This is a genomic window from Kribbella lupini, assembly GCF_039529595.1.
In the GTDB taxonomy this organism is placed as follows: Bacteria; Actinomycetota; Actinomycetes; order Propionibacteriales; family Kribbellaceae; genus Kribbella; species Kribbella lupini.
The window spans coordinates 982,083-1,038,970 of the sequence record NZ_BAAANC010000001.1; the positions used below are offsets into that span (position 1 = coordinate 982,083).

The following is a 56,888-nucleotide window of genomic DNA, read 5'->3' on the forward strand; positions in this document are numbered from 1 at the left end:
GAGCGGGAGCTGTTCGCCGAGCTGTCCGTCTTCGTCGGAGGCTGGACCCTCAACGCGGCCGCCGCCGTCCTGACCGGTAGGACGACGCCCGGCCCCCGCGAGCGCGCCGAGACGCTCGACCTGATCGGTCGCCTGGTCGACAAGTCGCTGATCCGGGTCAGCCGCGAGGGCGGGATCGGGCGGTACGACATGCTCGCGGTGATCCGCGAGTACGCCGCCGACCGGCTCGCGGAGAGCGGCCGGGCCGCGGAGGTCGCGCGCAACCACGCGGCGTTCTACCTGAGCCTCGCCGAGGAAGCCGAGACCTACCTGCGCGGCGCCAACCAGGGTGCCTGGCTCGACCGCCTCGAAGGTGAGCTCGACAACCTGCGCGCCGCGATGAGCTGGTCGCTGCGGACGAAGTCGAGCGCGGAGGCGATCCGGCTGGCCGGCGGCCTCTGGCTGTTCTGCTACCTGCGCGGCCACTACGGCGAGGGCAGCGACTGGCTGGAACGCGCGCTGGCTCTCGTCGACGGGCAGCCCGACCTCCAGGCCGCGAAGGCGAAGGCCGAGCTCGGCGCGGGCATGCTCGCCTTCCTCCAGTGCGAGTACGACGTCGCGACCGCGCGCCTGCAGTCGTCGCTCGCGCAGTACAAGGAACTCGGCGACACCGCCGGTACGGCGCTGGTGATGCAGCGCCTCGGCAGCGTGGCGCGCGAGCGCGGCGACTACGTGACCGCCGAGAACCTGCACTGCCAGAGCTACGACCTGTTCGAGAGCCTCGGCGATCGCGCCGGGATGGCCTGGGCGCACAACCAGCTCGGGTTCGTCGCCTGGCTGCGCGGTGATCTCGAGATCGCCGCCCGGCGCTGCAAGCGGGCGCGCGACGCCTTCCGGACGGTCGGCGACGGCGAAGGGCTGGCCTGGTCGCTGATCAGCCTCGGCACCATCGCGCAGTACGGCGGTGAACTGATCGAGGCCGAGGAGCTGCTGCAGGAGAGCCTGGCGCTGTCGCAACGGCTCGGATATCGCGAGGGCGTCGCCTGGTCGCTCAACCAGCTCGGCATCGTCGAGCGGCGGCGCGGCCTGACCGAGCGGGCGGTGCACCTGCTCGACGAGAGCCTGGCCGAGCATCGGGATCTGGGGGACCGGTGGCGGTCGGCGAGCGTGCTGGAGGAGCTGGCGACGGTCGCGCAGCAGCGCAACCGGACGGAGTACGCCGCGTTCCTGCTCGGCGCGGCCGACGGGATCCGCGAGGTGATCGGCGCCCCGGTCCCGGACGTCGAGAAGGCCGACCGGGCCGCCACGCGGCGCGCGATCGAGGAGACGCTGGACCGGCGGGCGTTCCGTGCGGCCTGGGCCGCCGGCCGGGCAACCCCGCTGTCGGCCGTGGCGGACGGCTACCCAGGACCGTCGGCAGCTCCCGACCGGTCGACCAGGCTCTGATCCGGCGCACCTCGCGGCTCGTCGTACAGAACGGGCACTGCCGAGACAGCCGGATCCCGGCTGGCGCGTCCACCAGGGCGCGCCATCCGGGCCGGTGGATCGGAGACGGCCGCCCCGCCGTCTCCGACACCTGGCCTCGCGAGGCACCACGACCTGGGGGATCGAAGGTACCCCGCGAGGGATCAAAGCCGGGAGTGACGTGCGTCGACGGGTCCCGGCCGGCTGTGGTTCTGTCTGACCCCCCAGGCAGTCCCCCCACCCACACAGCCGGCCGAAGCCTCGTCGGCGATGTCCCCCGCCCGCCGAGCCCTCCCGGTCGGCGTTCGGTTCTCCCGCGCTGACTCAAGGTTGTCCTGGTCACGCTCCGTCGCACAGGGACGCAACCCTGACATCGCCCTGACAACCGGAATCTGACAACGAAAGACTTGTCCGGATTTCGCGCATTGTGACGGAAACCTGGCGGTCTGTGCCGGAAATTCCGGCAAAATCGGGCGAATCGATCTGGTCGAGTGCTGCTATTGACGCAGATATCCGGACAGTTCCCGGGTCATTCCCGCGATCCGGTGCAGCGGCGTTCCTTCTTCGCCTTCCGGCGCGGGCATCGTCGGCCCGGGCAGCCCCTCGCCCTGGCAGGTGGTGTCCTTGGCCGGCGCGCGGCCGGAGCTCAGGAACGCGTCGACCAGTGCGTCGGCGCACTTGTTCACGCCGCCGTAGATGCCGTGGTCGCCTTCGCGGGCGATCGTGATCAGCCGCGACCCGGCGTACCGGCGGTGAGCGGACTGGGCCAGCGTCAGGTTGGTCGCGGGGTCGTGCACCGACTGGACCATCAGGGTCGTCGGGAGCCCGGCGCCGGTCGGGGTCGGGAGTGTGCGGTGCGGGCGATCCCAGGACAGGCAGGGGTTCTCGTTCATGCCCCAGCCGAGCAGCGGGTAGTGCGGACCGAGCCGCGCGGACAGGATGTCGCCGTACTCGCGACCCTGCGGCCACTCGGTGTCGTTGCAGGTGACGGCGGTGAAGGTCGCCTGCTGCGCGTCGTCCGCGAACGGCCGGCCGAACGGGCTGAGGCCGATGGCCGGCTTCGTCGCGCGCTGGACGAGCTGGTGCTGGCGCTGGACCGACAGAGCGTCGACCTTGCGTTGCGCCGCCCGCGGACCGCCGGTGCTCTGCGCCTTCGACAGATCGCGGAGAAATGCGAGATCGGTGGCGAGGCTGAAGAAATCCGCTTTCGTATACATGTCGCCGACGACGATGTTGTCGAGGGTGTTCTGGTCGTAGCTGATCTTGACCGAACCGTCGAGGTATTCCTCGACCGCCGGCAATTTCTTCAGGTCCGCGCGGAGTTTCTCGTAGGTGCGGATCACCAGTCGCGGGGTGTCACCGAGTTTCAGCTTGCTGTCGTACTTGGCCGCCCAGGGCGCGAAGTCCTCGCGAAAACGGCGCTCGAAGGCCTGCGGCTGGGCCTCGAAGGTGTTGATCCACGGGCGGGTGAAGTCGGTGTTCGAGTCGAGCACGAAACGGCCGACGTGCTCGGGGAAGAAGGTCTGGTAGTACGCGCCGAGCCAGGTACCGGCCGAGTAGCCGACGTAGTCGATCTTCGCGTAGCCGAGCAGGTGCCGGATCAGGTCCATGTCCTGCACGGTCTGCGCGGTGTCGACGTACGGGAGCAGGCCACGGGACTGCTGGTCGCAGTACGGGCGGGTGAGCTCGGTGGCCTCGGCGATCAGGTCGAGGTTCGCGGGGTCGCGGTCGCGGGCGTCCATCGTGTAGCCGGGCGCGCCCTGGCAGCTGACGTTGGCGCTGTCGCCGGTGCCGCGCGGGTCGAAGCCGACGGCCAGATGATCCTTGGCAATGGCGGCGCGGCTGGCCAGGAACGGTGCCATGCCGAGGCCGGCACCACCCGGACCGCCGGGGTTGCCGAAGACGACGCGGCTCGGCCTGCCCTTGGCCGGCGCGACCTTGCTGACGGCGATCTGGATGTCATCGGCCTTGTCGCCCTGGTGCCACCAGTCGCGGGGTGCGGTGATCTTCGCGCAGCTGACGCGGAGCGCCGGGTCGCCGCAGGTCTTCCAGTGCGGCTTCTGGTCCAGGTAGCGGTTGGCGACGTACGCCGGTCTGGTCAGAACCGGCGCCGGCTCGACGGACGCGGTCGCGCCGGAGCCGGGAACGACGAGCAGGGCGGGAAGGCTGATACCGAGGCCGAGGACGGCCAGGGTACGGAACTTCATACATCCTCCAGGGATGTCCAAACGTGACGGGACCGTCGCAATCTGTCACGTCAGCCGTTCGCCGTCGAACACCACCCCCGGCCCGGCGGCGGATCGGCGTCTGCTACGCGCAGAGCTGCGGCTTCAGTACGTCGTACGCCCAGTCGGCGAACTGCCGCGTGGTCCAGCCGCGGTTGGTGACGAGCAGGAGGTAGAGCTCGGTGCTGAGTACGGCGTACAGGATGTCGGTGGCGTGCTCGGTGGTGACGTCCTTGTGTGCTCCGGGCTTGCTGAGCAGGCTTTGTGCTGCCTCGGTCTGGACGGTGAGGCGGGGATCGGTGCTCGGCCAGAGCTTGGCGACGGCGGCGTCCGCTGCGGCCGCGGCCTCGAGCATCTTCATGATCGGGGCGACTCGCTCGAGGACCTTCGTGGTGCCCTCGACGTGCGCGCGCAGGTGCTCGTCGGCGGTCGTCGTCGCCTGTGCGTCCCGGAACCACGGCCGGTCCATCGTCGCGACCGGTTCGTCGTCGCCGGCGATCGAGCGGTCGACCACCTGTTTCAGGACGGTCTGCTTGGTGCCGAAGCCGTAGTAGATCGTCTGCACGGCGACGCCGGCCGCCTCGGCGATGTCCTGCAGCGCGGTCGCGCCGTACCCGTCGCGGACGAACAGCTCGGTGGCCGCGTCCAGCACCTTCGCGCGGGTGATCCGCGACTTCTCGGCTCTGCCGTCGACCTTCTTGACCTGGCTCATGTTTGTAGTCTATCTCTAGAGTCAATCACTAGAGTTTAACTACAAGGAGTTTGCGATGAGTGTTCTGCGACTGACCCGGCTGACGGTGGACGCCGACCGGGCCGACGAGATGCTGGCCCGCCGGGCCGCGCTGATCGAGGCGGTCCGGGGGATGACCGACGGCCTGACCGACACCCGGCTGGCCCGCGTCGACGAGGAGACCTGGCTGGACGTGTGGCGCTGGGAGTCGGGCGAAGCCCTGGACGAGGTCGCCGCCACGGCGCCCGGGCTTCCCGTGGCGCAGGCGGCGTTCGCCGTCGTCCGGGACGCTCAGGTCGAGCGGTACGACTTGGTGGACGAGCGGTAGGGCGCTGTCGGTGGCCGGTTCTAGGGTCGGGGGATGGGAACTGGTGAGCTTCTGATCGGACAGCTGGAGTTCTACTGGGACGTGCACCTGCGGCCTCGGCTCGAGGGACTGAGTGACGAGGAGTACCTGTGGGAGCCGGCGCAGCCGAGCTGGTCGGTACGGCGGTCCGTTGACGGGCGGGTGGTCTTCGACATGGAGGACCCGGCGCCGGAGCCGCCGCCGGTGACGACGATCGCCTGGCGGCTGGTGCACATCGCGGTGGGCTGTTTCGCGATCCGGGCGAACACGTTCTTCAACGACGGGACGACACCGGCGGACGCGGACATGTTCGACCCCCGGCAGTGGCCTGCCTCGTTGCCGTTGAGTGCTGTCGACGGGCTGGCGTTCCTGGATCACTGGTACGCGCGGTGGCACGACGGGATCCGGTCGCTGGACGAGTCAGGGCTTGCTCGTCCGCTGGGTCCGAAGGGCGGGCCGTACGCCGAGGACTCGATGCTCGGGCTGATCACCCACATCAACCGCGAGACGATCCATCACGGCGCGGAGATCTCGCTGCTGCGGGACCTCTATCGCGCCCGCGGTTGAGGTCTGAACTCCTCGAAGATCGCCCGCTGGGTGGCGTCGGAGGGGTCGTGGCCGCCGGGGTACTCGTGCGCTGTCGCGCCGGGGATGTGGGCCAGTAGCCATTCCGTGTGGTCGATCGAGCTGTTGTCGTCGTGCGATCCGTACCAGACCGACACCGGGGCTTTGATCGCCGTGAGGTCGAAGCCCCACGGGCGGAGGAACGCGAGGTAGTCGTCGATCCAGCCGTCCAGACCGTCGACGAGGCTTGCGTGCAGGCGTTGGTGCCGGCCGTTGTCGTCGGCGCCCAGTGATGCGAGGAGTTCGGCGCCGCGGCGCGCGAGGTTGCGGCGCAGGTGGTCCTCGCCTTGGCGGGCGTCTTCGGCCCAGTCCAGGTCGAGTTCGTCGAGCGGGCCGATGCTGGCGACCGTGCTGCAGTGCGTCACTCGGTCCGGCAGCAGCGCCGCGCACGCCAGCGCGTGCGGGGCGCCGCCCGAGAAGCCGGTGACGGCGAACTGTGTCCAGCCCTCGGCGTCGGCCAGCGCGCGTACGTCGTACGCGATGTCGGCGACGGACCGCCCCGGCCGGCGCGTCGAGCCGTAGCCGGGGCGGCCCGCCAGTAGCACACGCAGTCCCACATCGTTGATCGCGGCAACGACATCCGGGCGCTCCCAGCGGGTGCCGGGGGTGCCGTGCAGCGAGACGACCGGTACGCCGCCGGGGTCGCCGTACAGGCAGTACTGGACGATTCGGTCGTCGACGGCGAGTTCGTGGGTTTCCGGCGGGGTCCAGGTCACCGTTCCATTGTCGGGGAATCCGGGGCGACGGTGAGGACGATCTTGCCGGTGGCCTGGTTGGTCTCGCCTCGGCGGTGGGCTTCCGCGGCGTCGGCGAGCGGGAAGACCGCGTCGAGCTCGACCCGGAGTTTGCCTCGGGCAACTAGATCGGTGATCGCGGTCAGCGCGAGGCGATCGGGCTCGACCAGGGTGAACTCGGCGCGGATGCCGCGTCGCCTGCCCTCCTGAGCGGTCGCCTCGTCGACAGGAAGGATGGAGACGTACGAGCCGCCGTCGAGCAGGACGTCGAGCGAGCGCCGCCCGGTGTCGCCCGCGATCGGGTCGAAGACAAGGTCGACGGGCCGCGTACGGAGTACGTCGGCGAAGTCCTCGGTGCGGTAGTCGATCACCTCGTCCGCCCCGAGCGATCGCACGAACTCGTGCTTGGCCGCGCTCGCCGTACCGACGACGTACGCGCCGAAGCTCTTCGCGAGCTGCACGGCCAGGTGCCCGACGCCGCCCGCGGCCGCGTGGACCAGTACGCGCTGCCCGGAGCGCAGACCCCCGGTTTCGACCAGGCCCTGCCACGCGGTCAGCGCGGCGAGCGGCAGGCCGGCGGCCTGCTCGAAGCTCAGCGCCTCGGGCTTGCGGACGAACTGCCGCGACGGGGCAACGACGTACTCGGCGTACGCGCCCGGCAGCACCGGGAACTTCGGCATCCCCAGCACCTCGTCGCCCACCCGCAACCAGGTCACGCCGAAGCCGACCTCCTCGACCACGCCGGCGACGTCGTACCCGAGGATCACCGGACCTCCGCCGTGCGTGCCCTCCGCGCGGCCCTTCCAGTCCGTCGGATTGACCCCGGCCGCGTGCACGCGGACAAGGATCTCGGTCAGCCCGGGACTCGGCCGCGGCACGTGCTCCAGGCGCAGGACCTCGGGTCCACCGGCGCTTCGCGCGACCACGGCCCGCATCGTCTTCTCGTTCGTCATGGCCCGAGTCTTTCCCGGGGCCGCTCGCGTGCCCACTGGCCTGATGGACATCATGTGCAACTATCGGGCCATGTCTGCCCGGCACCGCGTCGCTGTCCTCGCACTTCCCGGCGTCGTCCCGTTCGAGCTCGCGATCCCGGCGCGGATCTTCGGCGGCGCCTTCGTGGGCGAGGACCCGCTGTACGAGGTGCTCACCTGTTCGGTCGACGGTTCGCCCGTGGAGACGTCGGACGGCTACGCGATCACCGTCCAGTACGACGCCGCGGTGCTCGGCACCGCCGACTCCGTCGTGATCCCGCCGTCCCACCAGCTTCAAGAGATCCTCGACTCCGCCGGCGAGCTGGATGACGCCGTACGGCGTGCGCTGGAGCAGATCCGCCCCGGAACGAGGCTGGTGGCGATCTGCACGGGCGCGTTCGTCCTCGCCGCGGCGGGCCTGCTCGACGGTCGGCCCGCCGCGACGCACTGGGCCGAGGCAAAGCATCTCCAGCAGCTCTTCCCGGCCGTCGCGGTCGATCCGCTCGTGCTCTACATCGACGACGGCGACGTCCTGACCTCCGCCGGCGCGGCCGCCGGGATCGACCTGTGCCTGCACGTCGTCCGGCGCGACCACGGCAGTGCGGTCGCGAGTGCGGTCGCGCGCGCCTGCGTCGTACCGCCGCGTCGGGATGGTGGTCAGGCACAGTACGTGCGGCGACCGGTTCCTCCCGCACGAGACGGCGGTACGGCGAACACCCGCGCGTGGGCGGCCGAGCAGCTCGGCCGGCCGCTGAGCCTGGTCGAGCTGGCCGCACATGCGCGGATGAGCGTGCGGACCTTCACCCGGAGGTTTCGCGCTGAGACCGGAGTGAGTCCCGGTAGTTGGCTCGCGATGCAGCGGCTCGACTATGCGCGCCAGTTGCTGGAGGACACCGAGCTGACGGTTGACCAGATCGCGAGCCGGAGTGGGTTGGGGAGTGGCACGAATCTGCGGCAGCAGCTCCGCGAGAGCGCCGGGGTGTCGCCGACGGCGTACCGGCGGATGTTCCGCAGTGAGGGCGTTACGGCTCCTGGGTGAGGGGGATGCCCGTGTGGGTCTGGATGTGGTCGGGGATCGGCTCGTGGCGGTCGCCGGTGGTCGGGATGCCGGCGGGCTCGATGACCACGATCGACGCGCCGCCGTCGGAGAACGGGCGGTGCTCGATGCCGCGCGGGACGGCGAAGACCGAGCCGGGCGAGAGCGTCACGGACCGCTCCTCGGGGTCGCGGAGCGCGATGTCGAGCTCGCCGTCGAGGACCAGGAAGAGTTCGTCGGTTGTCTCGTGCAGGTGCCAGATGTAGGAGCCGGCCACCTTCGTCACACGGACGTCGTAGTCGTTCAGCCGCGCCGCGATCCGCGGACTCCAGAGGTCGTCGAAGGTCTTCAGGACGGCGTGCAGGTCGACAGGTTCGTTCATGGCTTCAGCCTGGCCGGTACTGCGGATGCGGGGTGAGTGCTAGAAATGGCGTGTGTCGAAAGAATCCTCGCAACGCTCTCGAGACCCGGTCCTACCGCCTCCCGCGTCCGCGCCCGCGCAGACCATGTACGGGGCGCCCTCCGCGCGCCCCGTGCACCGGGTCGTGGTGATCGTCGACGCGGGGTCCAACCCGTTCGAGCTGGGGGTGGCGACGGAGCTGTTCGGGCTGCGGCGTCCTGAGCTCGACGTGCCCTGGTACGAGCTCGCGCTCTGCACGCCGGCGCCTGAGGTGCCGATGCATCTGGGGTTTTTCACGCTGAGCGGTGTCGGAGACCTGAGCGAGGTCGACACGGCCGACACGGTGATCGTTCCGAACCGTCCGGACCCCGAGGAACCGGTCTCGCCCGCGGTGCTCGACGCCGTACGACGTGCCGCCGCGCGCGGCGCGCGGCTGGTCAGCTTCTGCACCGGCGCCTTCACGCTGGCGGCGGCCGGAGTACTGGACGGTCGCCGGGCGACCACGCACTGGCGGTGGGCGGCGTCCTTCGAGCGGATGTTCCCCGCGGTCGATCTCCAGCCCGACGTCCTCTTCGTTGCTGACGGCAACGTCTACACGGCGGCCGGGAGCGCGGCCGCGCTCGATCTCGGGCTGCACCTGATCCGCACCGACCACGGCGCCGAGATCGCGAACGCCGTCAGCCGGCGCCTCGTCTTCACCGCCCACCGCGACGGCGGCCAGCGCCAGTTCATCGACCAGCCGGTGCCCGCCGTCGCCGACACGTCCTTGGCGCCACTGCTTGCCTGGGCCCGCGCGCACCTCGCCGACCCGCTGACCGTCACCGACCTCGCCGACCGAGCCGCAGTCAGCCCCGCCACCCTCCACCGGCGCTTCCAGTCAGAGCTGGGCACCACTCCACTGGCCTGGCTCACGACCGAACGAGTAGCTCTGGCCTGCCGCCTCCTGGAACGCGGCGAACCAGGCCTGGACCGCATCGCCCGCCACTCGGGCCTCGGCACCGCCACCAACCTCCGGCTTCAGCTCAAACGCACCACAGGCCTGACCCCAACGACGTACCGGCGCCGCTTCACGCTCGCTTGATGTCCGGTTGGCGTCGCGCCTCGCCCGCGGCAGATGCGGCTCGCCCAGAGCGAGAGCACGTCGACTGACGCGCTGTTCGATGACTGGCGCGGTACATCGCCGCAGTCGTGAGACTCCGAAGCAGCCGGGGCGGGCGATCAGGACGTCGCGGCCACCTCATGGTCGCGGTCGGCGTCGACCTTCACTCGAAGGGCGGGGGCTGGCTTCGCGGCAGGAGGGCAGGGGCTGGCTTCGAGGGTAGGTGGAGCCGGGTCAGTCGTCGGAGCCGGGGGCGGCGTGGAGGCGGACTTGCTTGATGCGGACCGACGCGTCGCCGTACAGGTCGAGTTCGCGGTGGGCGCCGTCGGGGGCCCAGCCGGAGTCGGTGTAGAAGGCGCGGAGGACGTCGTCGGTGGAGTTGATCCAGACGGTGACGCGGGTGAAGCCGTCGGCGCGGGCGGTGTCGACGACCGCGTTGAGCAGGCGGGAGCCGTGGCCGGCGCGGGTGGCGTCGGGGTTGACCGCGAGCTCGGCAATCAGGGCGTCGTGGCGGGGGTCGCCGTCGGGGTCGTCGGACGGGGTGATCGCGGCGAAGCCGACCAGGTCGCGGCCGTCGAGGGCGACCATCACGCGGTTTCTCGCCTCGCCGGGGGAAAGCAGGGCGGCGCGCCACTGGGCGGCGAACTGGGCGGGGTTGAGGTCGAGCAGTACGTCGGCCGGCAGCAGGCCGTCGTACGCCCTTCTCCAGGCTGCTACTTGTACCTCGCCGATCGCGTTCGCCTCGGCGGGGAGGGCGAGTCGCACGCTGGTCTCCGCGATCGGCGAATCTCCGTGCATTGCTGCCAGGCTCTCAGGTTCCGGTACGCCGAACTCGCTGCTCATTTTCCTATCCTCCCAAAGGACACCGGGGGAGCTTTCGGCGGACTCCACTTCTCGTCTGTCTGCTCTTGTTCCCGTTCAAGCTCTTCTACTCCTCTCCAACTCTTTCCGTGCTGTTGTGTCGAGGGGTGCCAGGTGAGGTCGGCGGGGATGCGGCCGGGGAGGTTGGCGGGGGCTGAGGTCGCTGCGGCCGGAAAGAGAAAGAGGAGTGGCCTGGGGCTTTGGTGGGTGGAGCTGGGGCGGCGTGTCGTTGGGTGGGGCGGGGCGCGTGCCGCTTGAGGTGGGCGGTGATGCGGCCGGGAAGGTCGGCGGGGCTGAGGTCGCTGCGGCCGGAAAGAGATGTAGGTGGGGCCGAGCGGGGAGAGGCGGGTGGCCGGGGCGGGCGTGGCGAAGGCCCGGCGGCGGATGGGCCGGCGGGTGGTCGTCGGTTGTGGTGGGGCGCTTGGGGTCGGGCGTGAGGAACGGCCCGCCGGTGGAGGGGCCGGCGGGCCGTTGGTCGGTGGGGGTCAGCGGCCGTAGACCAGGCGGCGGAGGAGGGTTTCGGCGGGGCCTCGGTAGGTGTGGCGCTTCATGGTGTAGGCGGCAAGGACCGAGATCGTCCAGACGGCTAGGGCGCAGGCGGCGGCGGTGAAGGCTGGGTGGCCGGAGCGGGCGCCCAGGTGGAGGCCGTAGGGGGCGAGCAGGAGGGTCCAGCAGATGGACTGGAAGAGGTAGCCGCTCATGGAGCGTTGGCCCAGGGCGGAGATGGCGGTGAGGGGGGTGCCGAGCTGGTCGGGGCGGCGGGTCTTCAGGAGCTTGGCGACGACGAGGCCGAAGAGGGCTACGTAGCCGGGGCCGCCGAACTGGCCGCTGATCTGGGCGAGGAACTCGAAGGAACCGACGGCGGCTTCGTCGACGTGGAGCCAGCCGGCGCCGACCAGGCCCAGCGGGAGGCCGCCCAGGATCGTCACGCTGAGGCAGACGACCGCGACGCGGGTCAGCAGCGTTTTGTGGGCCTCCGGGTGCTCCAGGATCTGCCGGCGGGCGGCCCACATGCCCAGCCAGACCACGACGATCAGGCCGGTGACGAAAGCGGTGTGTGCGGGGTACTCGTGCAGCCGGTCGACCAGGGCCGAGCCCCAGCTGTCGGCGGCGAGCGACGGGTTCGGGCTGTTGGTGATCGTCGCGGCCGGGCCGGAGGAGTTGAGCGCGCTCATCAGAGCCAGTACGCCGACAACCACGACGTACACGAGCTGCAGTGCCCAGATGCCCACGATGATGCGGTGGAACTTGTCGCCCCGGTTGAGCAGCAACAGCGTGCACGCGGTGCCGACGATGCCGTACGCGCCGAGGAAGTCACCGAAGTACAGCAGCGTCGCGTGGACCAGGCCGAAGCCGATCATCCACAGGTGCCGCTTGAGCAGGATCGAACGCACGGCGCCCACCGAAGCGCCGGAGTTGCGCTGCCGCCGGGCGAGCTGGACCAGCCCGTACCCGAACATCACCGCGAAGACCGGGTACGCCCGGGCATCGACCAGTGTCAGCTTCAAGAGGTTGAACACCCGCTCGAGACCAGCGGGACTGCCGTTCACGCCGGGCGCACCGGCGAAGGCGAAGTTGGCGGCGTTGGCCAGGGCGATCAGCAGCAGCATCGCGCCACGGATCAGGTCGGGGGCGAGTGCGCGTTCCCGCCCGGTGACGGGGCCGCGGTGATCGAGGGCCGGGGGAGTCGCTGTGTGGGCCACGGCGGGACGTCCTTCCAGGAAACTGTGGAGGCTTTGAACTGTTACCTGAATCCTGCCGCCGTCCACCGCCTGCTCCCAGCGGCCTGACACCCCGAAGACGGTGGTGCTACCACCACCCCGTCCGCTCTTGTGACACTTCACGTCCGAAGTAGCCATGAAGTGTCACAACTGGGCTATGCTGACGAGCATGGACAGCTTCCAGGCCACCATCGACGCCGACGGCCGGATCGAGCCGCGGGACGCGATGCCGGAGGGGTACCGCAAGACCCTGATCCGGCAGATCGCGCAGCACGCGCACTCCGAGATCATCGGCATGCAGCCCGAGGGCAACTGGATCAGCCGCGCGCCCTCGCTGCGCCGCAAGGCGATCCTGATGGCCAAGGTCCAGGACGAGGCCGGACACGGGCTTTACCTGTACGCCGCCGCCGAGACGCTCGGCGTCGACCGGGCCGACCTGCTCGACCTGCTGCACAGCGGCAAGCAGAAGTACTCCAGCATCTTCAACTACCCGACGCTGACCTGGGCGGACATCGGTGCGATCGGCTGGCTGGTCGACGGCGCCGCGATCGTCAACCAGGTCCCGCTGTGCCGCTGCTCGTACGGGCCGTACGCGCGGGCGATGGTGCGGGTCTGCAAGGAGGAGTCGTTCCACCAGCGGCAGGGTTTCGAGATCCTGCACACGCTGTGCAACGGCACGGAGGGCCAGAAGGCGATGGCGCAGGACGCGCTGGACCGCTGGTGGTGGCCGAGCCTGATGATGTTCGGCCCGCCGGACGCCAGTTCGACACACTCCGAGCAGTCGATGGCCTGGGGCATCAAGCGGCACAGCAACGACGAGCTGCGGCAGCGGTTCGTCGACATGACCGTGCCGCAGGCCGACGTACTGGGTCTGCGGGTGCCGGACGACGGCCTGCGCCTGGACGACGAGACCGGTCACTACAGCTTCACCCAGCCGGACTTCACCGAGCTGTACGAAGTGGTCAAGGGCAACGGCCCGTGCAACAAGGAACGCCTGGCCCACCGGGTCAAGGCCCACGAGGACGGCGCCTGGGTGCGCGAGGCCGCGTCGGCGTACGCGGAGAAGCAGGCTTCGAAGAAGGAGAACGCCGCATGATCGAGCCGCTCTGGGAGGTCTTCGTCCGGTCGCGCCGCGGCCTGTCGCACACGCACGTCGGCAGCCTGCACGCGCCCGACGCGACGATGGCCCTGCGCAACGCCCGCGACGTCTACACCCGCCGTCAGGAGGGCGTCTCGATCTGGGTCGTGCCGGCCGCCGACATCACCGCGTCGAGCCCGGACGAGAAGGACGAGTTCTTCGACCCGGCGGGGGACAAGGTCTACCGGCACCCGACGTTCTACACCGTCCCGGAAGGCGTCGACCACCTGTGAACGACCTCTTCACCTACGCGCTGCGGCTCGGCGACGACGCGCTGATCGCGGCGCAGCGCACCGCCGAGTGGATCGCGGCCGCCCCGCAGCTCGAGGAAGACGTTGCCCTCGGCAACATCGGCCTGGACCAGCTCGGCCAGGCCCGCTCGCTGCTCCAGTACGCCGGGCAGGTGGAGGGCGCGGGCCGGAGCGAGGACGACCTGGCCTACTTCCGCGACGAGCGCGACTTCCTCAACCTGCAGCTGTGCGAGCTCCCGAACGGCGACTTCGGGCACGCGATGGCGCGGCTGCTGTACTTCGCGACGTACCAGCACCTGCTGTACGAACAGCTGCTCACCTCGACCGACGAGACGCTCGCGGGCGTGGCCGGCAAGGCCGTCAAGGAGCTCGCGTACCACGTCGACCACGCGACCCAGTGGGTCCTGCGGCTCGGCGACGGGACCGAGGAAAGCCACCGCCGCATGCAGGCCGGGCTCGACGCGCTCTGGCCGTACACGGCCGAGCTCTTCGAGGCCGACGACGTCGTACGCCGGCTGCCGGGCGTGGCCGTCGACGTGTCGGCCCTGGAAGAGGAGTGGGTACGCCGGGTCCACGCCGTCATCGACGAGTCGACCTGCGAGCGGCCGACCTCGCCGTACCAGCACTCCGGCGGACGCGACGGCAAGCACACCGAGCACCTGGGCTACCTGCTCGCCGAGCTGCAGCACGTCGCGCGCTCGCACCCGGGGGCGACATGGTGACCGACACCGCGATCTGGGAGGCCGTCGGCGAGGTCGCGGACCCCGAGGTGCCGGTGCTGACGATCGCGGACCTCGGAGTCCTGCGCGACGTCCGGCACGACGGCGACGAGGTGGTCGTGACGATCACCCCGACGTACTCGGGCTGCCCGGCGATGGACCTGATCCGGCACGAGGTCGAGCTGACGCTGGACTCGCTGCACCTGAAGGGCCGGGTCGAGACCGTGCTGTCGCCGGCCTGGACGACGGACTGGATGAGCGAGTCGGGCAAAGCGAAGCTGACCGAGTACGGGATCGCGCCGCCGACCGGCCGGCGCGCCGTCGGTGGACCGGTGAGCGTGTCGCTGACGATTCGCTGCCCGCTCTGCGGCTCGCCGGACACGTCCGAGCTGAGTCGCTTCGGGTCCACGTCCTGCAAGTCGCTGTGGCGGTGCAACACCTGCCGCGAGCCCTTCGACCACTTCAAGGCGATCTGAATGACATCCGTACTGCCGAAGCGTCGCGCGACCTTTCACCCGTTGACCGTCAAGGCGATCGACGCGATCACCGACGACTCGGTGGCGATCACCTTCGACGTTCCCCCCGACCTGGCGAGCGAGTACGAGTTCTCCGCCGGCCAGCACCTGACCGTACGGCGGACCGGCGAGGACGTCCGGCGCAGCTACTCGATCTGCTCGCCGGCCGGCTCCGGCGTGCTCAGGATCGGCGTCAAGAAGATCCCGGGCGGCGACTTCTCGTCGTACGCCGCGAACGACCTCAAGCCCGGCGACACCATCGAGGTGATGACGCCGCTCGGCCGGTTCGGCACGACGCTCGACCCGGTGCACGACAAGCACTACGCGTTCGTCGCCGCGGGCAGCGGAATCACGCCGGTGCTGTCGCTGGTGGCGACGATCCTGCAGGTCGAGCCGCTCAGCCGCGTGACGCTGCTGTACGGCAACCGCACCGCGGGCTCGGTGATGTTCGCCGACGAGCTGGCCGACCTCAAGGACCGGTACGCCGAACGCCTGCATCTCGTGCACGTCCTGTCGCGCGAGTCGACCGAGGTCGAGCTGTTCAACGGCCGGATCGACAGCGACCGGTTGCGCCGGATGCTCGACACGATCCTGCCGGCCAAGACCGTCGACGAGTGGTTCCTCTGCGGGCCGTACGCGATGGTCGTCGGCGCGCAGGAGCTGCTGCTGGAGCAGGGCGTCGCGCGCGAGCAGGTGCACGCCGAGCTGTTCCACGTCGGCGACGAGGGGCCGGTCGCGCGGGTCGAGGAGACCGTGGTCGACGAGGACGCGGCCGAGGTGACGGTGATCCTCGACGGGCGGCGGTCGACCTTCCCGCTCGGCGAGCACGCGAAGGCGGTGCTCGACGCGACCCTCGCGGTCCGGTCGGACGCGCCGTTCGCGTGCAAGGGCGGCGTCTGCGGGACCTGCCGCGCGAAGGTTGTCGACGGCACCGTCCGGATGGACACCAACTGGGCGCTCGAGCCGGACGAGATCCGGGCCGGGTACGTGCTCACCTGCCAGTCGCACCCGACGTCGGCGAAGGTCACACTCGACTTCGACGCGTGAGGCCTACGGCGTACTGACGCGGTACGGCGTACTGGCGCGGTCGGCGTACTTCTGACGCGGCCTCTTCGCGTTGCGCTGCCGGGTTCTGTCGGTGGCCGCTGAAAGAATCGGCGGCTCACGACAGATGGGGGTGGGGCGCCGTGATGGGGCGTTCGCATGCGTTGTCCGGCTGGTGCGCGGGACTGGCCGTCGCGCCGTTGGTGGGACTGACGTCGGTGGCCGAGGTGGTGCCGTTCGCCGCCGCGACCGCGGGGTACGCGCTGCTGCCCGACCTCGACCACCCGGGCGCAAGCGCGTCGCGGTTGCTCGGTCCGTTGACTGGCTTCGTGTCGAACGTGATCCGCGCGTTCTCCGCACTGCTCTACTCGCTGACCAAGGGACCGCGCGACGAGGACAGCACGGGTCAGCACCGGCACTTCAGCCACACGGTCGTCGCGGCCGTCCTGCTCGGCTTCGCGACGTCGAGCGCGGGCGCGGCCGGTGGCTGGCGGACGGTGCTCGCGATCGCCTTGCTCGGGCTGATCCTCGCGGCCGACGTCCTGGGGGACTGGGTCCTGCTGGTCGTGATCGCGGCCGGCGGCTGGACGATCATCGGCGGCTGGCTGCCCGGTACGTCGGCGGTCGAGGCGCTGCGCGGCGGTCTGGACGGCATCGGCAGCTGGATCGGCGTGGCCGTTGCCCTCGGCATGTTCGTGCACTGCCTCGGCGACAGCCTGACCCGCTCCGGCTGCCCGTGGCTGTGGCCGCTGCCGATCCGCGGCGAGACCTGGTACGAGATCCGCCTGCCGAAGCTGCTCCGCTTCCGCACCAACGGCCCGGTCGAGAACCTGCTGATCGCTCCGGCGCTGGTCGTCGGTGGTGTGCTGCTCCTGCCCGGTGCGCTGGCGATCGCCGCGGATCTCGCCGCGAGGATCTGGTCGACGACCTCGGTCTGGATCGCCGGCGGATGAGCCGCACGGTCAACCTCGGCGGCACCGGCCTCACCGAAGTACCGCCGCTTCACGCCGGGATCCGTGAGTTGTACCTGCACGACAACAAGCTGACCGCGCTGCCGGACTGGATCGGCGACCTTCCCGAACTGCGGATCCTCGACCTCAGTCACCAGCCACTCACCGCGTTGCCGGATGCACTCGGCCGCCTGAGCAGCCTCGAGTTCCTGTACGTCAGTGATCTCGCCATCCAGGTGCTGCCCGATGCGATGGGTGAGTTGAGCTCGCTCCGCTACCTCGGGGCGACCGACAACAACCTGCCCGTGCTGCCGGAGTCGCTCGGCCGGCTGCGGGAGCTGGTCGAGCTGCGGTTGTACGGCAACCAGCTAACCTCGCTGCCGGAGTCACTTGGTGGGCTGACCGCCTTGCGGGAGTTGCACCTCGATCGGAATCCGCTGGCCGGAGTGCCGGGGACGTTCGACCAGTTGTCGGAGCTGCGCGTGGTGAGCTTGCGCGGTACTGCGCTGACGGAGTTCCCGGTGGCGTTGAGCCGGCTGCCGCGGCTGCGACAGCTGGACCTGCGCGCCAACCGCATCACCTGGCTGCCCGACCTCGGACCCGACACCTTTCCGGCGTTGGAGAAGCTCGACCTACGCTGGCTCGACCTGCCGGTGGTGCCCGAGTGGGTGCACCAGCTGGAGCGCCGCGGCTGCCTGGTCTACCGGACGGCTGCAGGTCAGTAGTCCTGCGGCCGACCGCTCAGGTACGACGGGACGCCGCGTCCCTCGAGCGCGGCGGCGAAGCGCTGCTGGTTGCGGGCGCTGGGGAGAACTTCCAGCACCACCAGCGGAATCGCGAGCACCGCACCGATCAGCACGACCCAGTAGCTGTCGACGACGAAGGCCAGCGGGATCGAGATCAGGAACACCGCCTCGCACACCGCGAACCGCAGGAACGTGGAGGACGTGAACCGCCGCCAGGACTCCGCCTCGACATCGGCCGGCCGGTCCCCGTGCTCGAGCGGGACCGCGCGGAAGCCGATCAGCTCGCAGACCGAGTACGCGCCGACGGCCGCGGCCACGACGGCCAACGGTGCCCAGACCGCTGGGAACGGACCGATCCCGTCGGGGGCGAGCACGAACCAGAGCACGACGGTGATCATCGGGATCGCCAGCAGCATCGCGCGGACGACCAGCGTCAGCGAGGTGGCGGCGGCCGGGCGGGGTGCGTTCAGCGGGTTCGACACGGGGCAGACGTTAGCGGCTCGTGGAGTCCACCTGGAGTGGACACCACGAGCCGCTCGACTACTGGAACTCACGCGTCGGGCGCGACCAGCTCCGGCAGCTTCTGGTCGAACAGCGAGGCGAAGGTCAGCGACGGCAGAACGTGTCCCTGGTTCGCCGCGTTGGCGGCGACGCTGTAGCCCCAGGCGGCCGAGCGCAGCCGCTGGTTCGGCGTACCGTGGTGGTTCGCCGAGGTGAAGCCGCAGTCGCCGAGCTGGAAGAAGACCTGGTTGAACTCCTGGATCCGCTTGGCCTGCAGCGCGTCACCGCGGGCGTGGGTGAGGAAGTAAGCCCCGAACGCGTCGGCCATCAGCTCGGTCCGCCGGGTCGCCTCGGGACCGGTCAAGGTCGTCCGGAACAGGTCGCGCTGGAACTGCACGTGGTGCCCGTACTCGTGAGCCAGCACGGCCTGTGCGGTGACGTCGGCGAAGCCGAGCGCCTGGAACCCGGCCAGTACGCCGTCGCCCATCACGATCTGCGGAGGCACCACCCCGAAGCCCGGGATGGTCAGGCCCTGGAAGGCGAAGGCGTTGAAGGTGAAGTACGGGTGGTTGCCGAAGCGGAACTTCGGTTGGTTCATCGCGGTCGCCACCTCGTCGGCCCAGGCGGTTGCGATCGATGCCGGCAGGCCGTAGCCGACGTTGAAGACGCGGAACAGCTTGGCCCGGTCGGTCAGCATCGCGCCGTGCAACGGCGTCAGCCGGATCGCCGTCGAGTCGATGTCCCAGAACCGGCCGAGGTCGCGGAAGGTGTGGGTGACCGGCCTGGTGAACTCGCCGGAGACGCCGTACGAGGATCCGGCGTCCTGCGGCCACAGCACCGCGTCGTTCAGGACCGGGTCGAGGCTACGGATGACGGCGGCGAGGTCGCGGTCCTCAGGTGTCCAATCCGCGCTCTGGGCATTGAGCCAGGTCCGGACCGGGGTGGCGGCGTTGCAGCTGTAGGCGCTCGGGTCGATGACCTCGTCGACGGCGCCACCGAGGCCGTCGAGGTCGAGCGACGTCTTGAGCTGGGCCGCGACGGTCGACGTCCCGGCGGTCAGGGTCTTCAGCTCGGCAGCGAGTGCCTTGGTCTCGGCGGGGGTGAGGCCGGACGTGGCCCGGGCCTGCGAGGTGCCCGCGGCAGTGGCCAGGGCGGGCGACGAGGTGGCCGCGAGACCGCCCGTCAGCGCCAGCGTGAGCAGAGTCGCGGAGGCCGCGAGGGACTTCTTCATGCCGTGCTCCTTGGTGAACAGAGGTGAGATGCGCGCAGGGGGAGGCTCGTGGGTGACCGACTCAGGGAGGTGGCGCTCGGTCACCCACGAGCGGGGGAGGGGCTCCGTGCCGGGCCGGAGCCGGAAGGTCAGTTGGCGTCGGGGGCGACGAGCTCCGGCAGCTTCGCGTCGAAGCGGGCGGCGACCGTCAGGCTGGGCAGGATGTGGCCCTGGTTCGGAGCGCTGGTGACGAGGCCGTAGGCCCAGGTCGCCGTCCGGGCGCGCTGGTTCGGGGTGCCGTGGTGGCCGTCGCTGGCGAAGTCGCAGTCACCGATGCCGTAGAACACCTTGTTGAACAGCTGCACGCGCTTCCACTGCATGCTCGCGCCACGGGAGTGAGCCAAGTAGTAGGACCCGAACGCGTCGGCCATCAGCTCGATCCGCCGGGTCGCCTCCGGGCCGGTCAGCGGTGAGTCGAACAGGTTGTCCTCGTACTGGACGTGGTGGCCGAACTCGTGGGCCATGATCGCCTGCGGCGCCACGTCACCCAGCCCGAGCGCCTGGTGCGCCTGAAGGATCCCGTCGCCCATCACGATCATGTCCGGCAGCGCGGCGAGCGCCGGGTCCGGGTCGCCGGCACCGGTGAAGGCGTAGGCGTTGAGGCTGAGCAGTGGGTTGTTGCGGATCTTCGGCTGCGACGCCCAGGTGGAGAACAGGTCGGCGAAGTACGCGGAGTCCACTTCGTTGCGGTGCAGCACGGTCCGGAACGTCAGGTACAGCGCGTCGCGGTCGGCCATGATCGCGCTGTGCATCGGCCGCAGCTGGATGTCGGCGGACCGGATGTCCCAGAACGGCCGCAGGTCACGGAAGGTGTGCGTGACCGCGGTGGTGAACTCGCCGTTGAGCCCGTAGCCGGCGTCCGGCGTGGTGTCGACCATGCTGGCGTAGCCGGGGATGTTCAGCAGCAGGGCGACGAACGCGTTGAGCTTGTCGTCGAAGGTCCAGTCGGTGATGGTGGCGGCCGCCCAGTCGGACAGGGCGGTGCTGGGCGAGCACTCGTACTGGCTCGGGTCGATGGCGCGCAGGACGGCCGCCTGCAGGGCAGGGACCTCGTGGACACCGAGCCGCTCGTTGGCGGCGGTGGCCGCGTCGAACACCTCGCTGCCGACCAGACGGCGAGCCTGGTCGGCGAGCGACTCGGTCGTGGCGGTCGCCGCGGCCGGGGCGGCGTCCAGGGTCGTCGCGGCCTGGGCGGGACCGCCCACGAACGCGGTCAGCGTGACAGCGGCGATGGCGATCGGCCAGGCCAGATGCTTGTTCATGGTTCTCCTCCAGTACGCCGGGGGGCAGGTCCGGCTGGGACTAGGCATCAGCCTGCGCGCGGCCCGATCAGGTGGCGATACTCAACGGCTGTCGGAATCCGGCATGGCAGAAAGATGACCCTGACACCGTTGTGCCGCCGACTCGGGCCGAATTTCGCTGCGGAGAGTGAAACCGATCGACGGAGCGTGTTTCCAGAAAGTTTTTCTGACTTTTTGCCCGGAAGCTGTAACGACTCCTGGGCCCGGCCCGATAGGACGAGTGAGCCTGGTGGCTGCCCGGACCCCCGAGCGGACAGCCACCAGGCCTACTCATTTCCTGAGGCGCTCGGAGCGGTAATCTGACCCCCATGTCCTCAAGCGCATCCTCGCCGCCTTTCGGCCGGCTCACCACCGCGATGATCACCCCGTTCAGGCCGGACGGATCGCTGGATCTCGACGCTGCGCAGAAGGTCGCCGGGTACCTGGCCGACCAGGGCAACGACGCACTGATCGTCAACGGCACCACCGGCGAAGCGCCGACCACCTCCGACGCCGAGAAGGACCAGCTGGTCCGCGCCGTCCTGGAAGCCGTCGGCGACCGGGCGCAGGTGATCGCGGGCGTCGGCACCAACGACACCGCGCACACGATCGAGCTGGCCAAGGCCGCCGAAGCCGCGGGCGCGCACGGGCTGCTCGTCGTCACGCCGTACTACAACAAGCCCCCGCAGGAAGGCCTGAAGGCGCACTTCACCGCGGTCGCCGACGCGACCGGTCTGCCGAACCTGCTGTACGACATTCCCGGCCGGGCCGGTGTCGAGGTGCGGACCGAGACGCTGATCGCGCTGGCCGACCACCCGCGGATCGTCGCGGTCAAGGACGCCAAGGGCGACGTCGCCGCGGCCACCAAGGTGCTCGCGAACACCGACCTCGCGTACTACTGCGGCGCCGACGAGCTCAACCTCGCCTGGCTGTCGATCGGCGCGGTCGGCATCGCCAGCGTCGTCGCGCACGCCGCGAGCCCGCAGTACCGGCAGCTGATCGACGCCGTCGTCGCGCAGGACCTGGTCACCGCCCGCGAGCTCGACCGGCAGCTGATCCCGGCCGTCGAGGCGATCATGACCCGGACCCAGGGCGCGATCATGGTGAAGGCCGCGCTCAAGCTGCTCGGCGTGATCGAGCACGCCGCCGTACGGCTTCCGCTGATCGAGGCGACTCCCGCGCAGACCGATGCGCTGACCACGGATCTCAAGACGTCAGGACTGGTTGCATGAGCCATCCCCACCCCGACCTGTCCGCCCCCGAACCACTGGCCCCCGGTGCCCTGCGGGTGATCCCGCTCGGCGGCCTCGGCGAGGTCGGCCGCAACATGACCGTCTTCGAGTACGACGGCAAGCTGCTGATCGTCGACTGCGGCGTGCTCTTCCCGGACGAGAACCAGCCCGGTGTCGACCTGATCCTCCCGGACTTCCAGCCGATCCGGGAGCGTTTGGACGACATCGTGGCGGTCGTCCTGACGCACGGCCACGAGGACCACATCGGCGGCCTGCCGTACCTGTTGCGTGAGCGCGGCGACATCCCCGTGCTCGGCTCGCAGCTGACGCTGGCGCTGCTCGAGGGCAAGCTCAAGGAGCACCGGCACCGCAACGTGCCGCAGCAGACCGTCGCCGAGGGCGAGACGGTCCGGCTCGGTCCGTTCGAGTGCGAGTTCGTCGCGGTCAACCACTCGATCCCGGACGCGCTGGCCGTGGCGATCCGGACGCCGGCCGGCCTGGTCCTGCACACCGGTGACTTCAAGATGGACCAGCTGCCGCTGGACAACCGGATCACCGACCTGAACGCGTTCGCCCGGCTCGGTGACGAGGGCGTGGACCTGTTCTGCGTCGACTCGACGAACTCCGAGGTGCCCGGGTTCACCACCCACGAGCGCGACATCGCGCCGGTGCTCGACCGGGTCTTCACCAACGCCCGGAACCAGCGCATCATCGTCGCCTGCTTCGCCAGCCACGTGCACCGCGTCCAGCAGGTGATGGACGCGGCCGTGAAGCACCGCCGCAAGGTCGCGTACGTCGGCCGCTCGATGGTCCGCAACATGGCGGTCGCCCGGGACCTGGGCTTCCTGAAGGTGCCCGGCGACACCCTGATCGACATGCGCGAGCTGGACGACTACCCGCCGGAGCAGGTCGTCCTGGTCTCCACCGGGTCGCAGGGCGAGCCGATGTCGGCGCTGTCGCGGATCGCGGCCAACGACCACCACGTCGTCCACATCCAGCCCGGCGACACCGTCGTGCTGGCCTCGTCGCTGATCCCCGGCAACGAGAACTCGGTCTACCGGGTGATCAACGGCCTGACCCGGCACGGTGCGAACGTCATCCACAAGGGCAACGCGCTGGTGCACGTGTCCGGTCACGCGTCGGCCGGTGAGCTGCTCTACTGCTACAACATCGTCAAGCCGCGCAACGTGATGCCGGTGCACGGCGAGATCCGGCACCTGCACGCGAACGCCGAGCTGGCCCGGCAGACCGGCGTACCGGCCGAGAACGTCGTGGTCGTCGAGGACGGCGTGGTGGTCGACCTGGTGGAGGGGAAGGCGGTCGTCGCGGGCAAGGTCGAGTGCGGGTACGTGTTCGTCGACGGGTCGACCGTCGGCGACATCACCGAGACCTCGCTGAAGGACCGGCGGATCCTCGGTGACGAGGGTTTCATCTCGGTGATCGCCGTGATGGACTCCGTGACCGGCAAACTGACCGCTGGACCGGAGATCCAGGCCCGGGGCTTCGCCGAGGACGACACCGTCTTCGACGACCTCAAGCCGAAGATCGAGGCGGAGATCGAGAAGGCGATCGGGAGCGGGGTGGACGACATGTACCAGTTGCAGCAGGTCATCCGCCGCGTGGTCGGCAAGTGGGTCAGCGACACGCACCGTCGCCGGCCGATGATCATCCCCGTCGTCGTGGAAAGCTAAGGGCTTCTAGGGGAGGGGTGGGCCGTGAGTATCACTGGCGTCAACGGAGCGGGGCAGCGCCGGCCCACCATGAAGGAGGTCGCGGCCCGCGCCGGGGTGGCCTTGAAGACCGTCTCCCGGGTGGTGAACGAGGAACCCAACGTCAGCCCCGAGCTGACCGCGAAGGTCCAGGCCGCGATCAAGGAGCTGAACTACACGCCGAACGAGTCGGCCCGGATGCTGCGCCGCGGCCGGACCGGCACGATCGCCGTGGTGATCCGCGACATCGGTGACCCGTTCTTCGCCTCGCTGGGCCGCGCGGTCGAGCTGTGGGCCCGGGGCAGCGGCTCGGTCGTGATGATCGGCCTCACCGACGAGGATCCCGAGCGCGAGCGCGACGTCTGCCTGGAGTTCGTGGCGCGGCGCCCGGACGCGCTGATCATGGCGCCGATCGGGGAGACGCAGGACTACCTCGCGCCGCACGTCGACGCCGGGATGGCGGTCGTCACGATCGACCGGCCCGCGCACGGCATCGAGGCCGACGCCGTCCTGGCCGACAACGCCGGCGGCATCGACCAGGCGATCGACCACCTGGTCCGCCAGGGCCACCGGCGGATCGCGTACCTCGGCGATGACGAGCGGATCTTCACCGCGCGCGAACGCGTCGTGGCCTACCGCGCGGCGATGGCCCGGCACCGGATCGAGGTCGACGAGGACCTGGTCCACCTGTCCGAGCCGACCACCGAGGGTATCGGGATCACGCTGTCCGCCGTACTGGATCGTCCGGAGCCGGCGACGGCGTTGCTCTCGGCCAACAACATGACCACCGCCGAGGTGCTGCGCGGCATGGCCGGCCGGCGGGACCGCGTCGCTCTGGTGTCCTTCGACGACCTGGCTCTCGGCGACCTGCTCAGCCCGGGCCTGACCGCGGTGGCCCAGTCGGCCGACGTGATGGCCCGTACGGCGATCCAGCTGATGACCGAGCGCCTGCCCGAGCCGCACCGACCGGGACGCACGGTGCGCGTCCCGGTCAAGCTCACGATCCGCGGCTCAGGGGAGATCCCGCCTAGCTAGTGGCGGGTGCGCGCATGGCCGCCGACAGCGGGCACTGGAACGGGTCGCGGGCGCGGAGGCCGACGTTGTTGAGGTAGTCGATGACGATCCCGTAGGACTCGAAGAAGCCGACCTCGGTGTACTTCACCTTGTGCTTGGCGCAGTACTCGCGGACGATCGGCCGGACGTGCCGCAGGGTCGGCCGCGGCATGCTCGGGAACAGGTGGTGCTCGATCTGGTAGTTCAGGCCGCCCATCAGGAAGTCGACGACGACGCCGCCGCGGATGTTGCGCGACATCAGGACCTGCCGGCGCAGGAAGTCGAGCTTCATGGTGGCCGGGACCAGCGGCATGCCCTTGTGGTTGGGGGCGAAGGAGGCGCCGAGCATGACGCCGAACAGAGCGAGTTGCAGGCCGAGGAACGCCGCGGCCTTGCCGGGCGGAAGCAGCAGGAACAGGACGGTGACGTAGCCGGCCAGGCGGGACACGACGAGCCCGGCCTCGATCCGCTGGAGCTTGGTCGCGTCACGCCGGATCAGGTGCTGGAGGCCGGCGACGTGCAGGCTCAGGCCTTCCAGCGTCAGCAGCGGGAAGAACAGCCAGCCCTGCCGGTCGCCGAGCCACTTGACCAGACCGGTCCGGCTCGCGACGTGGTCGGGGGTGAACGCGACCACGCCGATGGCGATGTCCGGGTCCTTGCCGAGCTGGTTCGGCGCGTTGTGGTGCTTGCTGTGCTTGCCGCGCCACCAGTCGATGCTCATCCCCGCCAGGCCACCGGCCAGGATCCGGGCCGTCCAGTCGTTCCACGCGGCGGAGTCGAAGATCTGCCGGTGCGCGCTGTCGTGGCTGAGAAAGGCGACCTGGGTCAGCACCATGGCCAGCGCGCCGGCCATCAGCAGCTGGAACCACGAGTTGCCGAGCAGGATGAACCCGGTGACGATCCCGCCCAGCGAGAGCAGCACGAGCCCGATCCGGGTCCAGTAGTACCCGTACCGTCGCTTCAGCAGTCCGAGGTCGCGGACCGTGTGGGACAGGTCGGTGTACAGACTGGTGAATCGCTGCTGCGGCCGTGAATCGTCGATGACGGTCTGCGACAAAGAAAACGCCTCGTTCCCTGGTAGTGCATCAGTCGATGCGCTACCGGGTCCGGGGCAGCGCCACGAGTAAGTGGCTGTCTGACCCCAACGGAACCACGGCGGAGCGCGACACGCAACTAATGGGCCAGCAGTGCAGAGGTTCGCAGTGATCCTTCCAACACTCCCTGGGCCACGGTGGTCAGTCCCTGGCCGGTCCCGCGGGCGTAGGAACGCATCGCCGCGAAGGCCGCGTGCAGGGTCAGACCGGCGCGTTCGGCCAGCATTCCCTTCGCCTGCTCGATCAGGACCCGGCTGTCCAGGGCGTGCTGCAGCTGAGCGGTGAGCTCGACGTAGCCGCGCATCTCGCGCTCGTGCAGGAGGCCGATCGTGGCCATGTCGGCCAGCGCCTGCCCGAGCGAGGCCTCGTCCGGGTCCAGCGGAGCGACGTCGTACCGGAACAGGTTCATCGCCCCGATCACCTGGCCGCGCAACCGCAGCGGGAGGGCGTGGGCCGACTGGTACCCGCCCGCGGTGGCCGTCGCCGCGAACTCCGGCCAGCGCGAGATGTCCGCGTCGACGACCGGCAGCCCGCTCCGGAAGCAGTCCAGGCACGGTCCCTCGTCCTGCTGCAGCTCGAACAGCTCCAGCAGCTCGGCCTGGTCGTCCGACGACGCCATCACGTGCAGTACGCCGTGGTCGTCGGCCAGCATCAGCCCGGCGGCGTCGACCGACAGCAGCTCGACCGTCGCCTCCGCGAGCATGCCGAGGAAGTCGACCAGGTCGAACTCGTCGACCAAGGTGTCGGCCAGCTCGACGAAGACCTGCGTAAGGCGTCGTTCCCTGCTCATGCGCAGATCGTCCCTTCCCCGGCAACTGTCTCCATCATCGGGCCTGCCACAAGCCCGGACCAACGTGTCTGAGTTGTCAGTCAGTTCGCCTCGCGGTCACGCGGCGGTCACCCGCGAGGAGCACCTTCGGACCCATGAACCTGAGCCGCCGCCAGCTCCTGGCCGCATCCTCCGTGGCGGGCGCCTCGCTCGCCGTACCGGGTGTCGCTTCCGCCGCCGTACCGTCCGTCGTCCGCCGGGACCGCCCGGCGCTGCCGTCGGGCCTGATGAGCGGGGACGTCACCGCGAACTCCGCCGTGGTCTGGTCACGCACCGACCGCCGGTCCCGCCTTGTCGTCGACCTGACCAGCACCGGCCGCTTCGACCGGGCGATCCGGCTCCGCGGCCCGGTCACCGGGCCGGACGACGACTTCACCGCCCAGCTGCCGCTGAAGGGCCTGCGGCCGGGGCAGCGCTACGACTACCGGGTCTCGTTCGAGGACGCTTACGGCCGGCGCGGCGAGAGCCTCGAGGGATCCTTCCGTACGCCGGGCCGCAACCGCGGCGTCAGCTTCGTCTGGACCGGCGACACCGTCGGCCAGGGCTGGGGCATCAACCCGGACCTCGGCGGCATGATCGCCTACCGCGCGATGCACCGCACGAACCCCGACTTCTTCCTGCACTCCGGCGACAACATCTACGCCGACGGCCCGATCGAGGCGTCGGTGAAGCTTGCCGACGGCACCGTGTGGAAGAACGTGGTGACCGAGGAGGTGTCGAAGGTCGCCGAGACGCTCGCGGAGTACCGCGGCCGGTACAAGTACAACCTGCTCGACCACAACGTCCGGGACCTGTACGCCGACGTGCCGATCGTCAGCCAGTGGGACGACCACGAGACGGTGAACAACTGGTACCCGGGCGAGATCCTGACCGACGACCGGTACACCGAGAAGCGGGTGAACGTGCTTGCCGAGCGGGCGAAGAAGGCGTTCCTGGAGTACCTGCCGATCGCCCACCAGGGCGGCCGGGAGCGGATCTATCGCAAGGTCAGCCACGGCCCGCTGCTCGACGTGTTCTGCCTGGACATGCGGACCTACCGCGGCGCGAACCCGGCGCCGGGTCTCGCGGACCCGGTTGCGATGCTGGGCGCCGAGCAGGCCGCCTGGCTGGTCCGCGAGGTGGCCGCGTCGAAGGCGGCGTGGAAGGTGATCGCGAGCGACATGCCGCTCGGCGTACTGGTGCCGGACGGCTCGGAGATCGAGGCGGTGGCGAACGGCCTCGCCGGCGCGCCGGGTGGTCGCGAGCACGAGATCGCCTGGGTTCTCAGCCAGTTCAAGCGCCGCAAGGTGAAGAACACGGTCTGGCTGACCGCGGACGTGCACTACTGCGCCGCGCACCGCTACGACCCGTCGAAGGCCGCCTTCAGCGACTTCGACCCGTTCTGGGAGATCGTCGCCGGGCCGGTCAACGCCGGCACCTTCGGGCCGAACGCGCTGGACCCGACGTTCGGGCCGCAGTTGGAGTTCGTCAAGGCGGCCGACTTCCCGAACCAGCCGCCGAGCGGGGGCAACCAGTTCTTCGGGCACGTCGAGATCGACCCGCGCAGCGAGGTCTTCACGGTGTCGCTGCGGGACCTGTACGGCACGGTGCTCTGGCGCAAGGACCTCGAGCCGACCGGCCATCGGTAGGGAAAACCGTCGGCTCTGCGGGCCGGTGCCTCGGTAGGTTGGAACCCATGAGCGCCGAGTACCCGCAGAGCCGCCGCGACGACGTCGTCGACACCTTGCACGGCCGCGAGATCGCCGACCCGTACCGCTGGCTGGAGGACCCGGACTCCGCCGAGACCAAGGACTGGGTGACGCGGCAGAACGCGTTCACCGAGGCCGAGCTGTCGTCGTACGGCGAACGGCCGTGGTTCCAGGACACGATGAGCCGGATCCTGGCGCGGCCGCGGGCCGGCGTCCCGGTGCGCAAGGCCGGCTGGTACTTCGTCGGCCGCAACGACGGCACCCAAGCCCAGGACGTCGTTTACGTCGCGGAGTCGCTCGACGAGCTGCTCGCCGGCGGCCGGGTGTTGATCGACCCGAACACGCTGTCCGAAGGCGGTACCGACTCGCTCGGCAGCTTCACGGTCAGCCCGGACGGCAAGTACTTCGCGTACGGCATCAACGAGAGCGGCAGCGACTGGATCACGTTCCGGCTGCTCGACATCGCGACCGGCTCGCCGGTCGACGACGTGGTCGGCGAGGCCAAGTTCAGCGAGGCGACCTGGCTGCCGGACTCCTCGGCGTACCTGTACGTGCACTATCCGTCGGGCGGTCGCAGCGAGGGCACCGAGACCCGTGCACTCGGTGCGGGCGAGCTCAAGCTGCACCGGGTCGGCACTCCGCAGAGCGAGGACGAGCTGATCCTGCGGCTGCCGAACGAGCGGCTGTACTTCGACGTCGACGTGACCGAGGACGACCGGTACGTCGTGCTGCACATCTTCGAGGGCACCGACCCGCGGACCCGGCTGTGGCTCTACCCGTTGCAGGACGGCGGGCTCGGTGAGCCGGTCAAGGTGATCGACGAGTTCTCGGACGAGGCGCTGTTCGTGCGGATGGACGGCGATCGGCTGATCCTGCGGACCGATCGGGACGCGCCGCGCGGGCGGGTGGTCTCCAGTGACCTGTCGGGTGCCTTTGTCGATGTGATCCCGGAGAGCGCGGCGACGCTGGTCGAGGTGCTGGGGACAGCGGCCGGGCTGGTCACGGTGTCGCTGGTGGACGCGCAGCCGGTGGTCACGCTGTACGACGTCTCTGGTGGCAACGCACGGGTCGTTGAGGTGGGCGCTGGTGGGCTGGTGGGGCTCAACGCCTCGGTGAAATCTTCTGAGGTGTTCATCGGGTTTTCCACGTCTGTGGAGCCGACTCTCTCCTACGTGCTGGTGGACGGCGCGGTGCGAGCTCTGCCCGAGCTGGTCCCGGCTGGTGCGTCGTACACACCGCCTTCCGTAGTGGTGGAGCGGCGGGTCGAGCCGGGCCGATCAGTGCCTTACTACGTGATCAGCCGCAGCGACCTGACGCTGGACACACCGCGGCCCACGCTGCAGTGGGGGTACGGCGGCTTCCGGATCCCGGTGTTCCCCGACTACCGGCCGGGCTGGGCAGCCTGGCTGGCAGCTGGGGGAGTGCTGGTGGTCACCAACCTGCGGGGCGGTGGCGAGTTCGGCAGCGAGTGGCACGACGCCGGGCGGCTGGCGAACAAGCAGAACGTGTTCGACGACTTCATCGCGGTCGCCGAGGACCTGGTCGCTCGGGGAGTGACCACACCAGCGCAGCTGGCGATGCACGGTCGCAGCAACGGCGGTCTGCTGGTCGGAGCGGTGATGGCCCAGCGGCCGGACCTCTTCGCCGTCGCACTGCCGGGCGTCGGCGTACTGGACATGCTGCGGTTCCACCTGTTCACCGTGGGAGCGGGCTGGGCGTCGGACTACGGTCTGCCCGACGACCCGGCCCAGTTCGAGGACCTGCTGGCCTACTCACCCCTGCACAACCTGCACGACGGTACGGCGTACCCGGCCACACTCGTGGTCACCGGTGACCACGACGACCGGGTGGTGCCGCTGCACAGCCACAAGTTCATCGCCGCGCTGCAGCACGCGCAGGCGGGGGACGCTCCGGTGCTGACCAGGGTCGAGGTCGACACCGGCCACGGATTCGGGAAGCCCGCGGCCATGGTCGCCTCGGAGTGGGCCGACCTGCTGGCGTTCGCCGCTCACCACACAGGTCTTTCACCGGAGCTGTAGCACTGGACTTGGAGTGCCCGGCCTCCCCGAGCGGTGGGGCGGCCTCCGTGGGCGGTTGGTCAGTTGGTGGAGGTTCACCAGATCTGCGGGGCCTCGAGGTCGCGCGGGTCGTCGGCCGGCTGGCAGCCGTGCGCGGACTCCTCGTAGTGCCGGCTGAGGCCCTTGGTCGCCAGCGTGCGGACCGCGGCGACCAGGCGGTCGATGTGCTCCCGGGTCGTGCCGAGGCCGAGGCTCGCGCGGACCGCCGTACCGTGCTCGGGGGAGTCCTGCAGCAGGTGGCCGACCAGCGGGTGCGCGCAGAACTTGCCGTCGCGGACGCCGATGCCGTACTCGGCCGAGAGGGCCGCACTCGTCAGGGTCGAGCTGATTCCGGCGACGGTGAAGCACACCGTGCCGACGCGGTCGGCGTCCGCACCGAAGATGTCGTACGTCGTGACGCCGTCGATCTGCGCCAGACCGGTCCGCAGCCGGGCGAGCAGGCTGCGCTCGTGCTGCTCGATCGCCTCGCGGTGCTGGCTGATCGCGGCGCAGGCAGCGGCCAGGGCGATCGCGCCGATGACGTTGGGGGAGCCGCCCTCGTGCCGGGACGGGCCTTCGTTCCAGACCGTGGCATCGGCGGTGACGGAGGCGGTGGCGCCGCCGCCGTACAGGTAGGGCTCGGCCGCGTTGAGCCAGTCGGCCCGGCCGATCAGCGCGCCGGCGCCGTACGGGGCGTAGAGCTTGTGGCCGGACAGGGCGACCCAGTCGACGTCCAGCTCGGTGATGTCGACCTCGCGGTGCGGGGCGAGCTGCGCGGCGTCCAGGCAGATCCGGGCGCCGTGCGCACGGGCGACAGCGGCCAGCTCGGCGAGCGGGAAGATCTCACCGGTCACGTTGCTCGCGCCGGTCACGACGACCAGCCGCGGGCCCTCAGGTGCTTGGCGCAGTGCGTCGGCGACGGCGGTGACCGCACCAGTGCTGGTGGACGGAGCAGGGAGCCGGACGGTCCGCTCGGCCGGCCAGGGGAGGAGGGCCGCGTGGTGCTCGGACTCGAACACGATCACGGTCGCGGCGGCGGGTAGTGCCTTGGCGAGCAGGTTGAGCGCGTCGGTGGTCTGCCGGGTGAAGATCACCTGGTCGTCCTCGCGGGCACCGACGAACGAGTGCACCTCGGCGCGGGCCCGCTCGTACCACTGGGTGGTGATCCGGGAGGCGTAGCCGTTGCCGCGGTGCACCGACGCGTACGACGGCAGCGCGGCCTCGACGGCTCGGCGTACCGACTCCAGACACGGCGCGCTGGCGCCGTGGTCGAAGTTGGCGTAGTCGGTGACCCGGCCGTCGGCCAGCGGGACCAGGAGGTCGGCGCCGACGGTGGCGGGGATGCTGCCGGTGGTGAGCCGGGTGACGGCCTGGCGCGTCGCCGTGGTGGCGTTGGCCGGCTCGAGAATGGAGAGGATCGACATGCTGCTGCTCCCGGAAGTCCGCACTTGCCGAACGGGGTGTCCGCACGGCCTGGTCCTCACCCGGGGCACCCCACCGCGGTGGAGGGTTGCCGTCCAGCTAGCCGGGGCTTGTCGCTGGCTCTCATGACCTGCCGAAGACGATAGGCAATGCTGCGGTGGATGCGCTAGCAGCTATCTCGTCCCCTGAGATTCTGTGCCACATTCTGAGATTGGGAACCTTCCGGAGCGGCGGTTGCATCTGAGTCGGTGATGGGGGTGGTGACGATGGCGTGGTGGGGACGGCCGAAGTGCCCGGTCCGGCCCGAAGAGCAGGCGTGGATCGAGGAGTCGCTCGACTGGCTCGTGAGCTCGTTCGGGTCCGACGTGCTGATGCGTCCGGTGGTGCTGCCTGGGGCGTCGTTCTTCCCGCCTGGGTACGCCGGGTCCGAGGCGGACGTGCGCGCCGTCTTCGCAACCGTCGCGGGGCTGGTCGGCGTACCGGTGGAGCGGGTGGTGCTGGAGCTCGAGCCGGACGACGCGATGGACGAGCTGATCGACGGGCTGCCGGTGGAGATGCGGTCGCGTGGTGCAGCGGCGCACTGGCGGCGGCGGGACGGTGTGTCGGTGATCACGGTCGAAATGGCGAAGGCGCGGCAGCCGGTGGCGCTGGTCGCGACGATCGCGCACGAGCTGGGGCACGAGCGGTTGCTGGGCGAGGAGCGCCGCGACCCGGACCGGCGCGATGACGAACCGATGACCGATCTGTTCACGGTCTTCTTCGGGTTTGGTGTGTTCAGTGCGAACGCCGCATTCGAGTACAGCCGGTCGACCACGGGGTGGCGGACCAGTCGGCTCGGCTATCTGACCGAGGCGATGTTCGGGTACGCGCTGGCGCGGTACGCGTGGCTACGTGGCGAGACGGAGCCGGACTGGGCTGGGTTGCTCGACACGAATCCGAGGACGTACTTGAAGCAGGGGCTTCGATATCTGAATGCGGACTGACCGGTTGGTGATGGAGGATGCGCGGATGACTTGGATCGCCCCTGCCGTCGACCGGCCGACCGGATCGCTCGTGGCTCCCGAGCGCGAGCTGCTCGCCGGGTACCTCGACTTCTACCGTCACACCCTGCTCGTCAAGTGCGCGGGGCTGAGTGCTGAGCAGCTCGCCCAGCGGAGTGCGCCGCCGTCGACGCTGTCGCTGCTGGGCCTGATCCGGCATGCGCGGAAGGTGGAGCGGATCTGGTTCCGGATCCACTTCGCCGACGTACCGGCTGCGCCGGTCTTCGATCCGGCGCTGGGCAAGGACGCGGACTTCGAGCTGATCGACGCGGCCGACGCGCAGGAGTCGTACGAGGCGCTGATCGAGGAGTGGAAGCTGTCCGACGAGGCGGCCGCCGGGCGGTCGCTGGACGAGCGGTTCACGTTCTCGGGGGAGGAGTCGACGCTGCGGATGATCTACATCCACCTGATCGGGGAGTACGCCCGGCACTGCGGGCACGCGGACCTGCTGAGGGAGCAGCTGGACGGGGTGACCGGGGCCTGAGTGGCTGGGCTGCTGATCTGCCGGGTTGCCCTCGCCGATATCTGCGCCTCCTGGCCGGTCCGGCCGCAGCTGTCTGCCGGGCCCGGTCGGTCCGGCCGCAGCTGTCTCCCCGGCCCGATCGGTTGCTTTGAGCCCCTAACCGCCTACGCTGCGGCCGTGCCCTTCCCGCTGGCCCACCCGGCCGCCGTCCTCCCGCTGCTGCGGCGTCCCTTCGTGGCCTCGGCGCTGGTCGCCGGCGCGCTCGCGCCCGACCTGCTGTACATCGGCCCGCTCTACACGTTCGCGACCCGCTACATCCACGGGAACTTCACGCTGACCCTCACCCACGAGTTCAGCTCGGCGTTCTGGCTGGACCCGCTCCTGGCGCTGGTGGCCCTGCTGATCTTCCACCTTCTGTTGAAGCGCCCCCTGATCGCCCTGGCGCCGCCGGCTCTCGCGGGCCGCCTTCCGGCCGCTGAGCGCCCTGGCTTCCTGTGGGTGGTCATCTCCGTGTTCATCGGCGGCCTGACCCACGTCCTGTGGGACTCCTTCACCCACGGCGACGGCTACTTCGTCCAGCACTGGTCGTTCCTCAGCACGGCCATCACCCCGACGTGGGACGTCAACCGCGTCCTCCAGTACGTCAGCAGCGTCGGCGGCGTACTGGCCATCGCCGTCTACCTGGTCTTCTGGTGGCGGCGCACCACCGCCCGGCCAGTGGGCGATGGGCTCGCGCCTGCAGTCCGGTACGGCGTACTGGCGGCCGCCTGCCTGCTTGCGCTGGCCTTCGCCGTTGTCGCCGTACGTCGTGCTGCCGCCGACTCCACCGACGAACTGGTCGGCGAGGCCGTCGTACGGTTCGCACTCACCGGCCTGGCGTCCGGCGCTGTCGCGGCGCTGGCCGTCTATGTGCTGGCCTGGCAGGCGTTCCGGCTGCGGCGTACCTGATCAGGTCCGGGCGCCGAGCAGCTGCACGTTGTTCCGGCCGTAGCGGTCCGGTGTCAGTGCCACCTCGCAGGTCCCGCTGCCGATACTGCACCGGATGATGCCGACCGGGGTGTTCTCGCCGGTGTCCACGACCATCAGCAAGTGGTCGTCGTCCTCCGCCACGGCCATCACGAACTGGACGCCGACCCACTGCCGCCGTACCTGCCCGGTGTCCGCGTCCAGCGCGGCAGTGAACGCCTCCGCCCCGCTGCCACGGAAGTCCTCGCTCGCCACCACGGTCCGGTCGTCCGGTGTGAACCCGTCCAGCGAGTACTTACACGTCCGGAACCTGCGCTTGCCGGTCTCGAGTTCGGTGACCGCGCTGCAGAACGTCTGCGCCGCGCCGCTGACGAAGTCGGCCGCCGCGGTGCCGGCCGTGTTCAGACCTTCGAACCCGTGAACGGTCTTCACCGCCGTCACCTTCCCGGACTTGGAGTCCCACCGGTAGTACGTCTCCGGCGCCGGGTAGCCCTTGCCCTCGGCACTGAAGTAGACGAGATCGCCGCGCACGGCCAGCACCTGAGTACGCCCGTACTCGGCCCGCTTCAACGACCGCTGGACCAGCTCGCTGTCCCGCGAATCGAGCCAGTAGATCGCGCTCTGCCCGTCCACGGCGTACGCCGCAAGGTCCTCCTCAGCCGACGACACCAGGCTGCTCACCCCCGGCACCCGACCGGCGCTGAACGCCTCCGCGTACGGCTCGACCCGCCGCAGCTCGGTCGACACCTCGCCGGTCCGAAGCACCGCGAGCACACCGCCGCCGAAACGCACAACCTGCTCGATCGGCTGCTTACCAGGCACCGTGAGATTCGGCCCGGTCCCACCTCGAACCACCCGGTCAACCATGAACGCCATCTGCGGCAGCTGCCCCAGCGGAAGCGAGCCAAGCTCGACCTTCACCTCGCTCGGAACACCGCTAGGAGTCGCCGCCGGACTGGTTGTTGTCGACGTCGGCGGTGTCGTCTGCAGCGTGTTGCTCGGCGTAGTCGTAGGCGCTCCACTCAGCGGCCCCGCAGCACTGACGCTGTCCTGCGGAACCCGCCGAACCGCCAACGTAGCCCCGGCAATCACCGCCGCCACCGTCAGCCCAGCCACCAGCACGATCAGCCGGACTCGCACGTTCTCCACCTAGCTACGCCCACCTTCGCCTCGACCCCAGCGCCGCGATCCCGCCCGCCACTCGCCGGCACCCCGACCTCGCCCCAACCACGCCGCGCGGCCTGCCGATCGCGCAGCCGGCATCCTCCGCTCGCCACCTCTGAATCGGATGCCGCCCACGCCCATTTAGTTGGCTCCAATCGGCCACGACTGCGATCCGACCCGCCGAACGAAGCTACACCGACCGCACCGAGCCAGCGGGTCAGAACCCAACCCGACGAACACGAGACGGCGCGACAGCGCAACGAGCCGGGCGAGCGGGCCATTTCGTCCCACCGCTTGCCGCCACGGGACGAGCAGACCTCCTCCTCCCACCCCGGCGGGGGCAAGCAGACCTCTCTCCTCCCACCCCGGCGGGCAAGCGGTCCTCCTCACCACTCCGCTGGGGCGGGCGCGCTGTGACGCGACGGATGGGGCAGCGTGACCGGCGTGTGACACGTGTGACTCGAGTGGTCCTCGGGGTAGCCTGCTAGGCATGGCGACCCGCACGTCTTCCCCGGCGCGGGCGCAGAAGTCGGCAGCCAAGCGCCCGAGTACGGCGCGCTCGGCGGCCGGTGGACGCTCCCGTCCGTCAGGCGCCCAGAAGCGTGGGCAGAGCGCGAAGCGCGGTGGTAGCACCGCCGCGCGGACCAGCACGCCCAGATCCGGCGGGGGAGCGGGGCCGTTCGCGGCCGCGATGATCGCCATCGGCCGTGGGCTGGTGAAGCTGTGGCTCGGCTTCGCCCACCTGCTCGGCAGCATCGTCCGCGGCGTCGGCAACGGCGCCCGCGACCTCGACCCCGCGCACCGCCGCGACGGCGCCGGCCTCGGCCTGATCGGCCTGTCCGTGATCGTCGCGGCCGCGATCTGGTGGAACCTGCCCGGCGCGGTCGGCAACGCGATCCGCACGGTGGTCAGCGGCAGCGTCGGCATGCTCGGCTGGGCCGTGCCGCTGATGCTGCTGTTCATCGCGCTGCGCACCCTGCGCCACCCGGACCGCAACGGCCCGGCCGGTCGCCAGGTGATCGGCTGGACGTCGATCTCGCTCGGCATCCTCGGCCTGGTCCACATCGCCCACGGCATCCCGCGGCCGAGCCAGGACGGTGACATGCCGCTGAAGGAGGCCGGCGGCGCGATCGGGTACGTGGTCTCCTCGCTCCTGTCCGACCTGCTGACGTCGTACGTCGCCTCCCCGCTGCTGGTGCTGCTCGCGATCTTCGGCGCGCTGGTCGTCACCGGGACGCCGATCTACGCCATCCCGCTGCGCGTGCGCGCCGCGTTCGACGTACTGCTCGGCCGGACCGAGATCCCCGCGGACGCGCCGTCCGCGCAGCCCAGCACCGACGACACCGTCCGGCTGACCCGCAAGGAGCGCCGGGCCAAGGCCGCGCTCGATGACGACGGCGACCCGACGGTCAAGCCGTACGACTCGCCGGTCCTCGAGGGCCGCGAGATCTCCAAGCGCGGCCGCAAGCCCAAGCCGCCGGTGGAAGACGACCCGTACGACGTCGACGGAGACGTGGACGCCGCCGACCCGATTGCTACCGCGACCGCCGCGGCTGCTTCGGCGAAGCCGTCCGGCAAGGGCGACTCCGCTCCGGAGCCGCCGCCCCACACGCCGCTGCCGCAGCGCGTCGAGCAGCTCAGCCTGTCCGGCGACATCACCTACACGCTGCCCGACGGCAACACGCTGAAGCCCGGTTCGGTGCACAAGGCCCGGACCAAGGCCTCCGACGCGGTCGTCGACCGGCTGACCGAGGTGTTCGACCAGTTCGGCATCGACGCCCAGGTCACCGGGTACACCCGCGGCCCGACGGTCACCCGGTACGAGGTCGAGCTCGGCTCGGCGGTGAAGGTCGAGAAGGTCACCGCGCTGTCGAAGAACATCGCGTACGCCGTCGCCTCGGCCGACGTCCGGATCCTGTCCCCGATCCCCGGCAAGTCCGCGATCGGCATCGAGATCCCGAACGTCGACAAGGAGATCGTCAGCCTCGGCGACGTGATCCGCTCCGCGACCGCCCGCAACGACCACCACCCGATGGTGGCCGGGCTGGGCAAGGACGTCGAGGGCGGCTTCGTGGTCGCGAACATGGCCAAGATGCCGCACCTGCTGGTCGCGGGTGCGACCGGCTCCGGCAAGTCGTCGTTCGTGAACTCGCTGATCACCTCGATCCTGATGCGGTCGACCCCGGACGAGGTGCGGATGATCCTGGTCGACCCCAAGCGGGTCGAGCTGAACAACTACGAGGGCATCCCGCACCTGATCACCCCGATCATCACCAACGCCAAGAAGGCCGCCGAGGCCCTGCAGTGGGTCGTCCGCGAGATGGACATGCGGTACGACGACCTCGCGGCGTTCGGGTTCCGGCACGTGGACGACTTCAACAAGGCGGTCCGCGGCGGCAAGGTGAAGCCGCCGCCGGGCAGCGAGCGCGTCCTCACGCCGTACCCGTACCTGCTGGTGATCGTCGACGAGCTCGCCGACCTGATGATGGTCGCCCCGCGCGACGTCGAGGACTCGATCGTCCGCATCACCCAGCTGGCCCGCGCGGCCGGTATCCACCTGGTGCTCGCGACCCAGCGGCCGTCGGTGGACGTCGTGACCGGCTTGATCAAGGCCAACGTGCCGTCCCGGCTGGCCTTCGCGACCTCGTCGCTGGCCGACAGCCGGGTCATCCTGGACCAGCCCGGCGCGGAGAAGCTGGTCGGCCAGGGCGACGGCCTGTTCCTGCCGATGGGCGCGAGCAAGCCGATGCGTATCCAGGGCGCTTGGGTCACCGAGAACGAGATCCGCTCGGTCGTCGACCACTGCAAGGAGCAGCTGCAGCCGACGTACCGCGAGGACGTCACCGCGGTGGCCGGCCCGAGCAAGGACCTCGACGACGAGATCGGCGACGACCTCGACCTGGTCGTCCAGGCGGCCGAGCTCATCGTCTCCACCCAGTTCGGTTCCACGTCGATGCTGCAGCGCAAGCTCCGGGTCGGCTTCGCCAAGGCGGGCCGTCTGATGGACATCCTGGAGAGCCGGGGAGTGGTCGGGCCGAGCGAGGGCTCCAAGGCCCGAGACGTCCTGGTCAAACCCGACGACCTAGAGGACTTCGTCGCCACCCTGCGAGGAGAGTGACCGTGCCGGCCCCAACCACCATCCCCCGTGAGCCGTCCGACCCCACCACCCCCGCCGCCCCCGACCTCCACCCCCACGGCCGCAGCGCCCAGCCCATCCCTCCGGCCCCCAAACGAACCACCACGCAGCCCAACAGCCGGCCAGCCTCCCAGCAGGCCCAGGGGGAAGGCACCCGCACCCCCAGGCCTGCCGCCGCCCCCGGCTCCCAGCCTGCGTACACCACTACGCCCGCCGAGGTCTCCAACTCCCAGGCCTCGAACCCCGTGTTCGCCGACGCTTCCGGCTCACAGGTCACCTCCAGCTCTGTACCTGCAACCGTCTCCGGCTTCCCGGCCGCCCTCAGACCGGTCCCGGTCGAGCCAGGCCTTTCCCCGTCGCGGCGCAGCTCGCGCCGTGGCTCCCCGACCCGAGACGCTCAGGCACGAGCAAACAGCAACACCAGACCGGATGCCTCCGCTGAAGCCCCCATCGGCTTTGCGGTGGGCGAGGCTCCGAGTCTGACTCTGGTCGGTGCGCAGGCGTCGAGCGGTTCGCGGGGAGGCCCGGTGCGGGTCCGCAACGAAACTCCGGTCGAGGCCCGAGCGACAGCGCCGGTGCATGACGAGCAGTTGGAAGCCCCGGGCGACGTCCCGGCGTACGAGGGTGAGGCATCGGTGCACGACACGCAGTTCGACGTCGAGGAGTTCGACGTCGAGCCCGAGGAACTGCTGCAGGAGTTCACAGTCCGCTCCTCGCAGAAGGTGCACGGCGGAATCGCGGTCGGCGCCCTCCTGGTGGCGATCGGGTTCGCGACCTCCGCGTCCACGTCACCGACCGGCGTACTGCGCTGGTTCGCCGCAGCCGCGTTCGCCGCTCTCGCCGTCGTGTGCGCCCGCGCGCTGACCGTGGGGGACATGCTGGTCGCCGACCGCGTCGGCATCCGCCTGCGGATCGGTGACGAGTGGATCGGCACCCGCTGGGAAGAGATCGAGGAAGTCACGGTCCTGCGCCGCAGGCACCCCCTCGACGACGGCCGGATCGCCGTCCACCTGCTCGATCCCGGACCCGTGCTCGCGGCGATGCCGGCCGCGACGCGCAGGACCACCGATGCGAACCGTCGGCTCACCGGGACCTCTCTCGCGGTACCGTTCGGGTTGACGGCACGGCCGTCGAACGGGGAAGTGGTACAGGCTCTGCACATGTTGGCGGACGCGAGATGTCCGGTCAGGGAACAAATCTGACTCTGCCGTGACCCCGTCGGGCCAAGGCCGTTGACTTGATGTCGGCGGATCGGTAAGCACACGGGCGGTGGAGAGGCGGTGGGAACGTGAGCATCGGCAGTGAGCTCACGGCGGCCCGCGAACGGGCGGATCTGACCATCGACCAGCTGAGCGCGGCCACCCGGATCAGAACCGGTCTGCTGGTCGCGATGGAAGCCGACGACTTCTCCCGGTGCGGCGGAAACTTCTACGCTCGCGGGCACATCCGCTCGATCGCCCGCGTGGTGAAGGCCGACCCGGCCCCGCTGCTGGCCGCGTTCGACGAGGCCTACCCGCCCAGCGAACCCGACCGCGCCCGCCGCGACGAACGCATCGAGCCCCGCAAACCCCGCCTGCACCCGGTCCGCCCCCGCTGGGCCGTCGTCGTCGGCGCGATCCTGGTCGGCCTGATGGGCTGGGGGATGGTTCGCCTGTTCACCCTCCCCAGCGACGTCGAGGCCAACGCCTCCCGCTCCGCCAGCCCCACTCCCGCGGTCACCACGCCCGCTCCCAAGCCCACAGACACCAAGCCCCCGCCCGCCAAGCCGTCGCCCCCCGCGAAGCCCAAGTCGGCCACCAAGCTCGTAGTAGTCCTCAAATCCACCGGCGAGGGCACGTACGTAACCCTTCGCAACTACTACGGCGAAGTCCTCTTCCAGGGCCTCCTCGGCACCGGTTCCACCCAAACCGTCACCTACCCCGGCTCCATCCGCGTCTCGGTAGGCGCCCTCAAGAACCTCACCATCACCATCAACGGCAAAAGAGCCGTCCCCACCGCCAAACGCTTCACCATCACCCCCACGGGCACCATCCAGAAGCCCACCTGACCGCTGCCCTGCCCGCCGCCACCAAAGACGGCGTTCGGCGGGGAGGACGCGCGGTCTGCGTGACGACGGCGTGCTGGCGCGGTGCTCCTGCTGCTTCCACGGTGCTGCGGCTCGCCAACGTGCTGATCCCGCGGCAGCGTCCTTGGGACGCGCTCTTCGACAAGGCCCTCCGGCGGTTTCGCCCGGCGTCGGCTTGTTGCCAGCCGCACATCTGCCCGACGCCGACGCCGGTGAAGCCGGCGCTGGCCAACCGCTGAGTGGCTGACTACCACCTGCGTCGAGCAGCGGGTGAGGTGGTTGGTTATGGGCGTGGGGGTGGCAGCAGTCATACTCGGGGTGATGACTACGAACCCCACGACTGTCGCCCTGGTCACTCTGGGCTGTGCTCGTAATGATGTGGACTCTGAGGAACTGGCCGGGCGTTTGGAAGCCGGCGGATTCCGGCTGGTGGAGGACGCGTCCGAGGCGGACACCGTGGTGGTGAACACCTGCGGATTCGTCGAGGCTGCCAAGAAGGACTCGGTCGACACGTTGCTGGCCGCCTCCGACTACAAGGACTCGGGCCGCACGCAGGCCGTCGTTGCGGTCGGGTGCCTGGCTGAGCGGTACGGCGAGCAGTTGGCCGAGGCGCTGCCGGAGACGGACGCGGTGCTCGGCTTCGACGACTACGCCGACATCTCCGACAAGCTGCGCTCGATCCTCTCCGGGACCAAGCACCAGTCGCACGTGCCGCGCGACCGTCGCAAACTGCTTCCGCTTGCCCCAGCAGCCCGCGCCGGCGCTCACGGTGTCGCAGTGCCCGGCCACGGCGATACGGCGGCTGACAACGGTGGCGCGGTCTCCGCTCACGTTGCGGCAGGAGCACACGCGTCTCACATCCCCTCTTCACTGAAGCCCACGAGCGGCGACGTCGACGCGCTGGCGGCCGGTGCCACGGCTGAGCTCAAGGGGCGTGCGGTCAAGCCGTCCGAGCCCTCCGAGTTGACCATCGACGCTCCGGACCTGATGAGCGCGCCGGCCAGCGGTCCGCGAGTCATGCGGCGGCGTCTGGACGGTGGCCCGATGGCCCCGCTGAAGCTGGCGTCGGGCTGCGACCGGCGTTGTGCCTTCTGCGCGATTCCGGCGTTCCGTGGTGCGTTCGTGTCGCGGCGGCCGACCGAGGTGCTCGGCGAAGCCCACTGGCTCGCCGAGAACGGCGTGCGCGAGGTCTTCCTCGTCTCCGAGAACTCGACCTCGTACGGCAAGGACCTCGGCGACCTGCGGCTGCTGGAGACGCTCGTCGGCGAGATCGCGGCCGTACCGGGACTGACACGGGTCCGCGTTTCGTACCTGCAGCCGGCCGAGATGCGCCCGACGCTGATCAGCGCGATGACCTCGACGCCCGGCGTCGTGCCGTACTTCGATCTGTCGTTCCAGCACGCGTCCGGCCCGCTGCTGCGCCGGATGCGCCGGTTCGGTGACGCGGAGCGGTTCCTCGAGCTCATCGAGCAGGTCCGCGCCCAGGCGCCCACCGCGGGCATCCGGAGCAACGTGATCGTCGGGTTCCCGGGGGAGACCGAGGAGGACGTGGACATTCTCTGCGACTTCCTTTCCCGCGCCGGGCTCGACGCGATCGGGGTGTTCGGGTACTCCGACGAGGACGGCACCGAGGCCGAGACCTACGACGGCAAGCTGGACGAGGACACGATCGCGGCCCGGCTCGACCGCGTGACCCGGTTGGCCGAGGACCTGACCTCGGCCCGCGCCGAGGCGCGGATCGGTGAGACGCTCGAGGTGCTGGTCGAGTCCCTGGACGGCGACACCGCCGAAGGCCGCGCTGCCCACCAGGGCCCCGAGGTCGACGGCTCCACCACGCTGACCGGTCTGCCCGATGGTCTGGCCCTCGGAGATCTCGTCGTCGCCACCGTGGTGGCGAGTGAGGGAGTCGACCTCGTCGCGGAGTACGCCGCGCACGTGCGACCCCAGGAAGTCGTCCAGGCAGCTAACCTGACCGCGTGACGAACCCGCCGACGAACCCGGTGCCGCACGCGGCCACCGGTCCGATCAGCGCGCCGAGCGCCTGGAACGTGGCGAACGGGCTGACGGTGCTGCGGCTCGTCCTGGTGCCGTTGTTCGTCTGGCTGCTGCTGCGCGACGCTGGAGCCGAGGACGGGAACCGGCTGCTGGCGACAGCCGCCTTCGTGGTCGCGATCGTCACCGACCGGTTCGACGGCGACATCGCCCGCCGCTGGAACATGGTCACCAACTTCGGCAAGATCGCCGACCCGATCGCGGACAAGGCACTCACTGGGGCCGCCTTCATCGGGCTGTCCCTGCTGGGCGACCTGCCGTGGTGGGTCACCATCGTGGTGATGGTCCGTGAGTGGGGGGTGACCGCGCTCCGGTTCTGGGTGATTCGGCACGGTGTGATGCCGGCCAGTCGCGGCGGCAAGCTGAAAACGGTCCTGCAGGCGATCGCACTCGGTCTCTACCTCCTTCCCTGGCACTCGGTGGCGGTCCTGCACTGGACCGCCGTGGCGTTCATGGCCGCAGCCGTGATCGTGACGATCGCGACCGGCCTCGACTACGTGGGCCGCGCGGTCCGTCTCCGCGCAGCGGCCAAACGCCCGCTCCCATGACGGCCGACACGCCCGACCAGCGAAGTGGCGCAAACATGCCGCCCATGAGTTCGGCCAACGCAACGACTGCTGGTCAAGCCTCGTCTCCCGGCCGCCACACCGCGTCGCGCGAGCGTGAGCCCAACAGCCTCGACGCGGCACTCGCCTCCTTCGTAGAGCTCCTGAAGGAACGCGAGGCCACGGTCGCCACCGCCGAGTCGCTCACCGGCGGTCTCGTCGGCGCCACCCTGACCGACGTACCGGGAATCTCTGCCGTCTACCGCGGCGGCGTGATCGTCTACGCCACCGACCTGAAGGCGACCCTCGCAGGCGTTCCCGAGGACCTGCTGGCCGCTGTCGGGCCCGTGCATCCCGATACGGCCCACGCGCTGGCGGTGGGCGTCCGGGAGCGGCTGGGGGCCACCTACGGCCTCGCCACGACGGGTGTGGCCGGACCGGATCCACAGGCCGGTGTCGAGGCCGGCACGGTGTACGTCGCGGCGGCCGGGCCGCACAAGGTCGAGGTCCGCAAGCTCTCGCTGAGCGGTGATCGGGCCGCCGTCCGCTGGGGGAGTGTCGAGGCGGTCCTGCGGCTGGGAGCCGAGTTGATGACGGAAGATCCTGGCTGATCGGGGTGTTGAGACCAGCATGGGCAGAGGTAGGGCAGACTGGGGCGGCGCACCGAAGCTGGACGTTGCGAACAGTAGTGACCCGGCAACGGGTACCGTTGGTTCCCACGGTCGAGCTACGGTGCGAGTAGATTCGGTCCGACAGGCGGAAGGGAGAAACCTCATGGTGCTGGTTCGTGGCCTGCTGGGCGACGTACTGCGGCGTAAGCGGCTGCGCCAGGGGCGCACTCTGCGCGAGGTGTCCGCCGAGGCCCGGGTGAGCCTGGGCTACCTCTCCGAGGTGGAGCGCGGTCAGAAGGAAGCCTCGAGCGAGTTGCTGGCGGCAATCTGCACGGCCCTCGACGTACCACTCTCGATGATCTTCGCCGAGGTGAGCGAGGACCTGGCCCGCGAAGAGGCTCTGGTGCTGGCCCACACGACGATCGAGCCCGAGGTCGTCGCGGCCTGATCCGGTCGTCATGACTCGCCACCCGCCTTGGCGGCGTGGCGAGTTCTGTATTCGCTGACCAGGTACGTCGTCCTCGTGATCGGCCTCGGTACGTCGGTTGGCGGTCCCTGCAGCAACTCGGCCCGGAGCAGCAGCTGGGCGGGGATCGGCGCGGCGCCGTCGCGCCGGAAGAGCTGGTTGACCGTCGGCAGGTACGTCGTGGTCAATGGGAAGTAGATCAACTCGATGCGCTCGACGCCGGGATAGAAGCGGTTCGGCTCGTCGCAGTCGTGCAGCCGATGCCCGTCCTGGACGGCCAGCGCCAGCGGCTCCAGCAGCGCGAGTCCCGCCGAGGCGTCGCAGCCGAACACCATGAACTCCGGATGCCCGCGCAGGCAAAGTCCGATCGTCGACGTGACCGGCGCAGGCCATTCCGGCCTGGCATCGTGCTCTACGGCCCAGCCTTGGCTGTCCACCTGCTGCAGCACCTGCCGTGGGTACGCATCGTCCAGGCGCCGGTAACAGATCTCCGTCACGACCTTCTCCTCTCCGAATCGAACACATGTTCGATCTCGTCTCGTCAGAGAAGGTATCCGTTTCCGTCCCGGCCGCCGGGGTTGTCCACAGGTCAGTTCTCGGGCTGGCAGCGTGGGCACCAGTAGCTGACTCGCTCCCGCGGCGGTTCGCCGATCGGGGCCGTCTTGATGGGCGTGCGGCACCGACGGCACGGCTTCCCCGGTCGCTCGAACACCCAACTGCGTTGCCCCGGCCGATCCACGCCGGTGGTGACCTGCGCCGCGTGAACGAGGTTCGCCTTCATCAGCCGCCGACTCAGGTCGACCGCGGCCCCGAGATCGACCGTCGAGACTGGACGCCAGGGATGCAATCCGAGCAGGAAGCAGACCTCCGTCCGGTAGAAGTTCCCGATGCCGGCCAGGTTCCGCTGGTCGAGCAACGCCTCGCTGATCGTTCGCTGCGGATCGGCCGACAAGTTGGCCAGGGCAACCGCTCGGTCGAACGTCGGCGACAAAAGGTCAGGACCGAGATGCCCGACCACGCTGTCCTCGGCCGAGGTCGGCACCAGTTCGAGGACCGGCAGCCGATACCCCACCGCCGTCCACGACTCGGTCTCCAACACTGCCCGGACCTGGAAATCAGGACCGCCCTTCCATCGCTCGCCTGGCCGGTACAGGTGCCAGCTGCCCTCCATCCGGAAGTGGCTGTGGATCGTTGTGTCGCCCGTCAGCCGCATCAGCAGATGCTTGCCCCGCGGCACGACCTCGACGACGGTCCGGCCGCTCAGATCGGTCGTCGCCAAGGTCGGTACCCGGAAGTCGGTCTTGAGCAGCACCTTCCCGGCCAGCGCTTGGTCGAGCCGCTTGGTCGCGCGCCAGACGGTGTCTCCTTCAGGCATGGCAGCAGCCTCAAACGCGCAGCCGCAGCCCGCGCGGCGTCGCGTGGAATCCGGCCTTCGCCAAGGCGTCGCCGAAGGCGGTGTGCCGCACCTGCTCGCCGTCCGCGGTCTCGACGCTTAGCTTGCCCAGATGCCCGTCCCGGATCGCGAGCGCCAACGCGTCGACGGCCGGCTGTAGCAGCTCCGGATCCTCGGTGAAGCTCAGCACCGTCCGCCCACCGCGCTCGACGTACACGATCAGTTTCCCGTCGACGAGCATGACCAACGCACCGGCCTTGCGGCCCGGCCGATGTCCGCCGGCGTTCTCCCGCTCCGGCCACGGCAACGCAGCGCCGTACGGGTTCGCAGGATCAGAAGCAGCCAGTACGACGGCCGGCGCCGCGGAATCCTCCCGCCCGCCACCAGGCGCGCCGTCCGCCAAAGCCCGCAGCCGATCGACAGCGCCAGGAAGCGCGAACTGCGCCGCTCCCAGCCCGGCGACGAAGTACCCACGACGGCAGCGTCCCGACTCCTCGAAGGCGCTCAAAACCTTGTACACGGCCGCGAATCCGCCAGGCGTCCGCTCGGTGATCACCGATCCGCGCGTGACGATCCCGTAGCGATCCAGGAGCGTCTCGGCCGCAGCATGCGCCCGACGTGTCGGGTCCTCATTCCGCTCCGGTAGCAACGACCATCGCCCGCCGGCCGTCGGCGGACCGCTGCGAGCAGGCATCGCCGGCCGGCCAGGCCGAGGCGCTCGCCCAGGACGGGCCCGCGGCGTCGCCCGTCGGGTCCGATGACTTCCGCGACCTCCGCCGACCAACGACCGCACCGGCGCCAAGGTGTCGTTCGTCAGGTACCCGGCCCAGACAAGGTCCCAGAGAACGCCGACCATGGTCTCGTCGTCGACCACACCGCCGGCCGCGCCGACCGCATCGCTGAGCTGACGGAAGAAGAACGCGCCGCCTCCGGCCAGAGCGTCCAGCACCGCCTGATGCGTCTCGCCCACCTCGAGCGTGGTGTCCGGATCCGGCAACGTCAGATCGCAGTTGTCCGCCAGGTGCAGCGAGACCCAGCCATCCGTCCCCGGCAACGAACCGGATCCAGCCCAGATCACCTCACCGGTCGCCGTCAGCTCGTCCAGCATCGACGGCTGATACCCAGGCACTCGTGCCGGCAGCACGATGGACTCCAGCGCCGACCCAGGCACAGCACATCCGGCCAGCTGCTCGATGGCACCGAGCAGTACGTCGTACCCACGCCCGCGGCTGCTCGTGATTCCCTGCCAGGCAGGCAGGAACCGCGCCAGAGCCGCAGGCTCGACGGGCTCGACTTCCTTGCGCAGCGCGGCCAAGGACCGTCGCCGCAGCAGCCGAAGGATCTCGCTGTCGCACCACTCCATCGCGATGCCGCCAGGCAGGAACTCGCCCTCGACGACGCGGCCAGCGGCACCGAGCCGCCGCAACGTGTCCGTCACGACCGCGACGCCGGTCCCGAGATGCGTCGCCAGGTCCACCGCCCGGAACGGGCCATGCGTCCGGGCGTAGCGCGAGACCAGATCGCCCAGCGGATCCGCGACCGACTCGGCATGCGCCTCTGCGACTCCAGGAGGCACCGGCACGCCGAGGGCATCCCGCAGCCGAGCAACGTCCTCGACCACAGCCCATCGATGCTCGCCCGCGATCCGGACGCGGACCACCCGCCGGGCCGCCGCCAGTTCCGTCAACCACGCCTCGGCATCCGAGCCGTCGACACACCGCTGGCCGGCCTCGTGGACGGACAGCGGCCCCACCAAGCGCAGTACGTCGAACAGTCCTTCCGCGTTGCGCGCCCGGCGATCCTCCGCCAACCGCTGCAGCTCGGCCTCGGTCCGCAGCACGACCTCGGCATCGAGCAGCTCGCGCAGCTCGGTCCGGCCGAGCAACTCCGACAGCAGACTCTGGTCGAGCGCGAGCGCGGCCGCTCGCTTCTCGGCCAGCGGCGCGTCGCCCTCGTACATGAAAGCGCCCACGTACCCGAACAGCAGCGACTTCGCGAACGGCGATGCCTCCGGAGTCTCGACCTCGACCACGGAGATCCGCCGCTCACCGATCCCGGTCAGCAGATCCTTCAGCGCGTTCAGGTCGTAGACGTCCTGCAGCACCTCACGCAGCGTCTCCAGCACGATCGGGAACGACCCGTACTTGCTGGCGACGCTGAGCAGCTGAGCCGAACGCTGCCGCTGCTGCCACAACGGCGATCGCTTCCCAGGATTGCGCCGCGGCAGCAGCAAGGCTCTCGCTGCGCATTCGCGGAAGCGGGCCGCGAACAGGGCGGACCCGCCGACCTCCGCAGTCACCAGGTCCTCGATCTCGGCCGGATCGAACAGCACCAGTTCGGCCCCCGGCGGCGGCTCGTCGGTCTCGGGAAGCCGCAGCACGATCCCGTCGTCACCCGAGACCGACTGGGCGTCCATCCCGTACCGCTCGCGCAGCCGCGCGGCGATCGCCAACGCCCACGGGCCGTGCACCTGCCCGCCGTACGGCGAATGGATGCAGACTCGCCAGTCGCCCAGCTCGTCGCGGAACCGTTCGACCAGGATCGTCACGTCGTCCGGCACTCGGCTGGTCGCTTCGCGCTGCTCGCCCAGGTACGCGACCAGGTTGTTCGCCGCGTATTCGTCCAGGCCTGCTTCACGGGCGCGCTTGATCGCCTTGGCCGGTGGGAGCGCCGCCATGGTGCGCACGAACGCACCGGTCGCCGCGCCTAGCTCGGCCGGGCGCCCGACCGCGTCACCCTTCCAGAACGGCAGCCGCCCGGGCTGACCCGGCGCTGGCGAGACCAGCACCCGGTCATGGGTGATGTCCTCGATCCGCCAGCTGGACGCGCCGAGCGTGAACACGTCGCCCACGCGCGACTCGTAGACCATCTCCTCGTCCAGCTCGCCAACCCGGTGATTGGTCGACTCGCCGACCAGGAAGACGCCGAACAGTCCGCGATCCGGGATCGTGCCGCCGCTGGTCACGGCGAGCCGCTGCGCGCCCGGACGGCCGGAGATCTCCCCGCTGACCCGGTCGAACACGATCCGGGGCCGAAGCTCGGCGAACTCGTCCGATGGGTACCGCCCGGACAGCATGTCCAGCACCCCGTCGTACGCCGAACGCGGAAGCGTCGCGAACGGCGCGCACCGCCGTACCAGTGTGAAGAGCTCGTCGACGTCGATCGTGTCGAGCGCGACGATGGAGACGATCTGCTGCGCCAGCACGTCGAGCGGGTTCGCCGGGATGTGCAGGCTCTCGATCAGCCCGTCGCGCATCCGCTGCACGACGACGGCCGTGTCGACCAGGTCGCCGCGGAACTTGGGGAACAGCACGCCACGAGACGTCGCGCCGACCTGGTGACCGGCTCGCCCGACCCGCTGCAGCCCGCTCGCCACCGACGGCGGCGCCTCGACCTGGATCACCAGGTCGACCGCGCCCATGTCGATGCCCAACTCCAAACTGCTCGTCGCGACCACGCAAGGTAGCCGGCCGGACTTCAGGTCGGCCTCGATCAATGCGCGTTGCTCCTTGCTCACCGAGCCGTGGTGCGCCCGCGCGATCAACGGCGGCGCCGCCAACGATGCCCCGGACTGAGCCATCACCTGCGCCGGTGAACCGGTGTCCGGCAACTCCACTTCGGCCCGCTCGGCGGCGATCTCGTTGAGGCGGGCGGTGAGACGCTCGGCCAGGCGGCGCGAGTTCGAGAAGACGATCGTCGAGCGGTGTGAGGAGATCAGGTCGAACACGTGCTCCTCGACGTGCGGCCAGATCGACGCGTGCCGCGGCGGGCCGGCAGCCGATCCCGACGTCTCGATCTCGGTGGTCGCGAGCTCGGCCATGTCCTCGACCGGTACGACGACGCTCAGGTCCCACTGCTTGGTGAACTTGGGCTGCACCACCGTCACCGGCCGCTCGCCGCCGAGGAACCGGGCGACCTCCTCGACCGGCCGGACCGTTGCCGAGAGCCCGATCCGCTGAGCCGGCTTGGGCAGCAGCGCATCGAGCCGCTCCAGCGTGAGGGCCATGTGAGCGCCGCGCTTCGTGCCCGCGACCGCGTGCACCTCGTCGACGATCACGGTCTCGACGCCGCGCAAGGACTCGCGGGCCTGCGACGTCATCATCAGGAACAGCGACTCGGGCGTCGTGATCAGTACGTCGGAGGGCCGGCGCGCGAACCGCTGCCGCTCGTTGGCCGGGGTGTCCCCGGAGCGCACGGCGACTTCGACGTCGACCGGCGCCTCGCCGAGCCGGCGCGCGGTCTCCCGGATGCCGATCAGCGGCGCGCGCAGGTTGCGCTCGACGTCGACCGCCAGCGCCTTCAGCGGCGAGACGTACAGCACCCGGCAGCGCAGCTTCGGGTCGTCCGGCGGGGGAGTGGTGGCCAGCCGGTCCAGGGCCCACAGGAAGGCGGCCAGCGTCTTGCCCGAACCGGTGGGCGCGACGACCAGCGCGTCCCGGCCCGCGGTGATCGCGTCCCACGCCTCGAGCTGGGCCGGGGTGGCCGCTTCGAAGACGTCGCCGAACCACGCCCGGGTCGCGGGCGAGAAGCGGCTCAACGCGGTGGACTTCTGCACGTTCCCCATAGTGCCGGGTCCCTCCGACAGTTTCCGGTCCGGCGCCTCAAGTACCCGCCCGGACACGTTCTGTCCCCGTGGTCTGGAATGATCTGCGTCATGAAGAACCGCTTGCGCATGGCGCTCGTTGCCGGGGCGTGCCTGATCGGCCTGACCGGGTGCGTCAACCTCGACGCCGACCTGAAGGTGAACTCCGACGAGACGGTCTCGGGGACCATGAAGATCGGTGTCGACAAGCAGTTGGTCGAGTCCAGCGGGCAGTCGCTCGACGCCATCCGCAAGCAGGTCGAGGGCGCGATCAAGAAGAGCGACACCACAGGCGTCAGCTGCAAGCCGTACGAGGACGACAAGTACGTCGGCTCGGACTGCGCCTTCGACAACGTCCCGTTCAGCGACATGGGCACGTCGACGGCCGGCGGGGTGGGCTTCGGCAAGGACGGTGACAAGTTCGTCGTCAGCGTGAAGGACACCAACCTGGGCAACCAGATCCCGGACAGTGTGCAGCCGGTGGTCAACTTCAAGATCACCATGCCGGGCAAGATCCTCGAGCACGACGACGGCGCGCAGATCAACGGCCGTACGGCGACGTACGACAGCCTGGACAAGCTCGGCAAGGTCTCGCTGACCTCCGAGGCCGGCAGCGCGTTCCCCGTCTGGGCGATCATCCTGATCATCGTGCTGGTGCTCCTGGCTGCCGCCGCGGTGGTGTTCTTCATCCTGCGCGGCCGCAAGAAGCAGCAGCAGCAGTTCCCAGGAGGCGGCCAGTACGGGCAGTACCCGGGCCAGCCGCAGCCGGGACAGTGGGGACCGCAGGGTCCGCAGTACGGCGGCCCGCAGGGTCCTGGCGGTCAGTACGGGCAGCAGCCTGGTCAGTACGGCCAGCCTGGTCCGCAGTACGGGCAGCCCGGTCAGCAGTACCCGGGCCAGCCGCAGTACCCGGGTCAGCCGCAGCAGGGGCAGCCTGGCCAGTGGGGTGGCCAGCAGCCTCCGCCGCAGCAGGGCGGTCAGGGTTGGGGTCAGCCGCAGCAGCAGCCTCCGCAGCAGGGCGGCTGGAACCAGCCCCCGCAGCAGGGCCAGCAGCCGCCTCAGCAGGGCCGGCCTCCCCAGCAAGGCCAGCAGCCGCCGCAGCAGGGCCAGCCGCCGCAGCAAGGCGGTTGGGGCCGGCCACCGCAGGACGACGGGCGGGCATGAGGCTCACCGAGTTCTGGGATCGGATGGACCGCGCGCTCGGCGCGTCGTACTCGAGGACCTGGGCCGAGACGCAGGTGATCAGCGGCCTCGGCGGACGCACTGTCGCCGAAGCACTGGCCGAGGGGGAGCACGCCAAGACCGTCTGGCGAGCCGTCTGGGCACACCTTCAGCTACCACCCAGCGAACGCTGAGACTTCTGGCGAGCGGCAGAATCTAGCTGCTCGCCAGAGTCGGCTCAGGCTCCGGCTCCGGCAGCGACGTCTCCGGCTCGGGATCGCGCTGCTGAGCCAGTTTGCTCGGCCACCACAGGTGCCGCCCGACGTCGAGGTTGAGCGCGGTCACCAGCACCGACCGGACCACGATCGTGTCCAGCAGCACGCCGAGCGCCACCGCGATCCCGATCTCGGCGAACGCGACCAGCGGCAGCGTCGCCAGTACGGCGAACGTCCCCGCCAGCACCAGTCCGGCCGACGTGATCACCCCACCGGTCGCGGCGACGCCGATCAGTGCGCCGCGGCGGGTCCCGTGCTGCTTGGCCTCCTCGTGCACCCGGGTCATCAGGAAGATGTTGTAGTCGATGCCCAGCGCCACCAGGAAGACGAAGACGAACAGCGGCAGCGACGAATCCGCCCCCTCGAACCCGAGCACGTTGTGGAAGACCAGTGAGCTGATCCCGAGTGCGGCCCCGAACGAGAGCACCACGGTCGCCACGAGCAGCACGGGGGCCAGCAGCGACCGCAGGAGCAGCGCCAGGATCAGCAGCACCACAGCCAGTACGACGGGGATGATCACCTTGTTGTCGTGGACGGCAGCCCGCTGGGTGTCCAGCAGGATCGCCGTACCGCCACCGACGAGCGCATCCGCGCCCGCTACCGCGTGAACGGCGGCTCGTGCGCGGTCAACGGTGTCCTTGGCCGCCTGACTGTCCGCAGGGTCCTGCAGCGTTCCCTCGATGTAGGCCAGCCCGTCCGACGACTGCGGCTCGGCCACGGCTGCGACACCAGGTGTCGACTTCAGGGCGGCGCTGACGGCCGGAGCCTGATCGGCGTTGCTGACAACGACCAGCGGGTTACCGGCACCGGCTGGGAAGTGTGCGGCAACGATGCGTTCGCCGATCACCGAGTCCGGCGTACCGGTGAAGGACTCCTCGTTGGAGAGCCCGTCCGGGTTCAGCGACAGCATGCCGAGCGCAGCGGCGGCCAGCAGCACAGTGGTGGTCACCCACGTCAGCCGAGGCCTTACAGCGATCCGGCGACCGATCCGCCCCCAGACGCTGGTCTCGGTGTGGTCGTCTGAGCCGTACGCCGGTCGCAGCGGCCAGAAGACCCAGCGACCGCAGATGACGAGCAGAGCCGGCAACAGGGTCAGCATGGCGAGCAGTGCGACGACGATGCCGACCGCAGCGACCGGGCCGAGCCCGCTGGTCGAGTTCATCGACGCCAGCAGCAGACAGAGCATGCCGGCGACCACAGTGGAGCCGGAGGCAACGATCGCCGGGCCGGACCGGTGCAGGGCGTACGCCATCGCCTCGTGCCGATCCCGATGACGGCGGAGCTCTTCCCTGTAGCGCGCCACGAGCAGCAGTGCGTAGTCCGTACCGGCGCCGAACACCAGCACAGTAAGGATTCCTGCGCTCTGTGCGTTCACGGTCAGGTCGGCTCTGGTTGCCAGGAGGTAGACCACTGCCTGTGCGGCGAACAGAGCGGTCCCCGCAGACAGCAGGGGGAGCAGCCAGAGCACCGGACTGCGGTAGGTGAGCAGGAGGATCACGATGACCACTGCGCCGGCCGAGTAGAGCAGCTTGCCGTCGATCCCCTCGAACGCCTCCTGCGAGTCAGCAGCCGTCCCGCCCGGCCCGGTGATGTGGAAGCTCAGGCCGTCAGGCCGGTCGGCTGCGATCTGGCGGAGGTCTGCGGCGCGAGCACCGATGACCTCCCAGCCGCCGGAGCCCGCGTTGATCGGCACGATGACCTGCAGCGCCTGTCCGTCCTCCGACGGGATCGGGCCGACCACCTCCCGGTCGACGCCCTCCAGCTCGCCGTACGCCGTGACGTCGGCCGCGACGGCCTGCTGGTCAGCAGGGGTCAGCCCGGACGAACGTTCGTAGACCAGCACGGCCGGGATCTCGTCCGGAGAGGAGAACCGGGCCGTTGCCTTCAGCACCTCGGTGGACTCCGCGTTGCCCGGCAGCCAGGACACGGCGTCGTTGTCCTGCGCACCTGTCAGCTTGCCGGCCGGACCGAACGACACCGCGATCGCGGCGATCCACAGCACCAGCACGACCCACTTGGACACCTTGCCGCACGGCAACGCCGCGAGCCGGCCGATACCGCTCATCCGCGATCACGCCCCCTGGGGCCACCGCCCGCCCGCCGTACGCCGGGTCAACGACGACGGCACCCCCGGATTCAGCGTCCTCGCTGCCGCAGAGGGCGTCAACGAGCCCGGAGTAGTGCTGTGGTCACGCTACGGCTTCCAGCCGGTCCGGGCGGCCCACTCCTCGGCCGGGAGGTAGATCAGGTCGCAGACGGGATCCTTGAGGTCGGCGTAGTCGCCCACGTTGTCGAACGGGAGCGCCGCGGCGCGCTGCTTGAAGTCGCCGTACGCCGCCGCTGTGTCCGGGTGAGCCCGCAGGTAGTCGCGGAAGAGCAGCGCGTACCGCTGGTTGGCGTGGCCCTCGACGCGGATGTGCAGATTGACCCGGCGCCGGTACATCGGCTCGACGACCAGCCGTTTGACCCACTGCAGCTCCTCGGGAGGCAGACCGGGCACCGGGTGGTCGCGGCGCGGTGGCCGGAGCTCCCAGTCTGCGCCGACCAGGAGCTGGGCCGCGTCGTCCAGCTGCGGCTCACCGGCGACCGTCGCCTGGATGTCGAGCACGTCCTTGGAGGCCAGACCGGGTACGGCGGTCGAACCGATGTGGTCGATACGGATCACCGTGTCGCCGACGATCCGGCGTACGGCCTCGGCCGTCTTCTCGAACTGCGCGGCCCAGGTGGGGTCCGGACGGACGATGGTGATCGACGAGCTCATGCCCTGATCATTCCAGCGCGGACGCCGCTCGCACAGGTCAGACCGGCTTGACCCGGAACGAGCTGTTGGTGAGCAGGTCCGCGGCGGCGTACGCGGCCTTCTTGATGCCCTTGCGCTCGTCGAAGAAGCCTCCGACCACACCGACCGCCGGGAGCTTGCCGATGGCCCGTGCGCCGAGGCTGCCGCGCGGCCGGTCCTCGAAGACCTCGCCGAGGCCACCGAACAGCTTGGAGATCCGCCACACGAGCCGGACGCCCTGGCGAAGGCCGCGCTCCTCCGACTCGTCGCCGAGGCCCAATTGCTTGGCCACGTCCTGCCCGGCCTGGGAGGGGTCGTCGTACCGGAGTACGTCGTCCGGCGTGATCGGCCGGCTGGTCAGGACGCGGGCGATCACCGCCGTACGGTCGGCGTGCGCCTCCACGCCGTACTCCCGGCAGACCGCGCCGATCACCATGGCCTGTACGGCGGCGCCGAGGGTGTCCTTGATCGGCAGGGCGTCGGCGGCCGCACCGCTGAGCCGGGGGAGTCCGGCAACGACGGCGGCGAACCCGCCGAGCCGGTCGACCCACCAGTCGCAGCGCGTGGCCAGCGGGAGCGTCGGCCACTCCGCGTGGCCGGGCACCTTCATCTTGAGCAGCCGGTCGATGGCGAGGATGAGCGCCTTCTCGGCCAGGTTGGGTTGCTCCTGGGTGGAGTACTCGGTCAGGATGCTGCGGATGCCGAACGGGTCCTGGGTGCGCAGCGCGTCGAGCACCGAGTCGATGCCGAACTCGACCCGGCTGAGCGCGAGGACGACGGCGGAGTCGGGGACGTCGGGACGGTCGGTCACGGTGGTCAGCGTAGGCGCCGGCGGGTTCTCGGGAGTTGTCGGCGTGTCAGTTGTGGTTCGAACACGTGTTCGGGTTAGTTTGTGCCGTACGGGAATCGCCGGACGAGGCCCGGGTTGTCCACAGATCCAGGACTGCTCCGGAAATTGTCGGTGCGAACCCATACCTTCTCTGACGACAGCGAAATTCCTCCGGGCGGCTGGGACAGCGGCCCGAAACGACTAGATGGGTCAGGTGGCAGTCAGATGGCTGGTGCAGCAGCGAGTGCGGAGCGGGCCGCGGCGGATCGCGAGAAGGCGCTGGCGACCGCGCTGACGCAGATCGAGCGGCAGTGCGGCAAGGGCTCCGTGATGCGGCTGGGTGAGCAGGGCAAGGCGCCGATCGAGGTCATCCCGACCGGGTCGATCGCGCTCGACATCGCGCTCGGGATCGGTGGTCTGCCGCGCGGTCGCGTGGTGGAGATCTACGGTCCGGAGTCGTCGGGTAAGACGACGGTCGCGCTGCACGCCGTCGCCAACGCCCAGCGGGCCGGCGGCATCGCCGCCTTCATCGACGCCGAGCACGCGCTCGACCCGGACTACGCGGCCAAGCTCGGCGTGGACACCGACGCACTGCTGGTCTCCCAGCCGGACTCCGGTGAGCAGGCGCTGGAGATCGCCGACATGCTGATCCGCTCCGGTGCGATCGACATCGTCGTGATCGACTCGGTGGCCGCGCTGGTGCCGCGCGCCGAGATCGAGGGCGAGATGGGTGACAGCCACGTCGGTCTGCAGGCCCGGCTGATGAGCCAGGCGCTGCGGAAGATGACCGGTGCGGTCAGCGGGACCAACACCACCGCGATCTTCATCAACCAGCTGCGCGAGAAGATCGGCGTGATGTTCGGCTCCCCGGAGACCACGACCGGTGGTAAGGCGCTGAAGTTCTACGCGTCGGTCCGGCTGGACGTCCGCCGGATCGAGTCGCTGAAGGACGGTACCGACTTCGTCGGCAACCGGACCCGGGTCAAGGTCGTGAAGAACAAGGTGGCCCCGCCGTTCAAGCAGGCCGAGTTCGACATCATCTACGGCCAGGGCATCAGCCGCGAGGGCAGCCTGCTGGACCTCGGCGTCGAGCAGGGCTTCGTCCGCAAGGCCGGCGCCTGGTTCACCTACGAGAGCGACCAGCTCGGTCAGGGCCGGGAGAACGCGCGCAACTTCCTGCGCGACAACCCCGACCTGGCCAACGAGCTGGAGAAGAAGATCAAGGAGAAGATGGGCATCGGCCAGGACAAGGTCGCGGCCGACGCGACTCCGCCGGTCGAGGTCGATGTCGACTTCTGATCCCCAGCCCGCCACCGGCCTGAGCCAGGCCGAGCGACTGGCGTTGGCCCGCCGGCTCCTCGCCGACGGGCCAACCGGCTCCACCCTCTGGACCCCCGACGGTGCCGACAGCACCGCAGGGGAGTCCAGCACTCCCAAGCCTGCTGCGGCGGAAGCCTCCGGGGCGGGGACCTCAACTCCGGCAGTCGATAGCGCCCCCGCAGCAATCACGTCGCCTGACGACCCGGTGGGACAGTCGGGCGTTGGCCGTTCATCCTCCCGCTCGGCTGCAGGGGCGAACCGTCGATCGTCCGGTAGGTCTGCCGCCGTACGGCGAACAACTGACGATGACGACTTCTCGTGGCCGTCAGACGAGAGCCGCTCCGGTGCCGTCT

The 56,888-nt window shown here is 70.0% G+C and carries 52 protein-coding genes and 1 riboswitch (2 of these 53 cut by a window edge); of the genes, 32 read left to right on the top strand and 20 right to left on the bottom strand.

Going from position 1 to position 56,888, the window contains the following annotated elements:
* On the top strand, positions 1–1,425 hold the 3' portion of the coding sequence (locus ABD235_RS04450; RefSeq protein WP_344169740.1) for an ATP-binding protein. Its footprint begins 1,068 nt before the window's first position; 1,425 of the gene's 2,493 nt are visible here — the last part of the coding sequence; its start codon lies off the left edge, out of view; it ends in the stop codon at positions 1,423–1,425.
* Between the two features lie 515 nt (positions 1,426–1,940).
* Here ABD235_RS04450 and ABD235_RS04455 read toward each other — a convergent pair.
* Together ABD235_RS04455 and ABD235_RS04460 are read right to left on the bottom strand one after the other, a co-directional pair.
* A complete protein-coding gene (locus tag ABD235_RS04455; RefSeq protein WP_344169743.1) occupies positions 1,941–3,650 on the bottom strand; it encodes an alpha/beta hydrolase in 1,710 nt (569 codons plus the stop codon).
* 103 nt (positions 3,651–3,753) lie between these two features.
* On the bottom strand, positions 3,754–4,380 hold the full coding sequence (locus ABD235_RS04460) for a TetR/AcrR family transcriptional regulator (protein WP_344169746.1): 627 nt from the start codon (positions 4,378–4,380) through the stop codon (positions 3,754–3,756).
* Positions 4,381–4,435: 55 nt separating this feature from the next.
* Between ABD235_RS04460 and ABD235_RS04465 the strand changes: the two genes are divergently transcribed.
* Positions 4,436–4,726, top strand: coding sequence for a hypothetical protein (locus tag ABD235_RS04465; RefSeq protein ID WP_344169749.1), 291 nt, complete (start codon positions 4,436–4,438; stop codon positions 4,724–4,726).
* Positions 4,727–4,759: 33 nt separating this feature from the next.
* The gene (locus ABD235_RS04470) at positions 4,760–5,311 is read left to right on the top strand and encodes a DinB family protein (RefSeq protein ID WP_344169752.1); all 552 of its coding nucleotides are present in this window, start codon (positions 4,760–4,762) and stop codon (positions 5,309–5,311) included.
* Here the strand turns inward: ABD235_RS04470 and ABD235_RS04475 are convergent.
* Together ABD235_RS04475 and ABD235_RS04480 are read right to left on the bottom strand one after the other, a co-directional pair.
* Positions 5,293–6,084 carry an alpha/beta fold hydrolase gene (locus tag ABD235_RS04475; protein ID WP_344169755.1) on the bottom strand — a complete coding sequence of 264 codons (792 nt, stop codon included), beginning with the start codon at positions 6,082–6,084 and terminating at the stop codon, positions 5,293–5,295. The genes ABD235_RS04470 and ABD235_RS04475 overlap by 19 nt on opposite strands.
* Positions 6,081–7,055 carry an NADP-dependent oxidoreductase gene (locus ABD235_RS04480; RefSeq protein WP_344169758.1) on the bottom strand — a complete coding sequence of 325 codons (975 nt, stop codon included), beginning with the start codon at positions 7,053–7,055 and terminating at the stop codon, positions 6,081–6,083. The genes ABD235_RS04475 and ABD235_RS04480 overlap by 4 nt, the downstream gene beginning before the upstream one ends.
* Before the next feature lie 70 nt (positions 7,056–7,125).
* Here ABD235_RS04480 and ABD235_RS04485 point away from each other — a divergent pair, with 70 nt between their 5' ends.
* On the top strand, positions 7,126–8,112 hold the full coding sequence (locus ABD235_RS04485) for a GlxA family transcriptional regulator (RefSeq protein WP_344169761.1): 987 nt from the start codon (positions 7,126–7,128) through the stop codon (positions 8,110–8,112).
* Here the strand turns inward: ABD235_RS04485 and ABD235_RS04490 are convergent.
* On the bottom strand, positions 8,096–8,491 hold the full coding sequence (locus ABD235_RS04490; protein ID WP_344169764.1) for a cupin domain-containing protein: 396 nt from the start codon (positions 8,489–8,491) through the stop codon (positions 8,096–8,098). The two genes, ABD235_RS04485 and ABD235_RS04490, sit on opposite strands and share 17 nt — an antisense overlap.
* Positions 8,492–8,654: 163 nt before the next feature.
* Between ABD235_RS04490 and ABD235_RS04495 the strand changes: the two genes are divergently transcribed.
* Complete coding sequence (locus ABD235_RS04495) at positions 8,655–9,590, top strand: GlxA family transcriptional regulator (protein ID WP_344169767.1); 936 nt, start codon at positions 8,655–8,657, stop codon at positions 9,588–9,590.
* Between the two features lie 252 nt (positions 9,591–9,842).
* On the opposite strand, the gene ABD235_RS04500 is transcribed toward ABD235_RS04495, so the two are convergent.
* Both ABD235_RS04500 and ABD235_RS04505 read right to left on the bottom strand, forming a co-directional pair.
* Positions 9,843–10,451: a GNAT family N-acetyltransferase gene (locus tag ABD235_RS04500; protein WP_344169770.1), complete on the bottom strand. Its 609-nt coding sequence runs from the start codon at positions 10,449–10,451 to the stop codon at positions 9,843–9,845.
* 503 nt (positions 10,452–10,954) lie between these two features.
* On the bottom strand, positions 10,955–12,172 hold the full coding sequence (locus tag ABD235_RS04505) for a DUF418 domain-containing protein (protein ID WP_344169773.1): 1,218 nt from the start codon (positions 12,170–12,172) through the stop codon (positions 10,955–10,957).
* A gap of 187 nt (positions 12,173–12,359) precedes the next feature.
* On the opposite strand from ABD235_RS04505, the gene paaA reads away from it, so the two are divergent.
* From paaA to ABD235_RS04540, 7 genes are all read left to right on the top strand, one after another.
* Positions 12,360–13,286, top strand: a complete 927-nt coding sequence (gene paaA / locus ABD235_RS04510) for a 1,2-phenylacetyl-CoA epoxidase subunit PaaA (RefSeq protein WP_344169776.1) — start codon at positions 12,360–12,362, stop codon at positions 13,284–13,286.
* Positions 13,283–13,561 carry a 1,2-phenylacetyl-CoA epoxidase subunit PaaB gene (paaB, locus tag ABD235_RS04515; RefSeq protein WP_184794187.1) on the top strand — a complete coding sequence of 93 codons (279 nt, stop codon included), beginning with the start codon at positions 13,283–13,285 and terminating at the stop codon, positions 13,559–13,561. Before paaA ends, paaB begins: the two co-directional genes overlap by 4 nt.
* Positions 13,558–14,301 carry a 1,2-phenylacetyl-CoA epoxidase subunit PaaC gene (gene paaC, locus ABD235_RS04520; RefSeq protein ID WP_344169781.1) on the top strand — a complete coding sequence of 248 codons (744 nt, stop codon included), beginning with the start codon at positions 13,558–13,560 and terminating at the stop codon, positions 14,299–14,301. Before paaB ends, paaC begins: the two co-directional genes overlap by 4 nt.
* Positions 14,295–14,774, top strand: coding sequence for a 1,2-phenylacetyl-CoA epoxidase subunit PaaD (gene paaD / locus ABD235_RS04525; protein ID WP_344169784.1), 480 nt, complete (start codon positions 14,295–14,297; stop codon positions 14,772–14,774). The genes paaC and paaD overlap by 7 nt, the downstream gene beginning before the upstream one ends.
* Positions 14,775–15,860 (top strand): 1,2-phenylacetyl-CoA epoxidase subunit PaaE, encoded by a 1,086-nt coding sequence (gene paaE / locus ABD235_RS04530; RefSeq protein WP_344169787.1) that lies wholly within the window; start codon positions 14,775–14,777, stop codon positions 15,858–15,860.
* Between the two features lie 143 nt (positions 15,861–16,003).
* Positions 16,004–16,810, top strand: a complete 807-nt coding sequence (locus ABD235_RS04535; protein ID WP_344169790.1) for a metal-dependent hydrolase — start codon at positions 16,004–16,006, stop codon at positions 16,808–16,810.
* Complete coding sequence (locus ABD235_RS04540; protein ID WP_344169793.1) at positions 16,807–17,532, top strand: leucine-rich repeat domain-containing protein; 726 nt, start codon at positions 16,807–16,809, stop codon at positions 17,530–17,532. Before ABD235_RS04535 ends, ABD235_RS04540 begins: the two co-directional genes overlap by 4 nt.
* Here ABD235_RS04540 and ABD235_RS04545 read toward each other — a convergent pair.
* The 3 genes from ABD235_RS04545 to ABD235_RS04555 form a co-directional block, all read right to left on the bottom strand.
* Positions 17,526–18,035 (bottom strand): hypothetical protein, encoded by a 510-nt coding sequence (locus ABD235_RS04545; protein WP_344169796.1) that lies wholly within the window; start codon positions 18,033–18,035, stop codon positions 17,526–17,528. The two genes, ABD235_RS04540 and ABD235_RS04545, sit on opposite strands and share 7 nt — an antisense overlap.
* Before the next feature lie 68 nt (positions 18,036–18,103).
* Positions 18,104–19,285 (bottom strand): neutral zinc metallopeptidase, encoded by a 1,182-nt coding sequence (locus tag ABD235_RS04550; RefSeq protein ID WP_344169799.1) that lies wholly within the window; start codon positions 19,283–19,285, stop codon positions 18,104–18,106.
* A 128-nt stretch (positions 19,286–19,413) separates the two neighbouring features.
* Positions 19,414–20,586 (bottom strand): neutral zinc metallopeptidase, encoded by a 1,173-nt coding sequence (locus ABD235_RS04555; RefSeq protein WP_344169803.1) that lies wholly within the window; start codon positions 20,584–20,586, stop codon positions 19,414–19,416.
* Positions 20,587–20,933: 347 nt separating this feature from the next.
* Here ABD235_RS04555 and dapA point away from each other — a divergent pair, with 347 nt between their 5' ends.
* The 3 genes from dapA to ABD235_RS04570 are packed head-to-tail and all read left to right on the top strand — an operon-like array spanning position 20,934 to position 24,580.
* Complete coding sequence (gene dapA / locus ABD235_RS04560; protein WP_344169806.1) at positions 20,934–21,836, top strand: 4-hydroxy-tetrahydrodipicolinate synthase; 903 nt, start codon at positions 20,934–20,936, stop codon at positions 21,834–21,836.
* Positions 21,833–23,527 (top strand): ribonuclease J, encoded by a 1,695-nt coding sequence (locus tag ABD235_RS04565; protein ID WP_344169808.1) that lies wholly within the window; start codon positions 21,833–21,835, stop codon positions 23,525–23,527. The genes dapA and ABD235_RS04565 overlap by 4 nt, the downstream gene beginning before the upstream one ends.
* Positions 23,528–23,551: 24 nt before the next feature.
* Positions 23,552–24,580, top strand: a complete 1,029-nt coding sequence (locus tag ABD235_RS04570; RefSeq protein ID WP_344169810.1) for a LacI family DNA-binding transcriptional regulator — start codon at positions 23,552–23,554, stop codon at positions 24,578–24,580.
* Here ABD235_RS04570 and ABD235_RS04575 read toward each other — a convergent pair.
* Positions 24,573–25,655 carry a fatty acid desaturase family protein gene (locus ABD235_RS04575; RefSeq protein WP_344169812.1) on the bottom strand — a complete coding sequence of 361 codons (1,083 nt, stop codon included), beginning with the start codon at positions 25,653–25,655 and terminating at the stop codon, positions 24,573–24,575. The genes ABD235_RS04570 and ABD235_RS04575 overlap by 8 nt on opposite strands.
* Before the next feature lie 116 nt (positions 25,656–25,771).
* Positions 25,772–26,482, bottom strand: coding sequence for an ANTAR domain-containing protein (locus ABD235_RS04580; RefSeq protein WP_344169815.1), 711 nt, complete (start codon positions 26,480–26,482; stop codon positions 25,772–25,774).
* Between the two features lie 134 nt (positions 26,483–26,616).
* On the opposite strand from ABD235_RS04580, the gene ABD235_RS04585 reads away from it, so the two are divergent.
* Positions 26,617–28,149, top strand: coding sequence for an alkaline phosphatase D family protein (locus ABD235_RS04585; protein WP_344169818.1), 1,533 nt, complete (start codon positions 26,617–26,619; stop codon positions 28,147–28,149).
* A gap of 47 nt (positions 28,150–28,196) precedes the next feature.
* Positions 28,197–30,248 (top strand): prolyl oligopeptidase family serine peptidase, encoded by a 2,052-nt coding sequence (locus ABD235_RS04590; protein WP_344169821.1) that lies wholly within the window; start codon positions 28,197–28,199, stop codon positions 30,246–30,248.
* Positions 30,249–30,322: 74 nt separating this feature from the next.
* Here ABD235_RS04590 and ABD235_RS04595 read toward each other — a convergent pair whose 3' ends face one another.
* On the bottom strand, positions 30,323–31,690 hold the full coding sequence (locus tag ABD235_RS04595) for an aminotransferase class V-fold PLP-dependent enzyme (protein ID WP_344169824.1): 1,368 nt from the start codon (positions 31,688–31,690) through the stop codon (positions 30,323–30,325).
* A 15-nt stretch (positions 31,691–31,705) separates the two neighbouring features.
* Positions 31,706–31,819: riboswitch (SAM riboswitch) on the bottom strand.
* Between the two features lie 135 nt (positions 31,820–31,954).
* On the opposite strand from ABD235_RS04595, the gene ABD235_RS04600 reads away from it, so the two are divergent.
* The 3 genes from ABD235_RS04600 to ABD235_RS04610 all read left to right on the top strand — a co-directional run bounded on the left by ABD235_RS04600 (position 31,955) and on the right by ABD235_RS04610 (position 34,139).
* Positions 31,955–32,671, top strand: a complete 717-nt coding sequence (locus ABD235_RS04600) for a hypothetical protein (RefSeq protein WP_344169827.1) — start codon at positions 31,955–31,957, stop codon at positions 32,669–32,671.
* Positions 32,672–32,696: 25 nt separating this feature from the next.
* Positions 32,697–33,212: a DinB family protein gene (locus tag ABD235_RS04605; protein ID WP_344169830.1), complete on the top strand. Its 516-nt coding sequence runs from the start codon at positions 32,697–32,699 to the stop codon at positions 33,210–33,212.
* Between the two features lie 156 nt (positions 33,213–33,368).
* Positions 33,369–34,139, top strand: a complete 771-nt coding sequence (locus tag ABD235_RS04610) for a DUF4184 family protein (RefSeq protein ID WP_344169833.1) — start codon at positions 33,369–33,371, stop codon at positions 34,137–34,139.
* Here ABD235_RS04610 and ABD235_RS04615 read toward each other — a convergent pair whose 3' ends face one another.
* Positions 34,140–35,306: a hypothetical protein gene (locus tag ABD235_RS04615; RefSeq protein ID WP_344169836.1), complete on the bottom strand. Its 1,167-nt coding sequence runs from the start codon at positions 35,304–35,306 to the stop codon at positions 34,140–34,142.
* Positions 35,307–35,811: 505 nt separating this feature from the next.
* On the opposite strand from ABD235_RS04615, the gene ABD235_RS04620 reads away from it, so the two are divergent.
* The 8 genes from ABD235_RS04620 (at position 35,812) to ABD235_RS04655 (ending at position 44,178) form a co-directional block, all read left to right on the top strand.
* Positions 35,812–38,439 (top strand): FtsK/SpoIIIE family DNA translocase, encoded by a 2,628-nt coding sequence (locus ABD235_RS04620; protein ID WP_344169839.1) that lies wholly within the window; start codon positions 35,812–35,814, stop codon positions 38,437–38,439.
* Between the two features lie 545 nt (positions 38,440–38,984).
* Positions 38,985–39,659, top strand: coding sequence for a hypothetical protein (locus tag ABD235_RS04625; RefSeq protein WP_344169843.1), 675 nt, complete (start codon positions 38,985–38,987; stop codon positions 39,657–39,659).
* An 86-nt stretch (positions 39,660–39,745) separates the two neighbouring features.
* Positions 39,746–40,504, top strand: coding sequence for a helix-turn-helix domain-containing protein (locus ABD235_RS04630; protein ID WP_344169846.1), 759 nt, complete (start codon positions 39,746–39,748; stop codon positions 40,502–40,504).
* A gap of 59 nt (positions 40,505–40,563) precedes the next feature.
* Positions 40,564–40,761, top strand: a complete 198-nt coding sequence (locus ABD235_RS04635; RefSeq protein ID WP_344169849.1) for a hypothetical protein — start codon at positions 40,564–40,566, stop codon at positions 40,759–40,761.
* Positions 40,762–40,843: 82 nt separating this feature from the next.
* Complete coding sequence (rimO, locus tag ABD235_RS04640) at positions 40,844–42,502, top strand: 30S ribosomal protein S12 methylthiotransferase RimO (protein ID WP_344169852.1); 1,659 nt, start codon at positions 40,844–40,846, stop codon at positions 42,500–42,502.
* Positions 42,499–43,122: a CDP-diacylglycerol--glycerol-3-phosphate 3-phosphatidyltransferase gene (gene pgsA, locus ABD235_RS04645; RefSeq protein ID WP_344169855.1), complete on the top strand. Its 624-nt coding sequence runs from the start codon at positions 42,499–42,501 to the stop codon at positions 43,120–43,122. The genes rimO and pgsA overlap by 4 nt, the downstream gene beginning before the upstream one ends.
* 44 nt (positions 43,123–43,166) lie before the next feature.
* Positions 43,167–43,730 carry a CinA family protein gene (locus ABD235_RS04650; protein WP_344169858.1) on the top strand — a complete coding sequence of 188 codons (564 nt, stop codon included), beginning with the start codon at positions 43,167–43,169 and terminating at the stop codon, positions 43,728–43,730.
* Positions 43,731–43,893: 163 nt separating this feature from the next.
* Positions 43,894–44,178: a helix-turn-helix domain-containing protein gene (locus ABD235_RS04655; protein WP_184794210.1), complete on the top strand. Its 285-nt coding sequence runs from the start codon at positions 43,894–43,896 to the stop codon at positions 44,176–44,178.
* 8 nt (positions 44,179–44,186) lie between these two features.
* Here the strand turns inward: ABD235_RS04655 and ABD235_RS04660 are convergent, their stop codons facing one another.
* From ABD235_RS04660 to ABD235_RS04670, 3 genes are all read right to left on the bottom strand, one after another.
* Positions 44,187–44,693, bottom strand: a complete 507-nt coding sequence (locus ABD235_RS04660) for a DUF4262 domain-containing protein (protein ID WP_344169863.1) — start codon at positions 44,691–44,693, stop codon at positions 44,187–44,189.
* A gap of 92 nt (positions 44,694–44,785) precedes the next feature.
* Positions 44,786–45,571, bottom strand: coding sequence for an Fpg/Nei family DNA glycosylase (locus tag ABD235_RS04665; protein WP_344169866.1), 786 nt, complete (start codon positions 45,569–45,571; stop codon positions 44,786–44,788).
* A 10-nt stretch (positions 45,572–45,581) separates the two neighbouring features.
* Complete coding sequence (locus ABD235_RS04670; RefSeq protein WP_344169869.1) at positions 45,582–50,153, bottom strand: ATP-dependent helicase; 4,572 nt, start codon at positions 50,151–50,153, stop codon at positions 45,582–45,584.
* Between the two features lie 90 nt (positions 50,154–50,243).
* Here ABD235_RS04670 and ABD235_RS04675 point away from each other — a divergent pair, with 90 nt between their 5' ends.
* Both ABD235_RS04675 and ABD235_RS04680 read left to right on the top strand, forming a co-directional pair.
* A complete protein-coding gene (locus ABD235_RS04675) occupies positions 50,244–51,335 on the top strand; it encodes an LppM family (lipo)protein (protein ID WP_344169872.1) in 1,092 nt (363 codons plus the stop codon).
* A complete protein-coding gene (locus tag ABD235_RS04680; protein WP_344169875.1) occupies positions 51,332–51,526 on the top strand; it encodes a DUF3046 domain-containing protein in 195 nt (64 codons plus the stop codon). Before ABD235_RS04675 ends, ABD235_RS04680 begins: the two co-directional genes overlap by 4 nt.
* Before the next feature lie 22 nt (positions 51,527–51,548).
* Here ABD235_RS04680 and ABD235_RS04685 read toward each other — a convergent pair whose 3' ends face one another.
* The 3 genes from ABD235_RS04685 to ABD235_RS04695 all read right to left on the bottom strand — a co-directional run bounded on the left by ABD235_RS04685 (position 51,549) and on the right by ABD235_RS04695 (position 55,197).
* The gene (locus tag ABD235_RS04685) at positions 51,549–53,672 is read right to left on the bottom strand and encodes an MMPL family transporter (protein WP_344169877.1); all 2,124 of its coding nucleotides are present in this window, start codon (positions 53,670–53,672) and stop codon (positions 51,549–51,551) included.
* A 129-nt stretch (positions 53,673–53,801) separates the two neighbouring features.
* Positions 53,802–54,368 (bottom strand): GrpB family protein, encoded by a 567-nt coding sequence (locus ABD235_RS04690; protein ID WP_344169880.1) that lies wholly within the window; start codon positions 54,366–54,368, stop codon positions 53,802–53,804.
* 37 nt (positions 54,369–54,405) lie between these two features.
* Entirely contained in the window at positions 54,406–55,197 is a 792-nt protein-coding gene (locus tag ABD235_RS04695; RefSeq protein WP_344169883.1) for a hypothetical protein, read from the bottom strand.
* Between the two features lie 243 nt (positions 55,198–55,440).
* On the opposite strand from ABD235_RS04695, the gene recA reads away from it, so the two are divergent.
* The gene (gene recA / locus ABD235_RS04700) at positions 55,441–56,514 is read left to right on the top strand and encodes a recombinase RecA (RefSeq protein WP_344169886.1); all 1,074 of its coding nucleotides are present in this window, start codon (positions 55,441–55,443) and stop codon (positions 56,512–56,514) included.
* Positions 56,501–56,888, top strand: the start of a protein-coding gene (locus ABD235_RS39895; protein WP_425553071.1) for a RecX family transcriptional regulator. Its footprint extends 1,535 nt past the window's final position; 388 of the gene's 1,923 nt are visible here — the first part of the coding sequence; it begins with the start codon at positions 56,501–56,503; its stop codon lies beyond the right edge, outside the window. The genes recA and ABD235_RS39895 overlap by 14 nt, the downstream gene beginning before the upstream one ends.

Bases quoted from the DNA above. Each gene is read 5' to 3' on its own strand.
- ABD235_RS04455 (WP_344169743.1), bottom strand. From the start codon at position 3,650: ATGAAGTTCCGTACCCTGGCCGTCCTCGGCCTCGGTATCAGCCTTCCC.
- ABD235_RS04460 (WP_344169746.1), bottom strand. From the start codon at position 4,380: ATGAGCCAGGTCAAGAAGGTCGACGGCAGAGCCGAGAAGTCGCGGATC.
- ABD235_RS04465 (WP_344169749.1), top strand. From the start codon at position 4,436: ATGAGTGTTCTGCGACTGACCCGGCTGACGGTGGACGCCGACCGGGCC.
- ABD235_RS04470 (WP_344169752.1), top strand. From the start codon at position 4,760: ATGGGAACTGGTGAGCTTCTGATCGGACAGCTGGAGTTCTACTGGGAC.
- ABD235_RS04480 (WP_344169758.1), bottom strand. From the start codon at position 7,055: ATGACGAACGAGAAGACGATGCGGGCCGTGGTCGCGCGAAGCGCCGGT.
- ABD235_RS04485 (WP_344169761.1), top strand. From the start codon at position 7,126: ATGTCTGCCCGGCACCGCGTCGCTGTCCTCGCACTTCCCGGCGTCGTC.
- ABD235_RS04490 (WP_344169764.1), bottom strand. From the start codon at position 8,491: ATGAACGAACCTGTCGACCTGCACGCCGTCCTGAAGACCTTCGACGAC.
- ABD235_RS04500 (WP_344169770.1), bottom strand. From the start codon at position 10,451: ATGAGCAGCGAGTTCGGCGTACCGGAACCTGAGAGCCTGGCAGCAATG.
- paaA (WP_344169776.1), top strand. From the start codon at position 12,360: ATGGACAGCTTCCAGGCCACCATCGACGCCGACGGCCGGATCGAGCCG.
- paaB (WP_184794187.1), top strand. From the start codon at position 13,283: ATGATCGAGCCGCTCTGGGAGGTCTTCGTCCGGTCGCGCCGCGGCCTG.
- paaD (WP_344169784.1), top strand. From the start codon at position 14,295: ATGGTGACCGACACCGCGATCTGGGAGGCCGTCGGCGAGGTCGCGGAC.
- paaE (WP_344169787.1), top strand. From the start codon at position 14,775: ATGACATCCGTACTGCCGAAGCGTCGCGCGACCTTTCACCCGTTGACC.
- ABD235_RS04535 (WP_344169790.1), top strand. From the start codon at position 16,004: ATGGGGCGTTCGCATGCGTTGTCCGGCTGGTGCGCGGGACTGGCCGTC.
- ABD235_RS04540 (WP_344169793.1), top strand. From the start codon at position 16,807: ATGAGCCGCACGGTCAACCTCGGCGGCACCGGCCTCACCGAAGTACCG.
- ABD235_RS04550 (WP_344169799.1), bottom strand. From the start codon at position 19,285: ATGAAGAAGTCCCTCGCGGCCTCCGCGACTCTGCTCACGCTGGCGCTG.
- ABD235_RS04555 (WP_344169803.1), bottom strand. From the start codon at position 20,586: ATGAACAAGCATCTGGCCTGGCCGATCGCCATCGCCGCTGTCACGCTG.
- dapA (WP_344169806.1), top strand. From the start codon at position 20,934: ATGTCCTCAAGCGCATCCTCGCCGCCTTTCGGCCGGCTCACCACCGCG.
- ABD235_RS04565 (WP_344169808.1), top strand. From the start codon at position 21,833: ATGAGCCATCCCCACCCCGACCTGTCCGCCCCCGAACCACTGGCCCCC.
- ABD235_RS04580 (WP_344169815.1), bottom strand. From the start codon at position 26,482: ATGAGCAGGGAACGACGCCTTACGCAGGTCTTCGTCGAGCTGGCCGAC.
- ABD235_RS04585 (WP_344169818.1), top strand. From the start codon at position 26,617: ATGAACCTGAGCCGCCGCCAGCTCCTGGCCGCATCCTCCGTGGCGGGC.
- ABD235_RS04590 (WP_344169821.1), top strand. From the start codon at position 28,197: ATGAGCGCCGAGTACCCGCAGAGCCGCCGCGACGACGTCGTCGACACC.
- ABD235_RS04595 (WP_344169824.1), bottom strand. From the start codon at position 31,690: ATGTCGATCCTCTCCATTCTCGAGCCGGCCAACGCCACCACGGCGACG.
- ABD235_RS04600 (WP_344169827.1), top strand. From the start codon at position 31,955: ATGGCGTGGTGGGGACGGCCGAAGTGCCCGGTCCGGCCCGAAGAGCAG.
- ABD235_RS04605 (WP_344169830.1), top strand. From the start codon at position 32,697: ATGACTTGGATCGCCCCTGCCGTCGACCGGCCGACCGGATCGCTCGTG.
- ABD235_RS04620 (WP_344169839.1), top strand. From the start codon at position 35,812: ATGGCGACCCGCACGTCTTCCCCGGCGCGGGCGCAGAAGTCGGCAGCC.
- rimO (WP_344169852.1), top strand. From the start codon at position 40,844: ATGACTACGAACCCCACGACTGTCGCCCTGGTCACTCTGGGCTGTGCT.
- ABD235_RS04650 (WP_344169858.1), top strand. From the start codon at position 43,167: ATGAGTTCGGCCAACGCAACGACTGCTGGTCAAGCCTCGTCTCCCGGC.
- ABD235_RS04655 (WP_184794210.1), top strand. From the start codon at position 43,894: ATGGTGCTGGTTCGTGGCCTGCTGGGCGACGTACTGCGGCGTAAGCGG.
- ABD235_RS04665 (WP_344169866.1), bottom strand. From the start codon at position 45,571: ATGCCTGAAGGAGACACCGTCTGGCGCGCGACCAAGCGGCTCGACCAA.
- ABD235_RS04670 (WP_344169869.1), bottom strand. From the start codon at position 50,153: ATGGGGAACGTGCAGAAGTCCACCGCGTTGAGCCGCTTCTCGCCCGCG.
- ABD235_RS04675 (WP_344169872.1), top strand. From the start codon at position 50,244: ATGAAGAACCGCTTGCGCATGGCGCTCGTTGCCGGGGCGTGCCTGATC.
- ABD235_RS04680 (WP_344169875.1), top strand. From the start codon at position 51,332: ATGAGGCTCACCGAGTTCTGGGATCGGATGGACCGCGCGCTCGGCGCG.
- ABD235_RS04685 (WP_344169877.1), bottom strand. From the start codon at position 53,672: ATGAGCGGTATCGGCCGGCTCGCGGCGTTGCCGTGCGGCAAGGTGTCC.
- ABD235_RS04690 (WP_344169880.1), bottom strand. From the start codon at position 54,368: ATGAGCTCGTCGATCACCATCGTCCGTCCGGACCCCACCTGGGCCGCG.
- recA (WP_344169886.1), top strand. From the start codon at position 55,441: ATGGCTGGTGCAGCAGCGAGTGCGGAGCGGGCCGCGGCGGATCGCGAG.